39 protein-coding genes and 1 pseudogene are annotated in these 45,770 nt (G+C 69.6%); 21 read left to right on the top strand and 19 right to left on the bottom strand.

The genetic code is table 11. The features are described from left to right. The 5 genes and pseudogenes from D7Y11_RS14055 to D7Y11_RS14035 all read left to right on the top strand — a co-directional run. Positions 1 to 373: pseudogene (locus tag D7Y11_RS14055) on the top strand (PTS mannose transporter subunit IID); the annotation flags it as partial. A 59-nt stretch (positions 374 to 432) separates the two neighbouring features. Then, positions 433 to 1,185 carry a PTS system mannose/fructose/sorbose family transporter subunit IID gene (locus D7Y11_RS14050; RefSeq protein ID WP_120561717.1) on the top strand — a complete coding sequence of 251 codons (753 nt, stop codon included), beginning with the start codon at positions 433 to 435 and terminating at the stop codon, positions 1,183 to 1,185. Between the two features lie 33 nt (positions 1,186 to 1,218). Further along, positions 1,219 to 1,497: an HPr family phosphocarrier protein gene (locus tag D7Y11_RS14045; protein WP_120561227.1), complete on the top strand. Its 279-nt coding sequence runs from the start codon at positions 1,219 to 1,221 to the stop codon at positions 1,495 to 1,497. A gap of 43 nt (positions 1,498 to 1,540) precedes the next feature. Continuing rightward, positions 1,541 to 3,352 carry a phosphoenolpyruvate--protein phosphotransferase gene (gene ptsP, locus D7Y11_RS14040; protein ID WP_120579871.1) on the top strand — a complete coding sequence of 604 codons (1,812 nt, stop codon included), beginning with the start codon at positions 1,541 to 1,543 and terminating at the stop codon, positions 3,350 to 3,352. Positions 3,353 to 3,446: 94 nt separating this feature from the next. Beyond that, positions 3,447 to 3,779: a hypothetical protein gene (locus D7Y11_RS14035; protein WP_120579872.1), complete on the top strand. Its 333-nt coding sequence runs from the start codon at positions 3,447 to 3,449 to the stop codon at positions 3,777 to 3,779. Positions 3,780 to 3,815: 36 nt separating this feature from the next. Here D7Y11_RS14035 and D7Y11_RS14030 read toward each other — a convergent pair whose 3' ends face one another. The 5 genes from D7Y11_RS14030 to D7Y11_RS14010 form a co-directional block, all read right to left on the bottom strand. Continuing rightward, positions 3,816 to 4,352 (bottom strand): MgtC/SapB family protein, encoded by a 537-nt coding sequence (locus tag D7Y11_RS14030; protein ID WP_233597351.1) that lies wholly within the window; start codon positions 4,350 to 4,352, stop codon positions 3,816 to 3,818. Between the two features lie 10 nt (positions 4,353 to 4,362). Further along, the gene (locus tag D7Y11_RS14025) at positions 4,363 to 4,968 is read right to left on the bottom strand and encodes an MXAN_6521/LA_1396 family lipoprotein (RefSeq protein WP_126933942.1); all 606 of its coding nucleotides are present in this window, start codon (positions 4,966 to 4,968) and stop codon (positions 4,363 to 4,365) included. 100 nt (positions 4,969 to 5,068) lie between these two features. Then, the gene (locus tag D7Y11_RS14020; RefSeq protein ID WP_121753259.1) at positions 5,069 to 7,720 is read right to left on the bottom strand and encodes an RND family transporter; all 2,652 of its coding nucleotides are present in this window, start codon (positions 7,718 to 7,720) and stop codon (positions 5,069 to 5,071) included. 114 nt (positions 7,721 to 7,834) lie between these two features. Then, the gene (locus tag D7Y11_RS14015; protein ID WP_126933941.1) at positions 7,835 to 10,003 is read right to left on the bottom strand and encodes a site-specific recombinase; all 2,169 of its coding nucleotides are present in this window, start codon (positions 10,001 to 10,003) and stop codon (positions 7,835 to 7,837) included. A gap of 118 nt (positions 10,004 to 10,121) precedes the next feature. Further along, positions 10,122 to 10,718 carry an ABC transporter substrate-binding protein gene (locus D7Y11_RS14010; protein WP_120594772.1) on the bottom strand — a complete coding sequence of 199 codons (597 nt, stop codon included), beginning with the start codon at positions 10,716 to 10,718 and terminating at the stop codon, positions 10,122 to 10,124. A 233-nt stretch (positions 10,719 to 10,951) separates the two neighbouring features. On the opposite strand from D7Y11_RS14010, the gene metK reads away from it, so the two are divergent. From metK to D7Y11_RS13995, 3 genes are all read left to right on the top strand, one after another. Beyond that, positions 10,952 to 12,142, top strand: coding sequence for a methionine adenosyltransferase (gene metK, locus D7Y11_RS14005; protein ID WP_120579877.1), 1,191 nt, complete (start codon positions 10,952 to 10,954; stop codon positions 12,140 to 12,142). Positions 12,143 to 12,268: 126 nt separating this feature from the next. After that, positions 12,269 to 13,186, top strand: a complete 918-nt coding sequence (locus D7Y11_RS14000) for a methionyl-tRNA formyltransferase (protein ID WP_126933940.1) — start codon at positions 12,269 to 12,271, stop codon at positions 13,184 to 13,186. Positions 13,187 to 13,269: 83 nt separating this feature from the next. Next, entirely contained in the window at positions 13,270 to 14,520 is a 1,251-nt protein-coding gene (locus tag D7Y11_RS13995; protein WP_126933939.1) for a glycosyltransferase, read from the top strand. Position 14,521: 1 nt separating this feature from the next. On the opposite strand, the gene D7Y11_RS43820 is transcribed toward D7Y11_RS13995, so the two are convergent. Then, positions 14,522 to 15,292 carry a di-heme oxidoredictase family protein gene (locus tag D7Y11_RS43820; RefSeq protein WP_233607286.1) on the bottom strand — a complete coding sequence of 257 codons (771 nt, stop codon included), beginning with the start codon at positions 15,290 to 15,292 and terminating at the stop codon, positions 14,522 to 14,524. 225 nt (positions 15,293 to 15,517) lie between these two features. On the opposite strand from D7Y11_RS43820, the gene D7Y11_RS13985 reads away from it, so the two are divergent. Both D7Y11_RS13985 and D7Y11_RS13980 read left to right on the top strand, forming a co-directional pair. After that, positions 15,518 to 15,919 (top strand): type II secretion system protein GspG, encoded by a 402-nt coding sequence (locus D7Y11_RS13985; RefSeq protein WP_121753263.1) that lies wholly within the window; start codon positions 15,518 to 15,520, stop codon positions 15,917 to 15,919. Between the two features lie 107 nt (positions 15,920 to 16,026). Next, positions 16,027 to 16,434 carry a type II secretion system protein GspG gene (locus D7Y11_RS13980; RefSeq protein ID WP_120579881.1) on the top strand — a complete coding sequence of 136 codons (408 nt, stop codon included), beginning with the start codon at positions 16,027 to 16,029 and terminating at the stop codon, positions 16,432 to 16,434. Positions 16,435 to 16,628: 194 nt separating this feature from the next. On the opposite strand, the gene D7Y11_RS13975 is transcribed toward D7Y11_RS13980, so the two are convergent. Further along, a complete protein-coding gene (locus D7Y11_RS13975; protein WP_120579882.1) occupies positions 16,629 to 17,102 on the bottom strand; it encodes a YchJ family protein in 474 nt (157 codons plus the stop codon). 139 nt (positions 17,103 to 17,241) lie between these two features. Between D7Y11_RS13975 and D7Y11_RS13970 the strand changes: the two genes are divergently transcribed. From D7Y11_RS13970 to D7Y11_RS13960, 3 genes are all read left to right on the top strand, one after another. Beyond that, positions 17,242 to 18,135 carry an undecaprenyl-diphosphate phosphatase gene (locus tag D7Y11_RS13970; RefSeq protein WP_120578427.1) on the top strand — a complete coding sequence of 298 codons (894 nt, stop codon included), beginning with the start codon at positions 17,242 to 17,244 and terminating at the stop codon, positions 18,133 to 18,135. Positions 18,136 to 18,149: 14 nt separating this feature from the next. Then, positions 18,150 to 18,773, top strand: a complete 624-nt coding sequence (locus tag D7Y11_RS13965; protein ID WP_120578426.1) for a CoA pyrophosphatase — start codon at positions 18,150 to 18,152, stop codon at positions 18,771 to 18,773. A 101-nt stretch (positions 18,774 to 18,874) separates the two neighbouring features. After that, on the top strand, positions 18,875 to 19,822 hold the full coding sequence (locus D7Y11_RS13960) for a methyltransferase (RefSeq protein WP_233604984.1): 948 nt from the start codon (positions 18,875 to 18,877) through the stop codon (positions 19,820 to 19,822). Positions 19,823 to 19,832: 10 nt separating this feature from the next. On the opposite strand, the gene D7Y11_RS13955 is transcribed toward D7Y11_RS13960, so the two are convergent. The 4 genes from D7Y11_RS13955 to D7Y11_RS13940 all read right to left on the bottom strand — a co-directional run bounded on the left by D7Y11_RS13955 (position 19,833) and on the right by D7Y11_RS13940 (position 25,485). Continuing rightward, on the bottom strand, positions 19,833 to 20,426 hold the full coding sequence (locus D7Y11_RS13955; protein ID WP_126933938.1) for a hypothetical protein: 594 nt from the start codon (positions 20,424 to 20,426) through the stop codon (positions 19,833 to 19,835). Positions 20,427 to 20,429: 3 nt separating this feature from the next. Next, positions 20,430 to 22,793: a hypothetical protein gene (locus tag D7Y11_RS13950; protein WP_126933937.1), complete on the bottom strand. Its 2,364-nt coding sequence runs from the start codon at positions 22,791 to 22,793 to the stop codon at positions 20,430 to 20,432. A gap of 119 nt (positions 22,794 to 22,912) precedes the next feature. After that, positions 22,913 to 24,268, bottom strand: coding sequence for a sigma-54 dependent transcriptional regulator (locus D7Y11_RS13945; RefSeq protein WP_120578423.1), 1,356 nt, complete (start codon positions 24,266 to 24,268; stop codon positions 22,913 to 22,915). After that, positions 24,265 to 25,485 (bottom strand): ATP-binding protein, encoded by a 1,221-nt coding sequence (locus D7Y11_RS13940; RefSeq protein ID WP_233607285.1) that lies wholly within the window; start codon positions 25,483 to 25,485, stop codon positions 24,265 to 24,267. The genes D7Y11_RS13945 and D7Y11_RS13940 overlap by 4 nt, the downstream gene beginning before the upstream one ends. A 102-nt stretch (positions 25,486 to 25,587) precedes the next feature. Between D7Y11_RS13940 and D7Y11_RS13935 the strand changes: the two genes are divergently transcribed. Together D7Y11_RS13935 and D7Y11_RS13930 are read left to right on the top strand one after the other, a co-directional pair. Further along, positions 25,588 to 26,994: a serine hydrolase gene (locus tag D7Y11_RS13935; RefSeq protein WP_126933936.1), complete on the top strand. Its 1,407-nt coding sequence runs from the start codon at positions 25,588 to 25,590 to the stop codon at positions 26,992 to 26,994. Positions 26,995 to 27,070: 76 nt separating this feature from the next. Further along, complete coding sequence (locus tag D7Y11_RS13930; RefSeq protein WP_233597175.1) at positions 27,071 to 27,442, top strand: hypothetical protein; 372 nt, start codon at positions 27,071 to 27,073, stop codon at positions 27,440 to 27,442. Between the two features lie 9 nt (positions 27,443 to 27,451). Here D7Y11_RS13930 and D7Y11_RS44265 read toward each other — a convergent pair whose 3' ends face one another. The 3 genes from D7Y11_RS44265 to D7Y11_RS13910 form a co-directional block, all read right to left on the bottom strand. Beyond that, entirely contained in the window at positions 27,452 to 27,928 is a 477-nt protein-coding gene (locus D7Y11_RS44265; RefSeq protein WP_233607284.1) for a hypothetical protein, read from the bottom strand. Between the two features lie 950 nt (positions 27,929 to 28,878). After that, a complete protein-coding gene (locus D7Y11_RS13915) occupies positions 28,879 to 30,351 on the bottom strand; it encodes an MBOAT family protein (protein ID WP_126933934.1) in 1,473 nt (490 codons plus the stop codon). Between the two features lie 3 nt (positions 30,352 to 30,354). Further along, positions 30,355 to 33,102 carry a GDSL-type esterase/lipase family protein gene (locus D7Y11_RS13910; RefSeq protein ID WP_126933933.1) on the bottom strand — a complete coding sequence of 916 codons (2,748 nt, stop codon included), beginning with the start codon at positions 33,100 to 33,102 and terminating at the stop codon, positions 30,355 to 30,357. A 181-nt stretch (positions 33,103 to 33,283) separates the two neighbouring features. Here D7Y11_RS13910 and D7Y11_RS13905 point away from each other — a divergent pair, with 181 nt between their 5' ends. From D7Y11_RS13905 to D7Y11_RS13890, 4 genes are all read left to right on the top strand, one after another. Continuing rightward, positions 33,284 to 34,345 (top strand): mannose-1-phosphate guanylyltransferase, encoded by a 1,062-nt coding sequence (locus D7Y11_RS13905; protein WP_121779763.1) that lies wholly within the window; start codon positions 33,284 to 33,286, stop codon positions 34,343 to 34,345. Between the two features lie 214 nt (positions 34,346 to 34,559). Next, entirely contained in the window at positions 34,560 to 36,959 is a 2,400-nt protein-coding gene (locus tag D7Y11_RS44260; RefSeq protein ID WP_233607283.1) for a serine/threonine-protein kinase, read from the top strand. A 169-nt stretch (positions 36,960 to 37,128) separates the two neighbouring features. Further along, a complete protein-coding gene (locus D7Y11_RS13895; protein ID WP_120561255.1) occupies positions 37,129 to 38,499 on the top strand; it encodes a phosphomannomutase/phosphoglucomutase in 1,371 nt (456 codons plus the stop codon). Between the two features lie 50 nt (positions 38,500 to 38,549). Beyond that, on the top strand, positions 38,550 to 39,482 hold the full coding sequence (locus tag D7Y11_RS13890) for an ROK family protein (RefSeq protein WP_121779762.1): 933 nt from the start codon (positions 38,550 to 38,552) through the stop codon (positions 39,480 to 39,482). A 132-nt stretch (positions 39,483 to 39,614) separates the two neighbouring features. Here D7Y11_RS13890 and D7Y11_RS13885 read toward each other — a convergent pair whose 3' ends face one another. Together D7Y11_RS13885 and D7Y11_RS13880 are read right to left on the bottom strand one after the other, a co-directional pair. Then, positions 39,615 to 40,673, bottom strand: coding sequence for an oxidoreductase (locus D7Y11_RS13885; RefSeq protein ID WP_126933932.1), 1,059 nt, complete (start codon positions 40,671 to 40,673; stop codon positions 39,615 to 39,617). A 46-nt stretch (positions 40,674 to 40,719) separates the two neighbouring features. Then, positions 40,720 to 41,613 (bottom strand): DUF547 domain-containing protein, encoded by an 894-nt coding sequence (locus D7Y11_RS13880; protein WP_233607282.1) that lies wholly within the window; start codon positions 41,611 to 41,613, stop codon positions 40,720 to 40,722. Positions 41,614 to 41,755: 142 nt separating this feature from the next. Here D7Y11_RS13880 and D7Y11_RS13875 point away from each other — a divergent pair, with 142 nt between their 5' ends. Continuing rightward, on the top strand, positions 41,756 to 42,757 hold the full coding sequence (locus D7Y11_RS13875; protein WP_233607281.1) for a Rieske 2Fe-2S domain-containing protein: 1,002 nt from the start codon (positions 41,756 to 41,758) through the stop codon (positions 42,755 to 42,757). Positions 42,758 to 42,806: 49 nt separating this feature from the next. On the opposite strand, the gene D7Y11_RS13870 is transcribed toward D7Y11_RS13875, so the two are convergent. Together D7Y11_RS13870 and D7Y11_RS13865 are read right to left on the bottom strand one after the other, a co-directional pair. Further along, positions 42,807 to 43,016, bottom strand: a complete 210-nt coding sequence (locus tag D7Y11_RS13870; protein ID WP_120578416.1) for a hypothetical protein — start codon at positions 43,014 to 43,016, stop codon at positions 42,807 to 42,809. 143 nt (positions 43,017 to 43,159) lie between these two features. Beyond that, the gene (locus D7Y11_RS13865) at positions 43,160 to 44,545 is read right to left on the bottom strand and encodes a TolC family protein (RefSeq protein ID WP_120578415.1); all 1,386 of its coding nucleotides are present in this window, start codon (positions 44,543 to 44,545) and stop codon (positions 43,160 to 43,162) included. A 239-nt stretch (positions 44,546 to 44,784) separates the two neighbouring features. Here D7Y11_RS13865 and D7Y11_RS13860 point away from each other — a divergent pair, with 239 nt between their 5' ends. Beyond that, positions 44,785 to 45,237, top strand: coding sequence for a MarR family winged helix-turn-helix transcriptional regulator (locus D7Y11_RS13860; protein ID WP_233597170.1), 453 nt, complete (start codon positions 44,785 to 44,787; stop codon positions 45,235 to 45,237). 52 nt (positions 45,238 to 45,289) lie between these two features. Here the strand turns inward: D7Y11_RS13860 and D7Y11_RS13855 are convergent. Further along, positions 45,290 to 45,770: energy transducer TonB (locus tag D7Y11_RS13855; protein ID WP_148139206.1), on the bottom strand; the 481-nt coding region annotated here is incomplete at its 5' end.

The raw sequence follows: 45,770 nt of genomic DNA, 5'->3' as shown, positions 1-45,770 counted from the left end.
GCGCAGGCTGGACCGGCTGCTGGAGGGCTACTCCGCCCGGCTGGCGCGCGTGGCGCTGTCGTCCGCGGAGGCCGGCAACCTCAACCGCGCCATGCGGCAGAACCTGTGGGGCATGTGGCCGCACTTCGTGTCCTACGGCGCCATCACCGGCGTGTGCGCGCTGGCCGGCTACTTCCTGGAGCCGCTGATGGTGGCGCTGCCGCACGGGCTGGTGCGGGGCCTGGCGTGGGCGTACCCGGCCATGGCGTCCGTGGCGGCGGCCATCGCCGCGCAGTCCAGCCACGCGAAGCGCGCGCCCCTGTACGCGGGCCTGGCCGCGGCGGCCGTCACCGTGGCGGTGGTGCTGGTGCAGTTGCAGGAGCAGCGGCCTTGAGCACGACGCCCACTCCCGTGCCTTCCGCGCCCGCCGCCGCGCCGGCCTTCACGCCGCCCGTGCGGCTGTCCCGGGGCACGCTGCTTCGCGTGTTCCTGCGCTCGCTCTTCCTCCAGGCGTCGTGGAACCCCAAGGGCATGCAGAACCTGGGGCTCGCGTACGCCGTCTACCCGGCGCTGGCGAAGCTGTACCCGCCGGGTCCGCTGCGCGAGGCGGCGGTGCGCCGGCACCTGGTCTTCTTCAACACGCACCCGTACGTGGCGGCGGCCATCGTGGGCGGCGTGGTGAACCACGAGCAGAAGATTGCCCGGGGGGAAGAGACGCCGGACCGGGTGGTGGGCTTCAAGGCGGCGCTGATGGGGCCGCTCGCGGCGCTGGGGGACGGGTTCTTCTGGCTGTCGCTCAAGCCCGCGGTGGGCGGCCTGTGCGCGGCCATGGTGCCGCTGTTGGGCGTCTGGGCGGTGGCGCTCTTCCTGGTGCTGTACAACCTGGTGCACCTGCTGCTGCGAATCCGGCTGTACTGGCTGGGCCTGAATCTGGGAGACCGGTTGGTGGAGGCCGTGGCGCGGGTGAACCTTCCCGCCAAGGGCGCCCGGCTGAGGGGCGTGGCGGCGGCGAGCGCGGGCGGCCTGGCCGCGTGGCTGGCGTTGAGCTTCGGGGCGACGGCGGGCGGGACCTGGGCGCCGTTCCTGGCGGTGGGGTGCCTGGCGGTGGGCGTGTTGGCGTACGTGCTCGTCAACCGGCGCGTCCCCACCTACGTGGTCCTCTACGTCGCGGCGGGATTGGCCTGCGCGGCGGGTGCCTTTCTGTGAGTACGAACAGTCGAGTGAAGCGGGAGTCGCACGATGGCCAGTGAAGCCGAGGGAACCTTCGAGATCATCAACGCGCTGGGGCTGCACGCCCGGGCCGCGGCGCAGATGGTCAAGGTGGCCAACCGCTTCAAGAGCGAGGTCTTCATCAAGGCCTCCGGACAGCGCGCCAACGCCAAGTCCATCATGGGCGTGCTGATGCTCGCGGCGGCCCAGGGCACCCAGGTGACCCTCACCTGCAAGGGCGAGGACGCCGAGGCCTGCTTGTCCGAATTGAAAAAGCTCATCGAGGACCGGTTTGGCGAAGCGCAGTAAGCGTCAAAAGGGGAGTTAGACTCCCCAAGAGGTCAGGAGAACCGTGAGCAGCCAGGCCACCCCTACACTCAGGCTGTCGGGCATCGGCGCCTCCCCGGGCGTGGCGGTGGGCCACGCCTTCATCCTGGACAGGAAGCGCATCCGCACGCCCAAGCTGCGCCTGGCGGACGCGGAGGTGGAACCCGAGCGGATGCGGATGAAGACCGCCATCGACCTGTCCGACCGCCAGCTGGCGGAGCTGAAGGACCAGATCACGCGCACGGAGGGCAGCGACCACGCCCTCATCCTGGAAGCGCACCGGCTGATGCTCCACGACCCCATGCTCGTGGATGAGGTGAACCGCCTCATCGTGGAGGACCGCATCAACGCGGAGTGGGCGGTGCGGCGCACGGCCCGCAAGATCAAGCACCTCTTCGACAACATCCCGGACGAGTACTTCCGCGAGCGCCGCTCGGACGTGGACTACGTGGCCGACCGCATCATCCGCAACCTGATGGGCCAGGTGGTGGATGAGGACGTGGAGGTGCCCGCGGAGGCCATTGTCGTCGCGCATGACCTGCCGCCCGCGGACGCTGCGATGATGGCTCGCAGCGGCCGCGTGGCGGGCTTCGTCACCGACCTGGGCGGACAAACGAGCCACACCGCCATCGTCGCCCGCGCGCGGGAGACGCCCGCGGTGGTGGGCGCGGGGCGCGCGAGCGAGCAGATTTCGCCGGGCGACCTGGTGGCCATGGATGGCACGCGCGGCGTGGTGCTGGTGAACCCCACGGAGGACCAGCTCGCGCTGTTCCGGGAGGAGCAGCGCCGCTACCTGGAGAGCGAGCAGCTTGCGCTGGCCACGAAGGACCAGCCCGCGGTGAGCACGGACGGCTTCCGCATCCGGCTCAACGGCAACATGGAGTTCCTGGAGGAGATCCCCTCGCTCCTGGCTCACGGCGCGGAGGGCATTGGCCTGTACCGCACGGAGTTCATGTTCCTGGACCGCAAGACGGCGCCCACGGAAGAGGAGCACTACCGCGCCTACAAGCAGGTGCTGGAGGCCATGGGCGGCCGTCCCGTCACCATCCGCACGCTGGACCTGGGCGGCGACAAGGTGCCGGGCAAGACGAAGCACGAGAAGGAACCCAATCCGGCCATGGGCCTGCGGGCCATCCGCTACTGCCTGTCCAACCGGGAGCTGTTCCGCGTCCAGCTGCGCGCCCTGCTGCGCGCGAGCGTGCACGGCAACCTGCGCCTCATGTTCCCGCTCATCTGCGGCGTGAGCGAACTGCGGGAGGCGCGCAGCGAGCTGGAGGCGTGCCGCACGGCGCTGGGGCGTGCGGGAGTGCCGGTGGGCAAGCGCTTCCCGGTGGGCATCATGGTGGAGACGCCCAGCGCGGCGACCATCGCGGACCGGCTGGCACAGGAAGCGGACTTCTTCTCCATCGGGACGAACGACCTCATCCAATACTCGCTGGCCATCGACCGCCAGAACCGCGAGGTCGCGTACCTCTACCGGCCGCTGCACCTGTCGGTGCTGCGCATGCTCCAGGGCATCGTGGACGCGGCGAAGGCCGCCAACATCCCCGTCTCCATGTGCGGCGAGATGGCGGGCGATCCGCTCTTCACCCTGGTGCTCCTGGCGCTGGGCTTCGACGAGCTGTCCATGACGTCCGGGCAGATTCCGGTGGTGAAGCGGATGATGCGCCGGGTGAGCCGGAGCGAAGCGGTGGAGATGCTCCAGGGCGCCATGGAGCTGACCACCGCCGAGGAGATCGAGCGCTTCGTGCGCACGGAGATGGACCGGCGCTTCGGCGGCGGCCAGGAAGGACTGCTGCTGCCGCCGGCGCATGATCCTGAACCTGAGTCCGTGTAGGCCCTGCTCCCTTCGCATGAATGCGAGGGGAGGGGGTCGCCGTTTCCAGGGGGAGTGAGCACGTTCGCCGGACACGAATGCAGGAGGCAGCAGCGTGTTCAAGCCAACGGACATTCAGCGGGGCATGACGGTGCGGGACCGGGACGGCGAAGCGCTCGGTGGCATCGTCGCGGTGGACCCGCGCGGCTTCACCATCGGCACGGGGCGCATCTTCGAGCGGGAATACCCGGTGCGCTTCTCCGACGTCGCGGACCTGGATGAGGACGACGTCTACCTGCGCCAGGACCTGGCCAGCCTCCCGGGCGCCATGCTGGCCGAGGGCGCGCTGGACCTGGATGATGACTCGCGCCACGACATGGGGGACGCGTCGCACCGGCCGGTGGCCTACACGCACGACCTGACGGGCGCGCTGGTGCCCGTGGAATAGGGGGCGGCTGGCGGGTGGCCGCACGCACCCCGCACGTCACTCGGGACGGGACTCCTCTTCACCCGTGGGGGGCCCGTCCTCGCTGTTCTTGCCGTCTGGCGGCTTCCTGTATTGCCCGGCGTGCCGTCCTGTTTCGGGCGACAGCATCCGGGAGATGGGGCGCAGCACCACCAGCGACAAGAGGGCCAGGGCCACGGTGGCGCCGGCCGCCACGTAGAGCCCCAGCCCGCAGGCCAGGCCCACCGAGGCCGTCAACCAGAGGTTCGCCGCCGTGGTGAGCCCTCTCACCGCTTCCCCGTGGCGCAGGATGACGCCCGCGCCCAGGAAGCCGATGCCCACCACAACCTGGCTGGCGATGCGGCTGATGTCCGTCTGCGTGCCGCTGGGGTTCGCGCCCGTCCGGAGCAGCTCCTCCGTGTAGACACTGGAGAGCGTGAAGCAGCACGCCCCCAGCGCCACCAGCGTGTGCGTGCGCAGCCCCGCGGCCTGGTTGCGCGCCTCGCGCTCCACGCCCAGCACGCCGCCCAGCAGCGTGGCCAGCACCAGCCTGCCAATGAGGACCTGAGGTTCCACCCGGGCGACGCTACTCGCCCAGGTCGATCTTCTCGTCCTTGTCCGCGTCGTTCAGTTCGGGATTGGGCAGCGTGTCCAGCGTGGCCACCAGCAGCTTGTAGGACGGCACCACGTAGGGCTCCACGTCCTTGCTCAGCTCCGTCACGTACTGCTCCTTGCGCTCCACGTACTTCTTGTCCTCGGAGTCCCAGCTGCCGCCGGCCTCCGCGGCCCAGACCTCCTCGCCGTCGCGGCAGCGGATGAGCTGCGCCTTCACCGCCACCTCCGCGCCGTCACCCACGCGCTTCACCGTGGGATCCAGCCAGAGCACGCCCTCGATGCCCTCCACGCACTGGTCCTGGAAGGTGAGGTCCGTGCGGCGCTCGGGGAGGGACGTGTTGGCCTTCACGATGTAGTCCCGGTTCTGGTTCAGCCACTGCCGGGCGATGAGGCTCCACAGGTCGCCGATGTACTGCTGGCCCTGCGGGAACGGCTGCGTCACCACCGCCAGCCGCTTCACCTGCTGCCGGTCCACCGTCGCGTAGTCGGCACGCAGCCGCTGGCTCTTCACCGCGCTCGCGCAACCCGTGAGCACCATCAGACCCAGCACCGCGCCCACCCGCTTGAACGTCCCCATGGCTTGAAGCTCCCGAAGAAAAGAACGGCCCCGCGCTTCCCTTCAAGGGAAGGCGGGGCCGAAAGGTCCGGCGCGGATATTAAGCGCTTCCTCCGCGCTGTCAGGCGGCGCGTGTGGAGGACGTGTCACCGCCCGTGGCGGAACCGCCCTCTGGCGAACGTCCCGCGTCCTTCTGCCGCTTGTCGTGCATCAGCTGCATCACCGCCGCCAGCACCGTGAAGGACACCAGCAGCGTGGTGATGAGGCCGATGCAGGCGACGATGCCCATGGAGCGCAGGCCGTTGTGGCTGGCCACCAGCAGCGCCGCGAAGCCCGCCACCGCCGTCAGCGTGGAGGACACCACCGCCGCGCCCACGCTGCGCAGCGCCACCAGCGGGGACGTGCCCTCCAGGAAGCGGTGCAGGAGGTACAGGCCGTGGCTCACGCCGAAGCCCAGGAGGATGGGCAGGATGATGATGTTCATGAAGTTCAGGCGCAGGTCGAACAGCGCCATGAAGCCCATCATCATCGCCAGGCCCACCGTCAGCGGAATCACGGACGCCAGCGCCAGCTTCGCGTTGCGGAAGTCCGCGAAGTGCATCACGAGAATCCACAGCGCGGTGAGGATGACCGTGAGCTTCGCGTCCTTGAGCACCATGCGCGCCAGCGACGCGTACAGCTGCGTGGCGCCCGCGGCGCGGAACTCCTTCTCCACCGGCGCGCCCGTGGGGCCGCCTTCCGTGAACTTGCCCGGCGTCACCATGCCCTTGATGGAGCTGGTCTGGTCCGCGAACTGGAGCATCTGCTTGCCGTCCCACAGGTCCACGCTCGGGTAGATGAACGTGAGGTAGCCGTGGTTCTCCGGGCTCGTGGTGGGCAGGTGGCGGAACTGCGAGGCGTAGATCTCCGGCACCTGGTGCACGTCGAAGGGCCGGGCCTCCAGCATCTTGAAGAACAGGGCCGCCTTCTCCTGCGTCTCCGGCGGCAGCGCCTTCACGTCGATCTCCTTCAGCTCCTCCTGCCACTCCTCCAGGATCTTCGCGTTCGCCTGGGAGATGCCCTCCGGCGGCACGAAGGTGAAGAGGCTCATCACCTGGGAGATGGCGGGGCGCTTCTTCGGGTCCGCCGTCAGCTCCTTGTAGAGGGCCTCCGTCTCCGCCAGGTCCTTGGTGTAGATGGCGAGCGGGTCGCTGGCGATCTTGAAGCGCGCGTTGATTTCATCCTGCAGCACCACGGACGGCTGGTTCGCCGGCATCAGCGCGCGGGTGTTGTAGTTGAAGCGGACTCCGTACGGCAGCCGCGCGAAGAAGCCCGCGTCCGCCGGGGGCTCGCCGCTCTTCCACGGGATGGCCGCTCCGCACACCACCGCGACAATCACGCAGCCCACCGCCAGCACCAGGCCGGGGCGCGGGATGCGCAGCTCCTTGCCGGACGCGTTGGTCGTGGGCGGCGGCTTCATCACGCCGATGAGCTTCTGCGGCAGCTCCGGGTTCCTTCGGCCCGCGATGGCCAGCAGCGCCGGGCACCAGGAGAACAGCGTGAAGCCCAGCATCAGCGTGCCCGTGCCGGCCAGGAAGCCGAACTGGGAGAAGCCTTTGAACTCGCTCACCATCAGCACGTAGAACGAACCCGCCACCACCACCGCGGACACCAGCGCCGGGCGGCCCGCGTTGATGACCGCGTCGCGGATGGCCACGTCGTAGCGCTTGCCCGCGCCCAGCTCCAGGCGCGTGCGGAAGATGAAGTGGATGCCGTAGTCGATGCCGAACCCCATCAGGATGCCGCCCAGGATGGAGGTGATCATGTTGAGCTCACCCAGCGTCGCGTAGGTGAAGCCCAGCGTGTACAGCGTGCCCGCCACCGTGCCGCTCACCACGATGAGCGTGGGCGCCCACTTGCGGAAGAACGCGATGGTGATGGCGAAGATGGCGACGAGCGCGATGATGGTGACCGGCTGGAGCGAGTCCTCGATGGCGTACGAGTCGTCCACCGCCGTCTTGTAGGAACCCGTGAAGCCGTAGGCGACCGTCTTCTTGTCGCCCATCTTGTAGTAGTCCTCCACCAGCTGCACGCCCGCGGGGTTGCTCTTGGAGTACTGCTCCAGGTCCCCGCGCAGCTTGTCCACGTACTGCTTCGTCTGGCCAATCTGGTTGGTGTCCCACATCGGCTTGATGAGGAGCAGGAGCAGCTTGCGGTCCTGGGAGATGTAGTAGTCGTCCGCGATGCTCTTGTTGCCAACGCTGGAGTACTTGTCGACCAGGTCCTGCAGGTCCAGCTTCACCGGCTCCGTCTTCTTGATTTCAATGTAGAAGGGGTTCGCGCGGCGGATCTGATCCTTGAGGAACGCCATGATGCGGCGCTTGCCCTCGGCCAGGTCCTCCGTCTTCACGAACAGCACCATGTTGTTCTGAACGAACTCGACGGGAATCTTGTAGGTGATGGAGCGCGCGTTCTCCTTGTCCTTGCCCACCATCGCGGCCACGTCGTCCGCGACCTTCTTGAGCGTGGCCTCGTCGTCACCGCGGAAGGTGAGCATGAAGAAGCCGCTGCCGCCCACCATGTCGATGACGCGCTTGACGTCCTTCACCTCCTGCAGGTCCTGGGAGATGAGGTCCAGCTGGTTGGAGTTGATGGTCAGCTTCGACGTGCCCCACACCGAAATGCCGAGCAGCAACAGCAGCACGAGCATGACGGTGCCGGGGCGCCGGACCAGCATCTCTGCGTAGGCCAGGGCGAGGCGGGGCGGGGGATGGGAAGAAGGATTGCCGCTCATGGGCGCGGGACCCTAGCGCCGAACGTCCCCGCCCGGAAGCAAAGCCCGGGGTGCCTGTCCGCCCCACCTCCGCGCGAGACAGGGCCTCTTGTCCCGAGGGAATAAACCGCGACTTCAGTGTCCTGGAGGCCCGGCCAGGGGGACGACCTGCGCCTGCGTCCCACCCGTGGCGGGCTCGTCGCGGGGCGGGATGAGGAAGGGGAGCGGGTTTCGCAGGAAGCGCAGGAACACCGCGCCCAGGAAGCGCAGGCCCTGGCTCACCGGGACGTCGCGAGCGCGCAGGGCCACGCCCAGGGCCAGCGTGAAGGACACGCCGAAGTTGACGACGCCCACGACGAGCACCCCCGCGGCGGCCGCCAGGAAGCCCGGCTCCATCACGGCGGAGGGGCCCAGCGCGCACCCGGCGAAGGCCAGCGCGCCGAAGGAGAAGGTGACGTGCCGCACGTCCAGCGGGACGCCGAAGAAGCCGCCCACGCCCGGCATCACCGCCAGCAGCACGCCCAGGGTGACGCCGCCGCCCACGCCCGCCGCGTGGTGCATCAGCGCGTCCGCCACCTTGCGCGCGCCCGTCGCTCCGAAGAGCGCGCGCAGCACGCGGTGGTGGGCGAGCGCCTCTGGCAGGCGGCGGTAGACGATGAAGTTCTCGAACCAGCCCGCGGCGACGCTGGAGGCCCAGAGCATCACCCCGGTCAGGATGGCGTGGAGGAGCGTCGCGCTCTTCCAGGGGTGCAGCGTCTCCACCACGTGCTGCGCCTGTTGCGCGGTCAGGTAGGCGTGGCCCTTGAGGAACTGGAAGCCCAGCGCCAGCGCCACCGCCACGGGAAGGACGCAGCCCAGATTGCCCAGGATGGCCGCGAGCTGCGAGCGGGTGATGCGCGGCACCAGCGCCGCCAGGCGCTCCATGCGCCGGGTGCCCTCGTCCGGGCCCGCGTCCTCGCCCACCGCGGCCGCCAGCGTGGAGGCCGTCATGGACGGCTGCTTGGTGGCCAGCGTGAAGCCCAGCAGCTGCATCACCACGAAGCCGCCCGCGTAGTTGAGCGCGACGAAGAGGCCCGCGAAGAAGGGGGCCAGCGGAAGGCCGGTGAGGAGGAACTTCAGCGCGACGGCGACCGCGGCGACGAGCCCGCCGCCCGCCGCCGAGTGCACCATGTGGTGGAACTCGGCCGTCGTGGAGGTGATGTAGTGCTCACCCGTGTTGCCGGTGCGCTCGATGATTTTTCGCGCCAGCAGCCGCGCGTTGCGGCGCACCAGCGCACGCACGGAGCGGTCCTCGTGCGCGAGCCGCAGCAGGTCCGACAGGAGCTCCAGCGCCTCGCGCCAGCGCGGCTCACCCCGGGGCGAGCCCAGCACCCGCGCGATGGCCTCCATCCGGTCCAGGCCGCGCTGGATGCACTCCAGGCGGTACACCAGGTCCACGCTGACGCCGAAGTGTTCCAGGTGCTGGGTGACGGTGCGCACCACGCCGCGGCAGTCCTCCACCACGCGGAGCAGGTCCGCCAGCGACTCCTGGGCCCCGTCGCGCGCCAGCACCGCGTCGCCCGCCATCCGCAGCCGCAGGAAGGGCGACGCGCGAAAGGACATGTCCGGAATGCGGTCGCGCACGTCCTCGGCCAGCCCCAGCCCCGTCACCTGCACGCCCAGCAGCACCAGCGCGTCCATCAGGTCCCCGCGCACGCGTGAGGACGGGGTGGGCTCTGGTGGGGGCGGGTCGCCCACCAGCGCCGTCAGCCGCGCCAGCAGCAAGGGGGACAGCGCGCTCAGCCACTCCGCGTCCTCCGGCACCGGGAACAGGCGCAGGAGCAGCTCCGACAGCTTGCCCGGCTCCGCCGGCGCGGGCAGCACGCCGCGCGCGAGGCGGTCCGTCAGCTCGGAGAAGAAGCCGTTGCCGGCGCTCAGGCCCACCTGGGCGAAGAGCTTCAGCCCCCGGCTGCTCGCGCACACCCCCGCCACCAGCCGGGTGACGGACGCGCGCAGGGCGCCCTCGCCCTCCAGCACGCGCACCAGCAGGGACAGCCGGGAGTTCGAGGGGGACAGCGCAAGGTCGTCCGCGTCCGTGAGGCCCTGGGCGGGGATGCGGTCGCGCATCCAGTGGATCCACCGCTCCACCCACTCCAGGCGCGGCTCCAGGCCGTCATCGGGGACCTCCGACAGCAGCCGGAGCAGGTCCCGGACCGCGGGGTGGCCGGGGGCCCGGGGCGCGTACTGGACGCAGAACGCGTCCATCTCACGGTCGGACGGCACACCCCGGAGCAGCAGCCGCGGGGCGGGGGTCGAAACAGTCATTCGCCAGGCGCTCCGGGGGAGGAGGAACGCCCCAGCCTAACCGGCCCGCGCCTCCCCCGGAACCCGGAGGGACGGCGAAGGCATGATTGCCTGGCTGCCCAGGCGGCAACTGACTGGATTACTTCACCTTCACCGAACCCAGTTCGTTGTTCTTCGCACGCATGGCGCCGAGCAGCCCGTCCCAGCCGCCCTCCTTGAAGAGGGGGCGGACCTGATCATCACGGATGCCGGTGAGCATGGAGTCGCCCAGCACGGACACGTCCACGACCTTCCAGCCGCTGCCCACCTTCTCCACGGCGTACTTGAGCTTCATCTCCTGCTTCTTCAGCGGGTGGTTGATGAAGATGGTGGAGCCCACGAGCGCCTTGTCGCCCGTCACCTGCGGCTCGTCGTAGGTGATGGAGTCCAGGTTCTTGAAGTTCTCGCGCACCTTGGGGAAGGCGATCTTCGCGAACAGGTTCTGGAAGAGCTGGGTGAACTCCTTGCGCTGGGCGTCCGTGGCCTTGGTCCACTCGTCACCCAGCAGGAAGAGTCCCTGCTGGTCGCTGCCCAGGTTCTCCAGGGCCTTGAGGTCCTTCTCGTAGCGCACGGACTGCACCACGGTCTTCACCGGCTTGGTGATGGCTTCGGAAGCCTTGGGCGCGGCGAGCGCGGGCACGGCGAAGGTGATGGCAACCAGGAAGGGAAGGGTGCGAAGGCGGGCGATGGCGTTCATATGGGTCTGTGACCTCCAGAAGAAGGGCGCGGGTCCTGTAGCCCAGGGGAACGCCGCGCGAACCAATAAATTCATCCGGCGAGCAGGCACACCCGCGGCATCGGGTCCGCCTGTCCGAAGGGCGCTTTCGCCGAATAAACCCCTGTACCGACAGGTTTGACTCTGCTGGGACCGCACGTTTAGTGTCCGCCCCCTGCGCTGCGTCACCGAATTAGCGCGAAGCCCGAGAAGACATGCCTACCGACTTCCTGTTCACGTCTGAATCCGTCACCGAGGGCCACCCGGACAAGATCGCCGACCAGATCTCCGACGGTGTGCTCGATGCCATCATCGCCAAGGATCCGCAGGCGCGCGTCGCCGTGGAGACGCTCGTGAAGACGGGCCTCGCCATCGTCGCTGGCGAGGTGACGACGAATTGTTACGTGGACATCCCGAAGATCGTCCGCTCGACCATCACGCGCATTGGCTACACCGACAGCTCCATGGGCTACGACGGCCACACGTGCGGCGTCATGGTGGCCATCGAGGGTCAGAGCCAGGACATCGCCCGGGGCGTGGACAACAAGAAGGACCAGGGCGCCGGTGACCAGGGCATGATGTTCGGCTACGCGTGCGACGAGACGCCGGAGCTGATGCCCGCGCCCATCCACTACGCGCACGCGCTGACCCGCCGCCTGGCGGAGGTGCGCCGCAAGAACCACCCGTGGATCCGCCCGGACGGCAAGAGCCAGGTGACGGTGGAGTACAAGGACGGCAAGCCGCTGCGCATCGACGCGGTGGTGCTGTCCACGCAGCACTCGGATGACGTCTCCAACAAGAAGATCCAGGAGGCCATCCGCGAGGACGTCATCCTGAAGGTCCTGCCGAAGAAGCTCATCGACAACAAGACCAAGTTCTTCATCAACCCCACGGGCCGCTTCGTCATCGGCGGCCCCATGGGCGACTCGGGCCTCACGGGCCGGAAGATCATCGTCGACACCTACGGCGGCATGGGCCGTCACGGTGGCGGCGCGTTCAGCGGCAAGGACCCGTCCAAGGTGGACCGCTCGGCCGCGTACATGGGCCGCTACATCGCGAAGAACGTCGTGGCGGCGGGCCTGGCCCGTCGTTGCGAGGTGCAGGTGTCCTACGCCATCGGCGTGGCGGAGCCTGTCAGCGTGATGGTGGAGACCTTCGGGACGTCCACGGTGCCGGAGGAGCAGATTGCCCGCGCCGTGCGCCAGACGTTCGGCCTGCGCCCGCGCGAAATCACCGAGCACCTGGACCTGCTGCGGCCCATCTACCAGAAGACCGCCGCGTACGGTCACTTCGGCCGCGCGGAGAAGGAGTTCACCTGGGAGCGCACGGACAAGAAGGACGCGCTCCGTGAGGCGGTCGCCGCCCCCGCTCCCAAGACGCGCACGCCCCGCCTGAAGGCGGTCTGACGCACCGGAAGCACTCCGGTTGAGCCCACGCGCTCGTCCCTTCCAGGGGCGAGCGCGTTTTCATTTCCAGGCATGGCGCGTGCGTTGGCCGGGCGCACACGGTGGGTGAATTGTTAGGACACGGCCATGCCGACTTCGGGTGCCGCGCCTGGCTGGCGCATCGTGCTGCTCACCGTGGCCCCCGCGGTGGCGCACGACTTCACGTTGGCGCTGAGGGCCCAGGGGCATGACGTGGTGGCGCTGGTGGTGCCGGCGGGCATCCGGGGCCTGCGCCCACTGGACATGGAAGGGTGGGCGGAGCTGGGGCGGCTCTTCGAGGCCGCGCCGCCGTCAGTGGACGTGTTGCTGGTGAGCGAGCGGGCACACCTGACGCCCCGGTTGGCGGGCCTGAATCCGGACCTCCTGCTGTGCTTCTTCTTTCCGTGGCGGCTGCCGCCAGAGGCGCTGGCGCTGGCGCGGCTGGGGGCGGTGAACGTGCACCCGTCCCTGCTTCCTCGATACCGGGGGCCCTGTCCGCTGGGGTGGGCGTTGCGCGAGGACGCTCGCGAGCTGGGGCTCACCTTCCACCGCATGGACGCGAGCTTCGACACGGGACCCGTGCTCGCGCAGGGGGCGTTCCCGGTGACGGACGAGGACACGGAGGAGGTGGTCTTCGAGAAGCTGATGCTCGCGTCGCGCCGGCTGCTTCCCGGGGTGGTGGAGCGCGTGGCGCGGGGAGACGTGGGCGAGCAGCAGGCGGGGGCCGACGCGACCTTCGCGCCCTTCTTCGAGCCGGCGTATCGGGACATCGACTGGCGCGACAGCGCGCGCTCCGTGCACTTGAAGGTGCGCGCGTGCCGCTTCGCCGGGTGGCGTGGGGGCAGGGGCGATGCGAGGGCCCGGCTCGATGGCCGCTGGGTCCGGGTGCGGCGCACGCGGATGTGGCGGGGCGAGAAGCCTTGCGCGGAGCCGGGCACGTTGCTGGCCCGACAGGGAGACGAACTGCTGGTGCAGTGTGGGGACACGCCGCTCTGGGTGGTGTCGCACGCGCCGGAAGAGGCCTGAGCGGGAGCGCCACGGCGGGCAGCCGGGCGAGCGGATGGGGGCGCGCGGGTGGCACCTGCCGACGGGCGGACACATCCAAGGGTATGGCGAAGAATCCCGGAGACCCCTACCCCCTCGTCCAGGTCGAGCACTACGAGCGCTACGTGGGCGCGGAGGTGGTGGAGCGCATCCTGGAGAAGGCGCGCCCGCTGCAGGACCTGCGGGTCGTGCACGTCAACTCCACGTACTACGGCGGCGGGGTGGCGGAGCTGTTGTCACCGCTGACGCTGCTGATGAACAGCGTGGGCATGGCCACCGAGTGGCGGGCCATCCAGGGTCCGCCGGACTTCTTCAGCATCACGAAGAAGATGCACAACGCGCTGCAGGGCGCGGACATCCACCTGACGTCGATGAAGGCGACCATCTACGAAGAGGTCGTCTACGAGAACGCGGTGCGCAACCGGTTGGACCACGACCGGGTCGTCATCCATGATCCGCAGCCGTTGCCCATCGTGCGGTACAGCCGCAAGCGCGGGCCGTGGATCTGGCGTTGCCACGTGGACCTGTCGAATCCGGAGCCGTCGCTGTGGGCGTACCTCAAGCAGTTCGTGGAGCAGTACGACGCGACGGTGTTGAGCATCCCGGAGTACGCGCGCGAGCTGTCCACCCCGCAGGTGTTCTTCATGCCGGCCATCGATCCGTTCTCCATCAAGAACCGGGAGATGAGCGAGTCGGAGATTGAAGAGCGGCTCCAGCATCACCACATCCCCACGGACCTGCCGCTGGTGGTGCAGGTGTCACGCTTCGACCGGTGGAAGGACCCGGAGGGCGTGGTGGCCGCGTGGCGGATCGCGCGCAAGGAGATGCCGTGCACGCTGGTGTTGCTGGGCAACATGGCGTCGGACGACCCGGAGGGGCAGCAGGTCTACGAGCAGGTGATGCGGCACAAGGACGAGCGGCTCATCATCCTCAGCCAGGAGGACACGGCGCTGGTGAACGCGCTCCAGCGCCGCGCGGCGGTGGTGGTGCAGAAGTCACTGCGCGAGGGCTTCGGGCTCACGGTGGCGGAGGCGATGTGGAAGGGCACGCCCGTCATCGGAGGGAACGTGGGCGGCATCCGTCATCAGATTGAAGACGGGCACAACGGCTTCCTGGTGGACTCGGTGGACCAGTGCGCCCAGCGCATCGTGCAGTTGCTCCGGCACCCGAAGCTGCGCAACCAGCTGGGGCACCACGCGCACGAGACGGTGCGCCGCCGCTTCCTGCTCACGCGCTACCTGGAGCAGTACCTGGACCTCTTCAACGCGTTCGAGGCCCGCTACCACCTGCGTCCCCTGCCGCACGTGACGACGTGAGTCAGAGCGAGTCCAGGAATGTGAGCAGCGCGGCGCGCTCCTTCGGGGACATGCGCTGCACGGTTTCGCGCGAGGCCTGGGCTTCGCCGCCGTGCCAGAGGATGGCCTCCAGCACGGAGCGCGCGCGGCCCTCGTGCAGCAGGCGCGTGTGTCCGTTCACGGTGGCGGACTCCTCCGCGCCGCCGTTGAACTGCCACGTGAGGCCCGTGACCGCGACGTTGTCCGTGGCCCGGCCCGTGACGCTCACCTGGTACACGGTGAGGTCCTGGCCCTCGGTGGGGCTGGTGAGCGCCAGCGTCGGGGCCTGCGTGTCGACGGTGGGCGCGACGTAGGTGAAGTGCAGCGTCGCTTCCGTGGCCTGGCCCGCCGCGTCCACCGCGCGCAGGACGACGGTGTTCCCGCCCGCCACCGGCTCCACGGGCACCGTCACCGACTGCTCCGTCTGGCCCTGCGTGACGGGGACATTCGTGGCGGTTCCGCTGTTGGGCGTGACCGTCAGCGTCGCGAGCCCGCCCTCGGCGCGAACCACCGCCTGCACCTGCACCGGGAACGCCTCCACCTGGGCGCCCTCCGTGGGCGAGGTGAAGGACACCGTGGGCGCCGCGGCCTGCGGGCCCGCGTCCGTCTGCGTGCCGGCATCCGTGCCCGCGTCCACGGTCACACCCGCATCCGTGTTGCCCGAGGGCTGGGGCGTCGGGTCGTCGTCACCGCACGCTCCGAGCAGCAGCAGCGCCGCCACCCACGCACTCCACATCGCTTTGTGTCCCCGCATGGACCCGCCTCGCTGGCCGTTCACGGATTACCGTTTCGGCTGGCTGATTTGAGATTGATTCGCAAAGTCGATTCGAGGCGGCGTGTATCGCGGCATGCGCCTCGCGCGCAAGGGGGTGGGGTGGGTGCGGCGATTGCACGGTGGCGCCGTGAGGCCGCGCCCGGTGCGCGCGGTGACACGACACGGTGGCGCGTCGCACATGACGTTCGCGCCAGAAAGACAGACATGCCCTCTCGAATCGGCCTCCGTCCCTGGCTCAAGACCTACAGCTGGTTGCTTGTCTTCGTGGCGCTGGTCCTCATCGGCTACGCCGTGCTGGCGCTGTCCATGATGAACCTGGAGCGAGGGGCGCAGCTGCGGATGGTGGCCCTGGACATGCGGCACCTGCTGAAGGCGGTGACTCGGTACGCGGAGCGGGCGGGACACGTGCCGCCGCCATCCGTGGGGCTCTCCGCGCTCGTGGAGGAACGCCTCCTGGAGCGCATCCCCGTGGACCCCTGGGGCCATGACTATGTGTACCGCGTGGAGGCGGGCACGCCGGTCATCCTGTCCTATGGCCGTGACGGCATCCCGGACGGCGAAGGCCCGGACGCGGACCACTCCTCTCGCGCCCTCCTGGCGGAGTGAAGTGGGCCCACGGGTTGCAATGGCAGTCATCCCGGAAGGCAGAGGGGCCTTCCGTGAGGGACACGTTGACCCCGGCCCGTGCCGGTCGGCGTGTCAGAAAGACAGACATGGACAGGAAGAAGCGACGTCAGCGCGGCATGACGCTGATTGAAATCATGGTCGTCATCACCATCCTGGGCCTCATCGCCGCCGCGGTGGGCGTGTCGGTGATGAGTCAGTTCGGCCAGGCGAAGCAGCAGCGCGTGGGCCTGGACTTCGGTTCGCTGGGGCAGGGACTCCAGCTGTACGCGATGAAGAAGGGCCGGCTGCCGGACACCACCTCCGGGCTGCGCGTGCTGGTGGAGGAGAGCATCCTCCCGGAGCTGCCGCGCGACCCGTGGGGCAATGACTACGTGTACACGCTGGACAGGGGCGTGCCGGCCATCGTGTCACTGGGCGCGGATGGCGCACCGGGCGGTGACGGCGATGACCGGGACCTCTCGTCACTCGACCGGGACGCGCGGTCCCGAGGGTGACGGAGGGAGGAAAAGGGTGCTGCCCGAGTGGAGAAGCCACGATTGGGTGGCGTTTCAGGCCAAGGCGGATTCGAACCGCAAGCTCCCTGTGAGGGGAGCCGTACCAGAGCGTGTAGGGCCTCTCCGGCCGGGCAGCACTCCCAGGGACGCAAATGCCGCGAAAATCCTGACGGGGGATTTTCGCGGCCGCGCCTTCATGCCGCGGGGAAGGTTTCCAGCGTGAGGGACTCGGGCGGGACCTTCAGCTCGCGGGGCAGCTTGAGGACGCCGTCCAGGTAGCGCCAGCCGGTGCCGTCGTGGCGGAAGTCAGAGCGCTCCACGAAGGACTGGTCCTTCCCCTTCTCGAACACCTTGGCGAAGAAGAGGACGCGGGCGAGCCCCGTGGTGTCCGGAGGCTGGTGGCCCAACACCGCCAGCCCCGGGTACTGGTGGGCCTGGGCGAAGGCGCGCAGCTCGCGCACGACGTCCGCTTCTGGACGGGCCCGCATCGGGTGGTCGGGGTGGAGCGTCTTCCACAGGTAGGCGGCCTCGCGCCAGGCGAAGGCGCTGTAGCGGCTGCGCATCAGGCGCTCGGCGTCCGGGGCTTCCGCCTCGCCTTTGTGGAAGGGGGCGCAGCACTGCTTGTAGCGCTGGCCGGAGGAGCAGGGACACAGGGGGACGGGGGGCATGGCGGGGCCAAGCCTACCTGGGTTCCCCTCCCGGCTTCCCAGGCTGGACGGTCGGGTGGCGGACCTGGGCCGTGGTGTGGGGAACCTTCGCGCTTGCGGGGCAGGGGGGCAGGGCATATCCCTGGCGGCCACGTCCCCTATGAGCCTGCTTGAAGCCATCGTCCTGGGTCTGGTCCAGGGTCTCACGGAGTTCCTGCCCATCAGCTCCACCGCGCACCTGCGCATCGCGCCGGAGCTGTTCGGCTGGCCGGATCCGGGTGCGGCGTACTCGGCCATCATCCAGCTGGGCACGGTGGCCGCGGTGCTCATCTACTTCCGCAAGGACATCGTCGCGCTGGTGAAGGCGTTCGTCGTGGGGCTGGTGAGGCGGGACCCGTTCGGCACGATGGAGGCGCGGCTCGCGTGGTTCGTGGGCGTGGGCACGCTGCCCATCGGCATCTGCGGGCTCGCGTTCAAGAAGGTCATCGAGACGCAGTTCCGTTCGCTCTACGTCATCGCGGGCAGCCTCATCGTGCTGGCCATCGTGCTGTTCGTCGTGGAGAAGCGCGCGTCACACCAGCGCACCGTGGCGGACATGACGTGGAAGGACGGCATCATCATCGGCCTGTGGCAGGCGCTGGCGCTGGTGCCGGGGTCGTCCCGGTCCGGCACGACGCTCACGGGCGGCCTGTCGCTGGGGCTCAAGCGCGAGGACGCGGCGCGCTACTCGTTCCTGTTGTCCATCCCGGCGACGACGCTGGCGGGCATCTTCGAATTGAAGCACCTGCTGGAGGCCACGCAGCGTCCGTCGACGGTGGCCCTGGTGGTGGGGACGCTGGTGGCCTTCCTGTCGGGCATGGCGGCCATCGCGTGGCTGTTGAGCTTCCTGAAGCGGCGCACCACCTTGGTGTTCGTGGTGTACCGCATCGCGCTGGGCGTGCTGTTGCTGGGGCTGTTGCAGGCGAACATCCTCAAGCCAATGTCTGGCGTGGAGAACCTGGCGACGCCGGATGCGCCGACGAAGCCGCCGGTGGAGAAGCAGATCACGGACTGAGGAAGGGGGAGGTCGTGCGTGTGCAGGCCCTGTTCGATGCGCTGGAGACGCGGCTGACGGCGAGGCCGGCGCGGACGTTCGAGTGGAAGGGGCGGGCGCTGCGAGAGGCCGCGGTGCTGGTGCCCCTCTTCGAGCGGGACGGCGTGCCGCACGTGGTCTTCACGCGGAGGCCCGCCACCCTGCGCACGCACGCGGGGCAGTACGCGTTCCCGGGCGGGGGCCAGGAGGCGCGGGACGTCACGCCGCTGGAGACCGCGCTGCGCGAGACGGACGAGGAGCTGGGCGTCGCGCGCACCCACGTGCGCGTGCTGGGTCTGCTGGACGAGACGCCCACCACGTCCGCGTACCGCATCCGTCCCTACGTGGGCGTCATCCCGGGGGACGGGAAGTACGTGCCCAACCCGGCGGAGGTGGACCTGGTGCTGGAGGTGCCGCTGGTGCGCCTGCTGGACCCCTCCATCCTCCGGGTGGAGCGACACACGTGGGAGGGGATGGAGCACGACGTGCACTTCTACACGCACGGCGAGCACGTCATCTGGGGCGCCACGGGGCGCATCCTGCGCAACTTCCTGCAGTTCGTGGTGGAGGTGCCGGGCATCCACGACCTGCTGGACGCTCCCTCGCCTGCTGACCGCTGAACCGCGAAGTCCGTGCTGGCGGGCGGCCCTGGCGGAAGGTGCCTTGTCGCCCTGGAGGGCCGGTCCCACGTTCAGGGGGAAACCCTTTGAAAGGGCGGGACGTGGACGGTGGCAATGGGGCCGGGGGCATGGAGGTGAGGGAGGCCGCGCTGGTGGCGCTGGGAGAGGTCCTGCGCGCCAGGGGGTACGTCTTCACCACGGTGACTCCGGAGACGCACCGGCGGGTGAATGCGCGGCCGGGGGCGAAGCAGGCCCATTCAGTCCGGGACGTGTTCGGGTGGAGCCGTCCCTTCGGGCCGGGCGTGCTGGAGCCTCGGATGGTGGCGCTGCTGGAGGAGGCGGGCGCGCTGGTGGACTGCAAGGACGGGACGCACCGGAGCCGGGTGCGGTTCTCCAGCCTGGGGGCGGGGCTGTATGTCCATTCCGCGTGGCCCACGTCGGAGCAGGACGCGGTGTTCTTCGGACCGGACACCTACCGGTTCTGCGCGTTGCTCCAGCGGGTGCCAGGCAGCTTCCGGCGAGTGGTGGACCTGGGGTGTGGCTCCGGAGCCGGAGGCCTGTCGGTGGCGGGGCGGAGCGCGGAGGTGGTGCTCGCGGACCTGAACCCGTTGGCGCTGGAGTTCTCGCGGGTGAACGCGAGGCTGAATGGCGCGCAGGGAGCCCAGGCGGTGCACTCGGACCTGCTGCGAGACGTGTCCGGCCGGTTCGATCTGATCATGGCGAACCCGCCGTACCTGGCGGATACGGACAAGCGCACGTACCGGGATGGTGGCGGCACGCATGGCACGGAGTTGTCCGTGCGCATCGTGCGTGAAGGCGTGGAGCGCCTGGAGCCGGGCGGCACGCTGGTGCTCTACACGGGCGCGCCGGTGGTGGACGGCGAGGATTTGCTGCGCACCGCGCTGGAGCCGGTGTGGCGAGCCGCGCCGCTCGCGGAGGTTCGCTACGAGGAGCTGGATCCGGACGTGTTCGGCGAGGAGATGGAGAAGGCGCCATACGCGGGCGTGGAGCGCATCGCGCTGGTGGCGCTGGTGGCGCGGCGGGGTTGAGTGCCCCGCGTCAGGGCTGACGGCTCACGTCGCAGCGACCGGTGGCCTGTCTCGCGAGGTCTTCCGCCACGGAGCGCAGCAGGCTCCCCAGGACTGGCGCGCCGGAGGACGAGGCCTCACCCTGGGTGAGCCACCGCGCCATGCGGCCCAGGCTCGTGGCCGTCACGACCTGGAGCCGCACCTCGACCTGCACGACGAAGTGCTCGTCCGCTCCGGGCCTTGAGTCCAGTGTCCAGGCCACGCGCTCCAGCTCCAGCGTGCCCACGCCTCCCGTCAGCTCGCGCCCGTCCAGCACGTAACCCTCGCGGGTGAACGCGAGCACCTGGGTGACTCGTGCGCTGTCCAGGTGCGCGTCGAACCAGAAGGAGCGGCGCCGCCAGAGTGTCAGCTCCACCTCCAGCTTTCCCGCGAGTCCCAGCCGCACCAGCCGGTCCAGCTCCGGGGAGATGAAGGCGCGTGCCTCCGGCCGGACCATCACGCGCTTTCCGGAGAGCGTCGCGGTGCAGGCCGCGGACGCCTCTTCCGCGTGCGCTCCGGACGCGAGCAGGCCTGCCGCGACGACGAGCGCCGCGCCATGCCTGCTCTCTGTTGCGTGCCTTCCCATGGCTCAGAAGGTCCGGTTGAACAGCAGGCGCGCTTCGGGCGTGAGCTGGGCCTTTTCGTCGATGCGCCAGGCGGCCTCGAAGCGCACGGCGTCGCTGAAGTGGAAGCTGCCACCCAGGCCGAGCTGCGCACCCGACCACGCGTTCGCGGCATGCACCGCGCCCAGGTCCGCGAAGATGCCCAGGCCGTGCCAGCGGCACTCGGCGCTCGCGAGCACCGAGCTGTCGCCGCCTCGGAACTCCTTGAAGCCGAAGCCTCGCAGCGCGGTCCAGCCTCCCAGCGCCTCCTGCTTCTGGAGCGGCAGGTCGTGGCCCATCGCGGCTCGCAGGCGCAGGTTCAGGCCCGTGTGCCAGTTCATGGGCACGTCCATGGCGACGTCGCCCACCAGCTTCCAGAAGCGCGCATCCGCGCCGCCCGCGCCCGGGCCTTCACCCACCTCCAGCGTCACGAAGCCGCGCAGCGCGGGCTCTCGCTTCCAGTTCTTGTGGCGCTCGAAGAGGGACGTCTCCGGCGTGCGGAAGAGGGATCCCACGCGAGTGCCACGCTCCGCCGTGCCGCTGTACTCCAACCGCACCACCGCTGAACGGAACCGGCCCTCGTTCACTGGCGCGTTCGGGAACGGCGGGTCGTCGCTCCGGAAGAGGCTGAGCGGCGGCGTGAAGGACTGGAGCGAACTCATCGTGTCACCGCGCACCTCCACGCCCGCGAGCCACGACTCCGCCCAGCGCCAGGTGGCGAAGGCCGTGAAGCCCTGACGGCGGAAGTAGTCCCGGTCCGGCCGGTTGATGAGGAACGAGTAGAAGTACGAGTCGAAGTCCCCCAGCCGCCAGCGGTCCAGCGTGTCGATGAAGTCGTGCACCTGCGCGCCGAGCTCCTCGATGCCCAGCGCGGGCAGCTGCACCTTGGCTCCGCCCAGCAGGTTGACGTGGCGCTGATTGCTGGTGCCTTCCGGATCGCCCGGGATGCGCTGCCCGCCCAGCCGCAGGGGGATGAAGAAGGCTCCCTCCAGCGTCGTGTGCACGCGGTCCCGCGAGTCGAAGATGCGCAGGCTCGCCGAGAGTCCCGGGGCGAAGCCCGTCACCTGCGTGTGCACGGGCAACAGGTCCACGTCCAGGTCCGGAGGACGCGGGCGCACGTGGACGATCAGCTTCTTCCCCTCCAGCGTGAGGCCGTCGCTCCCAGCGTCGACGTCTCCGAACATCCGGCTCCAGCCCACCTCGAACTCCACGCGCTCATGGCGCCGCGACTTGCGACGGGACTCCTCCTTCGTGCGGTAGAGCCGCGTGCCGTCAGCCTCGCGCTCCTCGACGATGCGCACGGTCGTGCGTTCGTCCTGGAGGTCCTCGCTGTCCACCGCTCGCAGGAAGAACAGCCGCGACTCCATGCGCTCCATGGCACGGCGGGCATCACTCCGGAGGAAGACGTCGCCGGGCTCCAGGCCCAGTGCATCACGTACGCGCGTGGCCATCGCGTCGTCCACGCCGCGCACCTCCACGGACTCCAGCTGGCCTTCATCCACCGTCACGACCAGCCGGCCTTCGGGGGACAGCGTGGCGGACACCGTCGCGAGCAGGTAACCGTCGTCCTCGCGAAGGGTCTTGAGGACCCGGTCGAGCGCGGCGTCCAGGCCTCCCAGCATGATGCCGGGGCGGAACGCGCCCTCCTCTCGTCGAGCCAGCCACGGACGGGGCGGTCGCGGCGCGGGGCAGGGGCTGACGACCCGCAGGGTCCCGTGGCGCTTGTGGACGCGCAGCGTGGTGACCTCGTCCTCGGCATCGTCCTCGTCGGAGGCAGGGGAGGACAGTTCGAACAGCGCTCCCCACAGTTCGTCGGGCCGGAGGTCCTGGAGGCCTTCGAACTCCACCGACGTGAGCGTGGGGTTCTCCTGCAAGGTCACTTCGAGCAGGGCCGGGCCCTGATCACTGACGCGAACGCGGGGCTCCACGCGGGCGAAGAGGCCGGTGCGTGCCAGGCGATGCAGCAGGGACTGCACCTGCGTGGCCGTCAGGGGCCGCGAGTCTTCCGCGGGAGGCGCACCCACGAGCTTGCGGACCTGCGGATCCGTGAGCCGCTGGAGGCCGCGAAACTCCAGGCCCGCGGGCGTGAGTCCCCGGCCGTCGACCTCGACCTGCAGGGCTCCGAGGACCGTGGAGTCCGAGAGGTCGTCGTCATCCTTGTCGAAGCCCTCCGGGCACGTCGGGTAGCTCCAGTCCTCCGAGGCGGCTTCGCCCTCTGGTGGTGCGGTGGATGGGGAGAGGGCCACGGACGCGTCGGAGGTACCGGCATCCGGTGAGGGTTGGCCCAGGGCCGCGAGCGAGACGAAGCAGAGCGCCAGTGCGAGACGGTTCATGGAAGGCGGCAGGAGCATGCTCCGTTCCAGGTGCGGCCTCACCGCAAGTGCCCGGAACGACGGAGGGCGAGCAGCCGGGCGGATGTCATGGACACATCCTGATGTGTCGGGCGGTTGTGGCCGTGACATCGCGCGGCTCACGAAGAGACGGGCAGGCCCAGGGCCTTGATGCGCCGGTAGAGGTTGCCTCGGTCCACCTGGAGGATGCGCGCGGCCCCGGCGATGCTTTCGCCCTCGCGGAGCGCGGCGCGGATGAGGTCCCGCTCGAAGTCCTCCACGTGCTCGCGGTAGCTCTTGTCCCCCAACGTCGTGCGCGGCGCGGGCGCGGTGCCCGTGGGAGCCGACACCGCGTCTGGCCCCAGCTCCAGCGGACCATCACCCCGGAGCAGGTTCAGCCGTTCGATGACGTTGCGCAGCTCACGCACGTTGCCGGGCCACGGGTAGGCACGAAGCGCGGCCTCCGCTCCTGGCGCGAGCACGAGCGGCGTCTTGGGACCCGCGAGTTCGGCGGCGAAGACGCGCGCGAGGGGCAGCAGGTCCTCGGAGCGTTCGCGCAGCGGTGGCAGGTGCAGGGGCAGCACGTTGAGGCGGAAGAAGAGGTCCTGCCGGAAGCGGCCCTCTTTCACCGCGCGGCCCAGGTCCTGGTGCGTGGCCGCGAGGATGCGCACGTCCACCGCCACCGGCAGCGTGCCTCCCAGCCGTTCCACCTGACGTGTTTCCAGGACTCGCAGCAGCTTGGCCTGGAGCTCCAGCGGCATGTCCCCCAGTTCGTCGAGGAACAGCGTGCCGCCTTGCGCCTGTTCGAAGCGGCCCGCGCGGCGCGCCACCGCGCCGGAGAAGGCGCCTCGCTCGTGGCCGAACAGCTCGCTCTCCAGCAGCGTCGAAGGAATGGCCGCGCAGTTGACCGCCACCAGCCGGCCTTTGCGCCCGGAGGCCTTGTGCAGCGCCTGCGCCACGCGCTCCTTGCCGGTCCCTGTCTCGCCGGTGATCAGCACGGCCGTGTCGCTGGGACCCACGCGCGCGATGAGCTGGCGCAGGGACTCCATGGCCGGGCTTTCGCCCACCAGGTTCCCCGGCTGTGCCAGCGCGTCCAGCAAGCGTTCGCGCTCCTCGCGCAGGGCGCCCAGGGCCAGCGCGTTGTGCAGCGCCGTGAGGAGCCGCTCGGGGGACGGAGGCTTCTCCACGAAGTCCGTGGCCCCCAGCTTCAGGGCCTGCACTGCTTCGGAAGGAGAGGCTTCGCCGGACAGGACCACCACCGGCACGGGCAGTGGCTTGGGCAGACGTGCCAGCAGCTCCAGCCCCGTCTCGCCCGGCATGCGCAGGTCCAGCAGCATCAGCGCGGGAGGCGCGTCCGGCGCTTCGAGCAAACGCGCGGCCTCCGCCGTGGAGCGGGCCTCCACGGGGGTGAAGCCTCCGTCTTGGAGCAATCCACGCACGGCCCTCAGGACGCCGGGGTCGTCGTCGACGATGAGGATGCGGGCTCCGGTCTTCATGCGGCCACCTGGGAGGCGTCGGAAGGCAGCACCACCTGGGCCCGGGTGCCACCCCGGGCGCCCGGCTCCAATCTCAAGGTGCCGCCGTGCTCGTGGGCGATCTTCTGCGCGATGGGCAGGCCCAGCCCGCTGCCGCCGGGCTTGGTGCTGAACAGTCCTCGGGTGAGGACAGGGCCCTCCAGAACGCCCGGGACACCGCTGCCGCCATCGCTCACGGTGACGTGCACGCGGCCGTCCGCCGCTTCGTGTAGCGCAACGTGGACGGGAGGGGCGTTGGGTGGGGAGGCCTCGGTGGCGTTCTTCACCAGGTTGCCGAAGAGGCGGCGCAGTCCGTCGGGGTCCGCGCGCAGCGACACCTCCTCACCGGGGTCCAGCACCACGGGCACCGGCGAAGTGCCCGCGTACAGCGCGCACACCTCCGCGAGCAGTGGACGCAGCGCGACGTCCTGGAAGCGGGGGGCCGGCAGGCGCGCGAAGGTGGAGAAGCTCTGGGTCATGCGCATGAGCAGGTCCACCTCCTCCTGGAGGAGCGCCACCGCATCGGCGAGGCGCGTCGGGTCTGACAGGGTGCCGGCATCCTGCGGAGACAGACGCGCGAGCGACAGCCTCATTGCGGTCAGGGGGTTCTTCAGCTCGTGGGCGAGCGCCCGCGCCACGTCCTGCCACGCGGCGATCTGCTCGGCGGCCTTGAGGTGTTCGCGCTGGTCCAGCAGCTCCTGGCCCATGCGGTTGAACTGGCCCAGGAGGAACTGGAGTTCGTCACGAGCAGGCTCTGGGACGGGCAGGCGGACCGACAGGTCTCCGCGGGAGTAGGCCCGCATGCCTTCCAGGAGCGTGGCCATGGGGCGCGTGAGGACTCGGCCCAGGAGCACCGCGGATACGGCCAGCACGACGGCGGCGATAGCGCCCACCCCGGCGATGAACACGGGCACGCGGCGCACCAGGGCCCGCCGCGCCAGCTCCGCCTGCGCCAGGTTCAGCCGCGCCTCGTCGAGCGCATCGGGAGGCAGTCCCCGGCGGCTCAGCTCATCGGAGACGTTGTCGAGCACGGCCTCCACGGGCGCGATGGAGATGGAGAGCACGCGCTCCAGTACGCCCTGGGCGAGAGCACCCAGCAACGCCAATGGGATGAGGCCTGCGAGCAGCATCACCGCCAGCAGGCGTCGGCGGAAGCGGAACGGAGGCGGGGGAGGGCCCACGGATGGCGCACGGCTCATGGCGAGCTGTTCATATCGCGGGGCGTGCATCGTTCGCGCGGTTGGGGACTCATGATGGGATGCCACGACCGGCCCATGCAGGGCCGGATGTCGGAAATCCCCATGCGCCATTCCCTGAAGCCGCTCACGTTGGCTGTCGTCTTCCTGATGGGTCTGCTGGTGGCCCGTTCCGCTCAGGCCCGTGACTCGCTCCGCGAGCGCATCGACGCGTTCGTGCGCGCGGAGCAGAAGCGGATGGGCGTGCCGGGGCTCGCGGTGGGGGTGGTGAGCCACGGCCGGGTGGTGCTGGCGAAGGGGTACGGCTTCGCGAACCTGGAGCACCAGGTCCCGGTGGGGACGGACACGCTCTTCCAGTCGGGGTCGGTGGGGAAGATGTTCACCGCGACGGCGCTGATGCTCCAGGTGGAGGCGGGGCGCGTGTCGTTGTCCGACAGCGTGACGAAGTACTTCCCGGATGCGCCCGCGACGTGGAAGCCCATCACGGTGCGCCACCTGCTGACGCACACGTCTGGCATCAAGGACCTGGAGGGACTGCTCGACGAGCGCAAGGACTACACGGAGCAGGAGTTCGCGGAGTTCATCTACAAGCTGCCGCTGGAGTTCCCGGCGGGGCTGCGGTGGAACTACAGCAACTCCGGCTACGTGCTGCTGGGCCTCCTGGTGAATCGCGTCGCGGGCATGACGTATCAGGAGGTACTGGGGCGCCAGGTCTTCAAGCCCGCGGGCATGAAGACAGCGCGAGGCATCAGTGAGGCGGACGTCATCCCGAACCGCGCGGCGGGCTACGAGCTGGTGGGTGGCGTGGTGAAGAACCAGCAGTGGGTGTCGCAGTCGTTGAATACGACGGGGGACGGCGCGCTCTACTTCTCGCTGAAGGACCTGCTGGCCTGGGAGGAGGCGGTGGCGAAGCGGGCCCTCCTGACGCAGGACAGCTGGCGGGAGGTGTTGTCGCCAGTGAAGCTGAACAGCGGTGCCAGCCAGCCGTACGGCTTCGGCTGGGAGGTGCTGGAGCGCAACGGTCAGCCGCTGCACAGGCACACGGGATCGTGGCAGGGATTCCGGACGGCCTATTCACGCTTCCTGGGGGATGAGCTGTCCATCGTGGTGCTGGCGAACCTGGACAAGTCGAACCCGGCGCTGCTCGTGGAGGGCATCGCGGCCATCGTGAATCCGGCGCTCGCCGTGCCGCCGCTCAAGCCCATTCCGGACACGGAGCCGGAGGTGACGGCGAGGCTCACGGAGCTGCTGGAGAAGACGCGCCAGGGCGCCTGGGAGCCGTCGATGTTCGCCTACGTGCCGGCCAGGTACTTCGAGGAGGCAGGTCCGTACTTCCGGTCCGTGTTGCAGGGGCTTGGGGCCGCGGGGCCGCTGGTGCTGGCGAACCGTGAGACGCGAGGCGACGACCGCATCTACACGTACCTGGTGCAGTTCGGCGCCGCGACGTGGCGGTACCGCGTGGGGCTGAGCCCTGACAATCGGGTGACCTTGCTCACCCTCCAGGCGAACTGAAGCGGTGGGGTAGGCTCGGAGGGACAGCGCGTCTCGCCGAGGCGTGATGGAGGTTCCAGTGCTGAAGCCGCATCACTTGCTCCTCTGCGTCTCGCTCCTTCAGGACGGAGGAGCGACACGCCCGCCTACTGTCGAAAAAGGCATCCAGTGGCCTAACAACCTTCAGCCCCTGGCGACCCTGGACGGCCCCGCGGTCCTGGCCGCGCACGCCGCGTTGCAGCGGGTCCTCTCCCGGTACCCCAAGGAGTACGCCAAGAGCTGTGCCTTCTCGGCGAAGGGGATGGAGGTCATCGTGGGCGAGGAGCGAGGGCTGTACTTCGTCCGCATCAAGCCACGGCCCGATAAGTGCGGATGGGCACCCGGTACCGTGCTCGGGTTCGACGTGTTCGAACTGTACGCCGTCTCACCCGAGGGAAAGGTGTTGGCGCGGTATCCGTCCATGCCCTGAATGTGTGAATCAGGGCTGGTAGGGATATCGCGTGATGTCTCCGTCTGGAGAGATCGCGTACAGCTCGAACCAGTCCGTTTCGAGGCCCGTGACACCTGGACCGAAGCCGGGGCACCTGTCCACGCGGCGATTGACGCGAGCGAAGTACCAGCCCGCCTCCTGACCGATGACGACTTCCAGTGCCTTGGCGGAAAAGGCGCACTGACCCGCGGACTCCTTCGGAAATCGCTTCAGCGCTTCTTCCAGGGCTGCATGGGCAGCCTGGATGGCGGGCCCTTCCAGGGTGGCGAGTGGTGTCAGGTCTTGCTTGGGCCAGGGGAGCGTTGCTTCAGATCCGGTCGTGGATGTTCCCGCGTCTGGAGGTGCCTCCTGCGCTTGCGCCGCCACCGGACCTGGATCAGGCCGCCTGTTGCAGAGAGGCGTCCCAAGGAGTCCTGTCTCCAGCAGCAACGATGCAATCAACATGGAGTGCGGAGCCTTCAACATGTTGCACCTGGATAGCTCATAGGCCTCTAAGGGTTGAGTGCCGCTGAGCAGTTGGGGGGAATGCCTTCAGGCCGGAGCATGCTGGGGGGACTGGGCTCGCAGCGTGCCTGGAAGTCCCAACGTTTCCTCTCGACATCCCACCGGAAGACATCGCCTTTCTGGTTCCATCTGTAGAACCGGGGCGCATCACGATGCCCGGTGGCAAGCCAACCCCAGGCTGGAATCACCTGTCCCTGCTCGTCGCGCGCGAGCCGTCCATCCGGCGTCGTGCCATAGGCAACCATCACCCATGCACCTTCCGACTTCGCCATGGGCCAGGTGCGCAGGTCCTGATTGCTCAGGTCGGAGGCGCATGGATGGTTGTGCGCGTAGCCAAAGACCGGAAGGTTCCTGCCGAGGTCCGCGTCGTCGACACCTCCAAAGGGAGGCATGCAGGACCCGCTCGACTTCAATGTGTTGCGCACGGGCCAGGAAACGCGCCAGTCCGAAGGCGTCCGGTAGAGGGCGACGCAGTACTCCGATGCCTCCGGACGTGGGCGCCCTGTGTTCGAGTCACATGCGTCAACTGCCCCTGGAAGCTCGAGCAAAGCCTGGAGCGTTGGAATCACCAGGTCATCTGGAACAAGCGCGGATTGCGTCAAGACAGCGGGAATCTCCGGCCATGGCCCAGGAGCAATGGTTAGCCCCTCCAACCCGTCCTGCGTGGAGAGTTCCGATGCTACGTAGAATCGCCGAGCACCTGAGCTCGCGCATGCGATGCCCAGGCACGCCACGGTGAATCCGAGTCGTTGCCGGAAGGAAGCCATCGGATGGCAGCATACTTGGGAATGGCAAGTACGCGTTAGCTACGCATTAGGATGCCAACGGCGAGGTGCCGGATATCCTCTCCGCGAACTTGTAAATACGGCTTACAAGTTGCCATCCAGGCTCTATCGAGGATGGCAGCGTCCTCAGAACTGCAGATACACGTACGGCCGGGTTTCCAGCGTGGACAGCTGGCGGATACCCAACCCCAGCAGCACCAGCACCACCGCCCTCGCGGGCGCGGGCATCTTGAGGAACACGAGCGCCGCGGTGTCGTAGAGCTTCATCGGTACCGCGTGCGCAATGATCGCGATGGCCAGCATGCTCCACACCAGCGGACCCACGTTCGCCAGGCCGGGGATTCCCGCTAGCATCCGGGCGTAGAACTCACCCGCGTGCGCCATGTCCGGCGCTCGGAACACCACTCGCGTCAACACCACCAGCGTGAACGTGGCCAGCATCCCGATGGCCACGCGCGCCGGGCCCGGCTCCTGCTGCTTGCCCTTGAACCACCACCAGCACCGCACCCCGCACAACGCCACGCCGTGCACCGCGCCCCAGACCGCGAAGCGCCAGTCCGCCCCGTGCCACAGGCCTCCCAGCACCATCACCATCATCAGGTTGAAGCACACGCGCGGCTTCGACCGGCGGTTGCCGCCCAGCGGGATGTACAGGTAGTCCCGCAGCCATGACGACAGGCTCATGTGCCAGCGGTTCCAGAACTCGAACAGGTTCTTCGCCAGGTACGGCCTCGCGAAGTTCTCCGGGAACTTGAAGCCGAACAGCGACGCCACACCAATCGCGATGTCCGAGTACCCCGAGAAGTCGTAGTACAGCTCCAACGTGTACGCGACCGCCGCCACCGCGCACTCCGCCGACGAGTACGCGTGCGGACTGCCGAACACCGGATCCACGATGCCGCTGCCCAGCACGTCCGCGATGACCAGCTTCTTCACCAGCCCTACGGCGACGCGGAACAACGCCTTGTTCCCGTCGTCCGACGACAGCGTGGGCACTTCCCGGAAGTGCGCCATCAACTCCGACGCGCGGACAATCGGCCCGCTCAACACCCGCGGGAAGAACAACATGTAGAGCAGGTGCTCCACGAACGAGTGCTCGGAGCTCGCCTTCCCCCGGTACACGTCCACCGTGTAGCTGATGGCCTGGAACACGAAGAACGACAGGCCCACCGGCAGCAGGAAATGGAACGGCTCCGGTCGCACCTCCACGCCCCAGGGCCCCAGCAGCGACGACACCGTCCTGCGCAACAGCTCCAGGTACTTGAAGCCCGCCAGGAGCCCCAGGTTGGAGACGATGGACAGCACCACCAGCAGCTTGCGCAGCCCCGGCCGCTCCGTGCTCCCCATCCCCTTCACCAGCAGGTGATCCACCGTCACGCCGGCCAGGAAGATGAACAGCGGCACCAGCTTCACGACCAGCTCGCCCACGGGCATCCCGCCCACGAACGCGGTCAGCGGCACCTGCAGGAACGACACGTAGACCATCAGGCTGGCCGCCAGCAGCAACAGCATCCGCGGCCAGTAATGCCGGTGCACCGCCCAGTAGAGCGCGAACACCACGATGACGAAGACGACGTACTGGAGGCTGTGGGACAGCACGGCTCAGGGCGCTCCCGCGGCGGAGGCTGTCGGCTCGCCGCCCTTCTTCGTGGACTCGTACGCCGCCATCAGGTCCTTCACGAACGCGTTCGCCAGCACCGCGTAACCCTGCGCCGTCAGGTGCACCCCGTCCGCGTGGCCCAGCGGCTCCGACTGGCGCTGCCAGCGCTGCATGGAGCGCTCACCGCCCATCGCCGCTCGCGCGGACCAGTACGCACACCCGGCGTCCTTCGCCACCTGCGGCAACGTGTTCAGCACCTTCGCCAGCGACGGCGCCTCGTCCCACTGGCCGTTCGCTTCCTGCTGGAGCCGGTCCGTGGGGCCGATGACCAGGCACTCCGCGCCCGTCGCCTTGCGCATGCGTGCAATCAACGCCGCGTAGTCCTGGCGCAGCCCGTTCGCGTCCAACCCCGGCAGCTCCGCCTCGTTGGTGCCGTACCAGAACACCAGCAGGTCCGGCCGGCGCGCGGTCAGCTGCGCGTCCATCGCCGGTGCATCCATGTCCCGCGCCGTGAAGGCCGTGGCCCCGGGCAACCCGAGCGCGTCGTACACCAGCCCCGGCACGTCGTACTCCAGCGACGCGCCCAGCACCGTCGCGCTCCCGCCACCCTCCGGCACCTTCACCTGGACCGAGTGCGCCACGCCCGTCACCGGGAACGAACGGATGCGCACCGTCGGCTGCGTCAGCGGCTCCGGCGGCGGTGCTTCCGGAGGAATTTCTTCACCGTCCACCGTGATTTCAGGCGCCGCGGCCCCCGGCGCGTCCAGCGCGTACAGGTCCAGCCGGCCCTGGCGGTTCTTTTCCTCCGCGCAGCCTTCGCAGAAGGAGATGCCCAGGCTCGCGCCGGGCGCTCCCACCGCGCGGATGCCGGTGAGCCCCCAGATGCTTCCGGAGACGCCTCCAGGCGTGCTCTTCGCGTCCTCCACCGTCCACGCACCGTCCAGCGTGCGCGTCACGCGCGCCCCCTCCAGCCGGGAGGACGGCTTGCCCGCCGCGATGAAGCCCCGGCCCGCGTCACCGAAGCGCTTCGTCAGCGCGTCGCGGACCTTGTCGGAGAAGTAGTGCGCCGCCGTGTGCGACGCGCCCAACTGCGCGATGCCCACTCGCAGCTTCGCGCCGGACTCCCGGCGTGCCAGTGATTCGAACGTGCGGCGCAGCGAAGGGGCCGCGTTCTGCAGGCCGGTCGTGTCCGTGCCCGGCACTCGCGGCGGATGCGTGCGCGCGAAGGCCCGCTGCAACGCCAGGTCGAACAGGTGGCCCAGCAGGTTGGAGCCGCGCACGCGCGGGTGCACCAGGTCCTCCAGCATCAGGCCGGACTCCAGCCACTTGAGCGCGGAGCCCTCGCCGCCCATCGCCGCCAGCGTGTCGTAGAAGGCGCAGCCTCCCGCGCGCGCCTCCTCGCGGAACACCTCCGACACCTCCGCCGAGTGCCGGCGGGTGATCAGCTCGCCGCTCAGCGTGCGCACGCCCGCGTCGATGGGCGACATGACGAGGCACGCCGCGTCCGGCACCGACGTGCGAACGCGCGACACCAGCTCCTTCATCTGCGAGCGGACCTCGTCCAGCGTGGTGCGGTCGCGCGAGAGGAAGAACGCCTCGTTGCCGCCCACCATCAACACCACCAGCGACGGCTTGCGGTGCTTGAGCTGCGCACGGAACGCCTGGGGCTGCGCGCGCAGGTACACCTCCGCCATGCCGCCCAACAGGCCCACCGTGTCGTAGACGACGCCCGGCGTGCCCGACTCCACCGACACGCCGTGCAGCTCCGTCTTGCCGCTCGTGGTGAGCGTCAGCGTCTTGGCGCCTTCTGGAATCTTGAGCCGCGCGAAGGCCGCTTCCGCCTTGGATCCGAACGCGCGCGTCTGGATTCGCTGCGTGTTCTTTCCGTCCACCGCCACCTGCACGGAGCCGTTGGCGGGCTGGGCCAGGAAGAACAGCTCCGCCTCGCGCGCGCCCTCCACGGAGTAGCGCGTGGACTGCGCGGGGCCGCTCGTGGAGAAGGCCACGCCCGTCCAGCCCACGCGGTCCTTGGGCCAGTGCGTGTCCACCAGCCGCTCCATCTTCCATCCATCCGTGCTCGCGGTGCCCGCGCGCGTGGCGCGGCCTGCGCTCGCCAGCCGGTGGATGTAGAGGAAGCCCGGACCGCCCGAACCGAAGCGCTCCTGGAGCCGGTCGCGCACCACGTCCGTGACGTAGTCGGAGGCGATCAGCGAATCGCCCAGGTGCACCACCCGCACCGGCGTGCGCCGCGCGTCCGCGCGCAAATCTCCCAGCGCCTTCATGAACGGCGCCAGGCCGTCCTCTTCACACGTTCCGTCCGCGCGCGTCTTCCGGCAGTTGAGCTCGATGTCCACGTGCTTCGCGCCCATGCGCTCGCGCAGCGATTCCAGCTCCAGCGCGGTCGCCAGCGTGGGGGCGCTCAGCTCCTCCAGCCCGATGCCGGGCACGGCCGGGGCTTCCCCCACCTGCGGGCCCGCCTTCGGATCCGTGTCGTTGGCGGCGGTGTCCGCTTCCGCGACCGCGGTGGGCGGAGCGTCCGGGACCATGGTGTCCGAGGGCGGGCGCGGAGCCTTCACGCCGCGCAGGGACGCGGGCAGCACGAGCGCCGCCAGCTTGGGCCCGAGCGAACCTTCCTGACGGAGGCTGGGGAGGGGGCGGAACTTCTCCGGCAATGGCGCCAGGGACAACCCCACCGCCAGCAGCACGGTGAAGGCCAGCGTCCATCCGGTGGATGTGGGCTTGAGGCTCAACGCCGGGGCATGAGACTGGCTTTTTGGGGACGGGTCAAAACTCTGCCCACATTGTCGCGCCCCATCCCTCGGAGGGTAGGCGGCCGGGCCCCCTTCCTCCGCTGGCGCGACGCGCTATGGTGCGCCGCCGTGCGCGCCAGGCCATGGGCCGGCGTGCGCCCCTAGGAGCTCGCACCCGTATATGGCCCTCTACCCCGTCATCATGGCCGGAGGCTCCGGCACCCGCTTCTGGCCGCTGTCCCGCCAGGCCCGTCCGAAGCAGTTCCTCCCGCTGGCCTCCAAGCAGCCGCTGCTCACCGACACCGCCCAGCGCCTCAAGGGCCTGGCCCCGGTGAAGAACACCTTCATCGTGTGCGGCCCCGTGCACGCGAAGACGGCGCTGAAGCTGGTGAAGGGGCTGCCCAAGGGCAACCTCCTGGTGGAGCCCGTGGCGCGCAACACCGCGCCCGCCATCGCGCTCGCCGCGCTCCAGGTGGCCGCGCGCGACCCCAAGGGCGTGCTCGCGGTGCTGCCGTCGGATCACCACGTGGCGGACGTGAAGGGCTTCCAGCGCACGCTCGCGGAAGCGGCGCGCATCGCGGAAGGCGGCCACATCGTCACGCTGGGCATCAAGCCCGCGCGCCCGGAGACGGGCTACGGCTACATCCAGGTCGGTGCCGCGCTGGACGGCGGCGGCCGCCGCGTGAAGGCGTTCAAGGAGAAGCCCGACCTCAAGACGGCGCAGGAGTACCTGGCCGGCGGCGACTACCTGTGGAACGGCGGCATCTTCGTCTTCCGCGCGGACGTGATGCTGGCGGCCTTCCAGAAGCACATGCCGGAGATGCAGAAGGGCCTGGACGCGCTCCAGAAGGCCGCGGGCAAGCGCACCTTCCCGGCCGTGCTCAAGCGCGTGTTCCCCAAGCTGCCCTCCATTTCCATCGACTACGGCGTGATGGAGAAGGCGGAGAACATCGCGGTGCTGGACGGCGACTTCGGCTGGTCCGACGTGGGCTCCTTCGCCGCCATCCCCGAAGTGCGCCCCGCCGACGCGCAGGGCAACGTCGTCTCCGGCGACGCGGTGCTGGTGGACTGCACCAACTGCGTGGTGCTGTCCGACAAGCGCACTCTGTCCGTCGTGGGCATGCACGACGTGGTGGTGGTGGACTCCGGTGACGCCGTGCTCGTGGTCCCCAAGGACAAGAGCCAGGACGTCCGCAAGGTCGTCGAGGCCCTCAAGGCCCGGAAGCGCACCAAGCTGCTGTAGGCCTGGAGGCGACTTCGCCTCCTGTTTCACCCCACACATTTCTTCCCGGGGCTCCCTGTCGTTTCTACAGGGGGCCCTGGTTCGTTTTGCGGGGTTTGCTGGCACTCGCGGGTGTTGGAGTGTCGCGGTCCGGACGAAAGCGGGCCCCGGGCATGAGGCGCGCGGGTTGCAAGTCCATCCCGGGTCCGCCCCATTTCCGGGGCGACAGGCGGGGATGGCGATGGGCTGCAAGCGCTGCGTGGGCGAACACCGGGATGGGGAGGCGTGCCCCGTCGCTGCCCGGCCTCCGGTGTCGGGGGATTCGCTGGAGGGTCAGCGGCACGGGCCGCTGATGCTGAAGCGCCGGCTGGAGGTGGGGGCGGTGGCGTCGCTGTACCTGGCGGAGTACGTGCCCACCGGCCACCGCTTCTCCGTGAAGGTGCTGCACGCGCACCTGTCGGCCCGTCCCGCCGTGCGCGCGAGGTTCATCGCGGAGGCGCTGGCGCAGCGCAACGTCGTGCACCGCCACGTGGCGCGCGTGCTGGACGTGCGCCCCGGTCCGCAAGGACTGCCCTGCGTGCTGCAGGAGGCGCCGGAGGGTGAGTCGCTGAGCGCGATGCCCCTGCCGCTGTCGCCGGCCGAGGTGGGCGAGGTGTTGGATCAGGCGCTCGCGGGGCTGGAGGCGGCGCACGCGCGGGGTCTGGTGCATGGGGACCTCACGCTGGATTCGATGTTCATCACGCGCGACGCGAAGGGTGAGCGGCGCGTGCGGGTGCGGGACTTCGGCGCGGGCGCGGTGCGGGAAGCGGCGCTGTCGCCGGAGGAGCGCACGCAGGGCGTGACGGTGGGCTCGCCCACGTTCATGGCTCCCGAGCAGTGCGAGGGGATGAACCGGAGCCCTCGCGCGGATGTTCATGCGATGGGCGTGGCGGGCTACCTGCTGGTGACGGGCCGGCTGCCGTTCGGCCTGGGGCGCTCCGCGGACGTGACGCTGTTCCCGCCTCACGCCATCAACCCGAACGTGCCGCCCGCGCTGTCCACCGTGCTGCTGCGCGCGCTGGCCGCGAAGCCGGAGGAACGGTTCGACAGCGCGTGGGCCTTCCGCGTCGCGCTCGCGGAGGCGCTGGGCCTGAAGGCGCCGGTGCGCAACGCGTTCGCGGATGCTCCCGAGGATGTGTCCGATGTGGTGGAGGTGGTCGCCACGGCGAAGGAGTCTGCCGAGACGCACGGCGCGGCGGACGACTTCGACATCGTGGAGGACGTGCCTGAATGGGGCATGGCCGCCTCGTCCGTGGGGGATGCGGCGTTGCGCGCGGCGCATGGCGTGCCGTCCAACGTCCGTCCCGGTGAGGGGGACATGCGCGCGGAGGTGGCCGCGTTCTGGGCTTCCGCCGTGGCGCTGCTGGGGTCCGCCGAACCGGAGCTGCCGGCCGAGGGCTACGTGCCCAACGCGCCGGCCAAGACGATGAAGCTCGGCATCGTCACGCCGAACTCCCTCCAGGCCACCGCGCCCATCCTGCTGGTGGATCCGGCCTCGCCCCTGGACGTCATGGCGCAGCCCTCGGTGAACTCCACGTCCACGCTGGGCGCCGCGGCCATCCCGTTCATGACCCTGGCGCCGTCGCTGGAGCCCGTGTCCATTCTGTCGCCTCCGCCCATTCCGCTGGTGGACGTCGTCGATGAAGCCGCGCCCATTCCGCTGGTGAACGCCGTGCCGCCCCTGGAGGCCTCCGCGCCCCGCACGGACGCGCCCTCGGACCTGCGCGTGCGCCTGGGCCTCACGCCGGGCGAAGTCCTCCAGTCCGTCTCCGTGAGCGACGTCGCCCCCGAGGGTCTCTTCGCCGAGTGCCAGGGCTCGCTGCCCCCGCTCGCCGCGCGGCTGACGGTGGAGGTGTCCTTCCGGGGCGAGACGGCCCTGGGCGCCTGCGACGTCGTCCGCCACGTCACCTTCGACGAAGCGCGCACCTGGAACGTGCCTGCGGGCGTCTTCGTCCATTTCTCCGACGAGTTCCCCGCGCTGGGCCGGCTGCTCTCCCGCGCCCTCATGGAGGACGCAGAGCCCGCGCCCGACGGGGAGCTTGGCCGCATGCTGTCCCGAGCGGAGGCCGTCGCCCGGGACCCCTACACGCTGCTGGGCGCGAAGCACGACGCGGACTTTGGTGACATCCACCGCCGCGCCCAGGCCGCCCTGCGCCGCCTGCTCGCCTTCCAGCACCGCCCGCTGCCCACCGTGCAGCGTCAGGCCCTGGACGCCCTGCGCGTGCGCGTGCTGGCCGCGCAGCGGATGCTCGGCGATCCGCTCTCCCGCGTGGGCTACGACGCCACCCGGGGCAACGTGAGCGGCCTTGCCCGCTGCGTCGCCGCGGGCGTCCCGGAGCCCACCATGGAGGCCCTGCGCAGCGCCTTCCTCGCCGCCCGTCCGGAGGTGGAGAAGAAGGCCCGCGCCCTCTTCACCCAGGGACATGCGTTGGAGGTCCAACGGGCTGTTCCCGCCGCGCTGGAGCGCTACGCGGAGGCCCTCAAGCTGGACCCGCTGAACACGTCCTGGCTGAAGCACTACCAGTCGCTGCTGCGGCGGGTGCCAGCAGGCTCCGGAGCCGGTGTTGGTGCCCAGGCCCCCGGGGCCATGGTCTGATGGGGGCCATCAGCCCTCGCCGGGGGTAGGTTCCGCCCTCCCAGGGGGGCCGGGCGTTCAACAGTCAGCCGGGCCCGTTCGGGCGTGTGCAGCCCCCAGGCCCGCTCGTGTAGTGTCCGACGCCTTCCGTTACGCCCTCCCGGTTCCTGTCGAGGGTGGGGACACTGCCATGAACGCGCACATCTTCCGCGAGTACGACATCCGAGGCCTGGTGGACAAGGACCTCACCATCGAGGTGGTGGAGCTCCTGGGCCTGGGTCTGGGCACCATGATCCGCCGCAAGGGCGGCACCTCCATCGTGGTGGGCCGCGACTGCCGCGAGTCCTCCACGCGCTTCCGCGACGCGCTCGCGAAGGGCCTCACCGCCACCGGCCTGGACGTCTACGACGTGGGCGTGGTGCCGACGCCGCTGACCTACTTCGCGGCGAACACGCTGCCCGTGGACGGCCTGGCGATGATCACCGGCAGCCACAACCCGAAGGAGTTCAACGGCTTCAAGATTGGCGCGGGCAAGACGACCTTCCACGGCCCCGAAATCAAGGAGCTGCGCCGCCTCATCGAGGCCAAGGACTTCGCGACCTCGAACAAGCCCGGCAAGGTCACGCCCTTCGACATCATCACGCCCTACAACCACTTCATCCGTCAGACGGTGAAGGTGGGCCGCAAGGGGATGAAGATCGTCATCGACGCGGGCAACGGCACGGGCGGCGCCATCGCGGTGCCCCTGTTCGAGAGCATGGGCTTCGACGTGGTGCCCCTGTTCTGCGAGATGGACGCGGACTTCCCCAACCACCACCCGGACCCCACGGTGGTGGAGAACCTCCAGGACCTCATCAAGAAGGTGAAGGAGGTCAAGGCGGAGGTCGGCATCGCGTACGACGGCGACAGCGACCGCATCGGCGTCATCGACGACCAGGGCAACGTGCTCTGGGGTGATCAGCTGATGGTGCTCTTCAGCCGCTACGTGCTGAAGGAGTCCCCGGGCGCGGCCATCATCGGCGAGGTGAAGTGCAGCTACACGATGTACGACGACATCGCGAAGCACGGCGGCAAGCCCATCATGTGGAAGGCGGGCCACTCGCTCATCAAGTCGAAGATGAAGGAGGAGCACGCGGAGCTGGCCGGCGAGATGAGCGGTCACATCTTCTTCAAGCACCGCTACTTCGGCTTCGACGACGCGGTGTACGCGTCCGCGCGCCTGCTGGAGATTTTGACGCACGAGAAGCAGTCCATGTCGCAGCTGCTCTCCGACGTGCCGAAGACCTTCGCCAGCCCCGAGCTGCGCTTCGACACGACGGAGGAGAAGAAGTTCGCCATGGTGAAGCGCGCCACGGAGATTCTCCGCGACGCGGGCCACAAGGTGGTGGACGTGGACGGCGTGCGCGTGACGTTCGAGGACGGCTGGGGCCTCATCCGCGCGTCGAACACGCAGCCCATCCTGGTGCTGCGCTACGAGGCCAGCACGGAGGCCCGCGTGAAGGAGATTCAGGCGCTCATCGAGAAGACGGTCGCCCAGGCGCAGAAGGAAGTCGGCGCCTGAGCCTTTCGCGCTCCACGCGAAGCACACGCACGTAAGGGAGGGAGCTGGACATGCCGACGCTGGGAATCGACCTGGGCGGGACGTTCGCCCGGGCCGCGGTGGTGGACGGGAAGGGTGAAATCCTCGCGAGCGCCAAGGTCGCGGTGCAGGACCGCAAGCCGCAGGGCGTGGTGGAGACCATCGCCCAGGCGGCGGAAGAGGCGGTGAAGCAGTCCGGCGTGAAGGTGGACGGCTGCGGCGTGGGCGCGGCGGGGCAGATCCACAAGGACACGGGCGTCATCTCCGTGGCGCCCAACCTGGGCTGGCGTGACGTGCCGCTGGCGGCGATGTTGACGAAGCGGCTGGGCTTCGACGTGAAGGTGGTGAACGACCTGTCCGCGGCGGCGTGGGGCGAGCTGCACGCGGGCGCGGGTCGCGGCGCCCAGGACATCCTGGTGGTGTTCGTGGGCTCCGGCGTGGGCAGCGCCATCATCGCGGATGGGCGGCTGGTGCAGGGCGGCGGCGGCGTGGCGGGCGAGCTGGGCCACATCAAGGTGGTGCCCGGTGGCCGGCTGTGCGGCTGCGGTGAGCACGGCTGCCTGGAGGCGTACGCGGGCGGCCACAACCTCATCGCGCAGACGAAGGAACTCCTGGCGTCCGGCGGCTCGCGCGTGCTGGAGACGCTGGCCCACGACGACCCGGACACCATCACCCCGGTGACGTTGGAGACGGCGGCGGAGGCGGGGGACGCGAAGGCCAAGGAGATCCACGACCGCGCGGCGCGGTTCCTGGCGCTCGCGGTGGCCAACTACGTGACGGTGCTCAACCCGTCGCGTCTGGTGCTGGGCGGCGGTGTGCTGACGCACTGCCCGGGCATCAAGCGGCAGGTGCTGGACGGCGTACAGCAGTGGTCGTCCCGCGTGTCGCGCGAGGGCCTGCTCATCGCCGACGCGGAGCTGGGCGATGACAGCGGCATCATCGGCGCGGCGCTGCTGGTGAAGTGAAGCACCCGGCGCGGGGAGGATGCTCCCCGCGCCATGCAGGTCCCGTCAGGGCGCTCGCGGCGCGAAGCCGCTGCCATGCGATGCGGCTCGCGCCAAGCATGGCTGTTCTGCGGTGGGAAGGGCGCCGGAGCGCTACGGCTGCTTTGGCGCTGGCGCCGCGCTCGTGAAGACCAGCTTCGCGATGCGGCCCTCCTCGCCAACGGCCCAGGCCGTGTCCTGCTTGCGAGGAGGGGTGGACACGGCGTGGAAGCCGGTGGTGTCCAGCGGTTCCCAAGTCCTCCCCGTGTCCTTCGACACGTCCGAACCCGTGGGCCCCACGGTGATGAGCCACATCTTCTTCTCGGGCGTGAACGGGGCCACGCAGGAGCGGTAGCCCCCGGGCGCCTTCTCCGGCACGGTCCACTTGCGCTTGCCCGCGTCCATCGTGAGCGCCGCGTTGCTGGTGGCCACCTCCGGCTGCTTGTAGTTGCCGCCCACGGCGACGCCCGCCATGGAGCTCCAGAAGTAGAGCGAGAACACGCCCGCGCCTTCACCCGTGGCCAGCGGCGTGGGCGCGATGCCCCAGGTCTTGCCCCGGTCCGCCGAGTGCAGCACGCGCGCGATGGAGCCCCCCAGCCCGAACCAGACGTGGGACTTGCCGTACACCGCGATGCTCGTGCCGCTGGCGGCGAAGCCCGCTTCACCCTCGAGCGCGGCCGGCAGTGCCCCTTGCGGCACGGGCTTCCACGTCGCGCCACCGTCCTCCGTGGTGATGACGACGAAGTGCCTTTCCACCGGGTCGCTGAACGCGATGCCGTGCTGTTCGTCCCAGAAGGCCATGCCGTTGAAGAAGGCCCCGGGCACGGTGTTGGTGAACTGGAGCGTCCAGTGCGCGCCGCCGTCCGTCGTCTTGTAGATGCGCGACTTGTCACCCGCGCCAATGGACAGCACGTAGGCGGTGCGGTCGCTGAAGGCATCCACGTCGCGGAAGTCCAACCCGTCCGCATCCGGCACGGGGGCTCGCGTCCACGTCTTTCCACCATCCGTGGTGCGCACGACGGTGCCCTTGTCGCCGCTGGCCCACGCGACGCGGCTGTCCACCGCGCTCACGCCGCGCAGCCGCACCGTCGTCCCGCTCGCCTGCGGCTCCCACTTCATGTCCGCGCTCCCCAGCGCCAGCCACGTCGCCAGCCACACCGCTCCCATCGTCATGCGCCGCTGCCTCCCGCGTGTTCGTCCGCGATGGAGGGACGCTAACTCAGCGCCGCTCGGCGGTGCTCGCGGCGTCGGGCAGCGAGGTGTCCTCGTGGACGAAGGCGATGCGGCACTTGTCCAGGTCGGGGCCGCAGGCGCGGTCCAGGTCGCCGCGCGTGTCGCAGCCCGGGCGCTCCTCGCAGGTGTCCGGCAGGAAGGCCCAGACGAACTGGAGCACGTTGCCGCCACGGCCCTCCGGCAGCGCGTTGAGGAAGTCCTGCTTCTGGTCCTCGAACAGGTGCGCCAGGCGCACGGTCTTGTCCTCCAGCTTCACGTTCCGCGCATCCCCCACGTACTGGCGGCTGGCGTCGTTGAGCTGGGCGTCCAGGAACTCCGGCTGATAGGGGGCGCCGTCCAGCCGGGGCCCGCCGCGCGTCCCCCGGAAGAGGGCGAAGTGCACGCGCGGGTCGGCGTACTCGCCCAGGAGGATGCGCTGCTCCAGGGCGTACAGCGTCAGCCGCTCGCCGCCCACCGGCCACGTGCGGCCCCAGTAGAAGCGGCCGAACCAGGAGGCATCCACCCCGTTCGGGTAGCGCTCCACGAGCTGCATGAGCACCAGCGCGTTGTACGCGTTGATCCAGTACGCCAGCCCGTCCTCGGGCGACGGGAAGAGCTCCGGCTTCCGGTGTGGCGACACCGCCGCGAGCGACGCGACGAAGCGCTCCAGCACCGCGCGGTCACGCCGGAGGCCCTCGAAGTCCAGGTCCCCGCTGGGGCGCACGTGGCTCAGCGCCTGCGCATAGTCCGTGTAGCTGAAGGGCCCTGCTGCTGGGGGCACCGGCGCCGGCAGTGCGCCGCGCACGTACAGCCATGCCCCCGTGGCGAGCGCCACCAGCACGGCCATGGTCGCCACGGCGAACCAGCGCGCACGGCGGCGGGAAGGGACGGGAGCTTTCACGGCCGGGCAGTCTATGCCACCCGCGAGGCCGGCCTCCCACACCTTCAGGTCTTCGTGCGACCCACCGGGGTCCACCGCGACAGCCCGCTATACTGCTGGCGCCATGGAGCCTACCCCCGACGTCGTCAGGCATTTCCATCCGGTGCTCCCCTCCCGTCAGCTCCGCCGCCAGCCCGTCCGGGTGGAGCTTGCGGGCCACGCCTACGCGCTCTTCCGGGACGCCGCCGGCAAGGCCGCGGCGCTGTCGGACGCGTGTCCGCACCGCTTCGCGCCGCTGTCGAAGGGCCTCGTGACGAAGGAGGGCCAGCTCCAGTGCCCGTACCATGGCTGGCGCTTCGACTCGAAAGGCCACGGCACCAACCCCAGCCAGCCGGAGCTGCGCCACTGCGAGGCGAAGAGCTTCCAGGTGGTGGAGCGCCACGGCTACCTCTGGCTCGCGCACGCGGACACGCCCGAGTCCGCGATGCCGGAGCTCGCCAGCGGCGACTACGTCTTCGGCGGGACGTTCTCCACGCTGTTCCAGGCGCCGCTGCACGTGGCGCTCGACAACTTCAGCGAGGACGAGCACACGCCCTTCGTCCACACCCGGCTGGGGTGGAGCGGCTCGCAGGCGGGCGCGGTGGAGTTCGAGGCGCACAACCACGACGACCACACGGAGGTGCACTACCGCGCCCCGCAGCGGCCCGCGCCCATCATGCGCCTGCTCGCGGTGGGCAAGGGGGACTTCTTCCGCAATGACTGGGTGACGCGCTTCGACCCGGTGCGCAGCGTCTACACCGTCAGTTGGATCCAGCCCTCGGGAGCGCCGCGCCCCTTCATCACGCAGGCGCATATCTTCTTCGTGCCGGAGACGGCGCGCACCACGCGCCTGCACGTCTTCTCCTTCCTGCGCACGACGGTGCCCGCGCTGAGGCCCCTGCTGCCGGTGGCGGCGAAGGCCGCGCTGGGGCTCACCTGGTGGGAGGTGCGCGATGACGCGCGCTTCATCTCCACCGTCGCGGACACGCCCTACAGCCACAAGGGCATGCGGCTGGACAAGTACGACAAGCCGCTCGTGCACCAGCGCAAGCTCATGGAGCGCATCTACTACGCGCACCCGCCTGAACCGGCGCTGCCCCAGGTCCGCGACGCCACCGGCACCTGAACGACAGGACAGCCGTGGCATCGCGAGGACCGATGGGACACGCGAGTCCTCAGTGCATCGGCGCGGGCTCTTCGTATGAGGGTACCGTCTCGCCGGTGCGGGCCTCGTAGGCGTTGCAGCCGCTGTTGCCGGAGACCACGAGCGCGAACTGCTGGAGCTCCGGCTGATTGCAGCTCTGCGTCGCGTCTTCGCTCGGCTCGTCGCTGTTGCCCGCGAAGAACCGACAGTTCTTGCAGTTGCCCCAGGATTCATCCGCCATGGTTCCCTCCTCGTGGAACGGGTCCTACAGAGGAGGGTGGGGCCGGTGATGGACCCCCACAACGAAGCACCTGCTTCCCGCCCGGGAGGGCAGGGGACCCGGCGCCCTGAAGCGGGCGCCGGGAATGGCTCGTCACACCGCGCCTACTGCTGGGGCGCGGGCTGCTGCGGAGCCGGCTGCTCCTGGGCAGGCTGCTGCGACTTCGGCGCGCCCGCGCCGGGCTCCGCGCCCAGGGCGGCCGCGTCCTTCTTCACCGAACCGGACTCGAAGGAGCCCAGCGAGTTGAGCAGGCGCAGCGCGGCGAGCGACGCCTGGAGGCGCTCGGACACGAAGCCCACTTCCGCGTTGGTGAGCGCGGTGTTGGCGTCCGCGACTTCCAGGTAGGTGGCGACGCCCGCCTTGAAGCTCACGTCCGTCAGGCGGTTGGACTCGCGCGCCAGCTCCAGGGCCTCCTCGGCCTTGGAGCGGTTGGCCAGCGCGTTCTCCAGGTCCAGCTTGGAGCGACGCACCTCTTCCTTCACGCGGGCCTGCGCCAGCACCTGGGTGACGGTGGCTTCACGCACGCGCGACGACGCCTCGGAGAGGTTCGCCTCACGCAGGCCGCCGTCGAACAGCGTCCAGCTGGCGCCGAAGGTGATGGCCCAGGTCTCGTTCTGGCCGGTGAAGCCCGCCGCGTTCGCGATGCGGTAGGCGCCCGTCACGCCCAGCGTGGGCAGGTAGCTCAGGATGACGCCCGTCTTGTTGATGCGGCTGAGCTTCAGGCCCACTTCCGCGGCCTGCACGTCCGAGCGCTCCTGGATGGCCTGGTTGACCAGGTCGTCCGGCGACGCCTGCGCGGGCACCGTCGGCTCCGGCGGCGGGGCCAGGTCGAACTCCGGCTCGCGCTGGATGAGCGTGCCCAGCGCCAGCTTCAGGCCCGCGAGCGCGTTCTTCGCGCGCACCAGGTCCTGCTCCGCGCGGGAGCGGTCCAGCTGGGCGCGCAGCAGCGCCACGCGCGTCACCGTGCCCGCGTCGAACCGGGCCTGGGTGTCCTTCTCCCGCGCCTGGTTCAGCTCCAGCAGCCGCTCCTGCGCGCGCAGGGCTTCCTGCTGCGCCGCGGCGCCGTAGTACGCCTGCGCCACGCCGAAGAGCACCTGCCGGCGCGCCGTCTGCGTGTTGAGCTCCGCCAGTTGCACGGACTTGTAGGAGGCCGCGATGCCCGCCCACAGCTGCGGCGCGATGATGGCCTGCCGCGCCTCCAGCTGAGCACCCTTCTGGATGAGCGGCTGGATGGTGATGTCCACCGGGGCGATAGGGCCTGCCGGGATGATGGCCGCCACGTTGTTGCGCGTGATGGAGGCCCCAGCGGTGATGGTGGGCAGGTAGCCCGACCAGGCCTTGCGCGTCGCGAGCGATGCCTGCTCGAAGCGCTCCTGGGCGATTTTCAAATCGAGGTTCTGCTGGCGGGCGGACTCCAGTGCCTCATCCAGCGTCAGTACGGGCGCCGCTGCCAGGGTGGCCGACAGGGACAGCGCCAGAAAGGTACTCATACCGCTTCGACCTCCTCACCGACCCGCGGGAGCGCGAGGCGGATCCGTCCAATGGACGACTGCGTTGCGTCCTCTACCCGACCCCAGGGCCTCGTGAAAGTACTCCGCACTGTCGGATGTTGGAATATGCGGAATGTAGTAGCGGTCAATGGTTGATGATGTCAATTGTTTATGTGCGTCCGATGACTTAACGTAACTTCACTATGAACGGCTTCAGCGACGGTCCTAGCGAGCAGGTGATGCGCCGGTCGGCGGCCACCACCGACCTGTCGGAGGGTGGGAGTGGGCTGCCGGAGCAGGCGTGGACGCTCCTCTTCGAGCTGCTGCACACGCACATGCGCAACTTCCCCGCGCTGGCGGCGGAGTTCGACCTGTCTCCCGTGCAGGCGCACGTGTTGAGGCAGCTGGGCGAGGGAGCGCTCGCCATGAGCACGCTCGCCAACTACCTGTCGTGTGACGCTTCCAACGTGACGGGGCTGGTGGACCGGCTGGAGGCGCGCGGGCTGGTGGAGCGCAAGAGCAGCGAGCAGGACCGCCGCGTGAAGATGCTGGTGCTGACGGAGGCCGGCGCGGAGCTGCGCGGCCGGCTGATGGCGCGGCTGAGCTCGCCGCCGCCCCTCATCGCCGCGATGCCGGACGAGGACCTGGCGGCGCTGCGCGACATCATGCGCCGCGCGCTCAAGACGCAGTAGGCGCATCGCCCCGGAGCCACGGCTCAGGCCGAAGCTTCCGGGGCGCGTGCCTTCAGTCCAGCAGGAAGGTGTACGAGTACTTCATCTCCGTGGCCACCGCTTCGCCGCCCTTGATGGCCGGCTTGAAGCGGAAGCGGCGGATGGCGTCACGCGCGGCCTCGTTGAGGCCGTAGCCGGGCCCGGAGATGACCTTCACGTTGCTCACCTTGCCCTCCGCGTCGATGGTGATGGAGAGCGTGACGGTGCCCTCGATGCCCGCGCGGCGCGCCTCGTCCGGGTAGGGAATCTTCACCTCGGACGCGACGGAGGGCTCCGTGTCCACCTGGTACACGGGCACGTACTTGGGCGCGGAGTAGCCCTTCACGTCCTGGGGCGCCTTCGCGGTGCCGTTGGCCTTGCCGTAGGCGGTGTTGCCCACGGGCGCGGCGAAGGAGCCCGCGCTGGTGGTGGACGACATGGTCATGCCCACCACCAACGGCGGCGGCTTGGCGGACGGCTCCGGCGGCGGCGTGTCATTGGGCGGCGGCGGGGCC

The organism is Corallococcus sp. AB018 (assembly GCF_003986945.1).
Classification (GTDB): Bacteria; Myxococcota; Myxococcia; order Myxococcales; family Myxococcaceae; genus Corallococcus; species Corallococcus exiguus.
The sequence above is the reverse complement of the archived record's forward strand: the minus strand, read 5'-3'. Positions and strand labels throughout refer to the sequence as shown.

What these genes read in the sequence shown, in the direction of transcription:
- D7Y11_RS14010 (WP_120594772.1), bottom strand. Translation starts at nt 10,718, where the DNA reads ATGAACGCCATCGCCCGCCTTCGCACCCTTCCCTTCCTGGTTGCCATC.
- D7Y11_RS13975 (WP_120579882.1), bottom strand. Translation starts at nt 17,102, where the DNA reads ATGCCCCCCGTCCCCCTGTGTCCCTGCTCCTCCGGCCAGCGCTACAAG.
- D7Y11_RS14000 (WP_126933940.1), top strand. Translation starts at nt 12,269, where the DNA reads ATGCCGACTTCGGGTGCCGCGCCTGGCTGGCGCATCGTGCTGCTCACC.
- D7Y11_RS13980 (WP_120579881.1), top strand. Translation starts at nt 16,027, where the DNA reads ATGGACAGGAAGAAGCGACGTCAGCGCGGCATGACGCTGATTGAAATC.
- D7Y11_RS13905 (WP_121779763.1), top strand. Translation starts at nt 33,284, where the DNA reads ATGGCCCTCTACCCCGTCATCATGGCCGGAGGCTCCGGCACCCGCTTC.
- D7Y11_RS13950 (WP_126933937.1), bottom strand. Translation starts at nt 22,793, where the DNA reads ATGCTCCTGCCGCCTTCCATGAACCGTCTCGCACTGGCGCTCTGCTTC.
- D7Y11_RS44260 (WP_233607283.1), top strand. Translation starts at nt 34,560, where the DNA reads ATGGCGATGGGCTGCAAGCGCTGCGTGGGCGAACACCGGGATGGGGAG.
- D7Y11_RS14015 (WP_126933941.1), bottom strand. Translation starts at nt 10,003, where the DNA reads ATGACTGTTTCGACCCCCGCCCCGCGGCTGCTGCTCCGGGGTGTGCCG.
- D7Y11_RS13970 (WP_120578427.1), top strand. Translation starts at nt 17,242, where the DNA reads ATGAGCCTGCTTGAAGCCATCGTCCTGGGTCTGGTCCAGGGTCTCACG.
- D7Y11_RS13995 (WP_126933939.1), top strand. Translation starts at nt 13,270, where the DNA reads ATGGCGAAGAATCCCGGAGACCCCTACCCCCTCGTCCAGGTCGAGCAC.
- D7Y11_RS13955 (WP_126933938.1), bottom strand. Translation starts at nt 20,426, where the DNA reads ATGGGAAGGCACGCAACAGAGAGCAGGCATGGCGCGGCGCTCGTCGTC.
- metK (WP_120579877.1), top strand. Translation starts at nt 10,952, where the DNA reads ATGCCTACCGACTTCCTGTTCACGTCTGAATCCGTCACCGAGGGCCAC.
- D7Y11_RS13860 (WP_233597170.1), top strand. Translation starts at nt 44,785, where the DNA reads ATGCGCCGGTCGGCGGCCACCACCGACCTGTCGGAGGGTGGGAGTGGG.
- D7Y11_RS13895 (WP_120561255.1), top strand. Translation starts at nt 37,129, where the DNA reads ATGAACGCGCACATCTTCCGCGAGTACGACATCCGAGGCCTGGTGGAC.
- D7Y11_RS14025 (WP_126933942.1), bottom strand. Translation starts at nt 4,968, where the DNA reads ATGGGGACGTTCAAGCGGGTGGGCGCGGTGCTGGGTCTGATGGTGCTC.
- D7Y11_RS13870 (WP_120578416.1), bottom strand. Translation starts at nt 43,016, where the DNA reads ATGGCGGATGAATCCTGGGGCAACTGCAAGAACTGTCGGTTCTTCGCG.
- D7Y11_RS13890 (WP_121779762.1), top strand. Translation starts at nt 38,550, where the DNA reads ATGCCGACGCTGGGAATCGACCTGGGCGGGACGTTCGCCCGGGCCGCG.
- D7Y11_RS14020 (WP_121753259.1), bottom strand. Translation starts at nt 7,720, where the DNA reads ATGAGCGGCAATCCTTCTTCCCATCCCCCGCCCCGCCTCGCCCTGGCC.
- D7Y11_RS13945 (WP_120578423.1), bottom strand. Translation starts at nt 24,268, where the DNA reads ATGAAGACCGGAGCCCGCATCCTCATCGTCGACGACGACCCCGGCGTC.
- D7Y11_RS13865 (WP_120578415.1), bottom strand. Translation starts at nt 44,545, where the DNA reads ATGAGTACCTTTCTGGCGCTGTCCCTGTCGGCCACCCTGGCAGCGGCG.
- D7Y11_RS13940 (WP_233607285.1), bottom strand. Translation starts at nt 25,485, where the DNA reads ATGAGCCGTGCGCCATCCGTGGGCCCTCCCCCGCCTCCGTTCCGCTTC.
- D7Y11_RS13935 (WP_126933936.1), top strand. Translation starts at nt 25,588, where the DNA reads ATGCGCCATTCCCTGAAGCCGCTCACGTTGGCTGTCGTCTTCCTGATG.
- D7Y11_RS13885 (WP_126933932.1), bottom strand. Translation starts at nt 40,673, where the DNA reads ATGACGATGGGAGCGGTGTGGCTGGCGACGTGGCTGGCGCTGGGGAGC.
- D7Y11_RS43820 (WP_233607286.1), bottom strand. Translation starts at nt 15,292, where the DNA reads ATGCGGGGACACAAAGCGATGTGGAGTGCGTGGGTGGCGGCGCTGCTG.
- D7Y11_RS44265 (WP_233607284.1), bottom strand. Translation starts at nt 27,928, where the DNA reads ATGTTGAAGGCTCCGCACTCCATGTTGATTGCATCGTTGCTGCTGGAG.
- D7Y11_RS13985 (WP_121753263.1), top strand. Translation starts at nt 15,518, where the DNA reads ATGCCCTCTCGAATCGGCCTCCGTCCCTGGCTCAAGACCTACAGCTGG.
- D7Y11_RS14045 (WP_120561227.1), top strand. Translation starts at nt 1,219, where the DNA reads ATGGCCAGTGAAGCCGAGGGAACCTTCGAGATCATCAACGCGCTGGGG.